The 55,537-nt window shown below is 57.4% G+C and carries 61 protein-coding genes and 1 pseudogene (1 of these 62 running past the window's edge); 10 read left to right on the top strand and 52 right to left on the bottom strand.

The features are described from left to right. From tsaB to alr, 3 genes are all read right to left on the bottom strand, one after another. Positions 1 to 427 carry the 5' portion of a tRNA (adenosine(37)-N6)-threonylcarbamoyltransferase complex dimerization subunit type 1 TsaB gene (gene tsaB / locus ACRCJM_RS00515; protein ID WP_431463377.1) on the bottom strand. It extends 251 nt beyond the left edge of the window, so the window shows 427 of its 678 coding nt (coding positions 1–427); it begins with the start codon at positions 425 to 427; its stop codon lies off the left edge, out of view. A 198-nt stretch (positions 428 to 625) separates the two neighbouring features. Further along, the gene (tsaE, locus tag ACRCJM_RS00510) at positions 626 to 1,219 is read right to left on the bottom strand and encodes a tRNA (adenosine(37)-N6)-threonylcarbamoyltransferase complex ATPase subunit type 1 TsaE (RefSeq protein ID WP_431463376.1); all 594 of its coding nucleotides are present in this window, start codon (positions 1,217 to 1,219) and stop codon (positions 626 to 628) included. Positions 1,220 to 1,222: 3 nt separating this feature from the next. Next, positions 1,223 to 2,482, bottom strand: a complete 1,260-nt coding sequence (alr, locus tag ACRCJM_RS00505) for an alanine racemase (protein ID WP_431463375.1) — start codon at positions 2,480 to 2,482, stop codon at positions 1,223 to 1,225. A gap of 116 nt (positions 2,483 to 2,598) precedes the next feature. Between alr and ACRCJM_RS00500 the strand changes: the two genes are divergently transcribed. The 3 genes from ACRCJM_RS00500 to ACRCJM_RS00490 all read left to right on the top strand — a co-directional run bounded on the left by ACRCJM_RS00500 (position 2,599) and on the right by ACRCJM_RS00490 (position 6,240). After that, positions 2,599 to 3,804, top strand: coding sequence for a glycosyltransferase (locus ACRCJM_RS00500; RefSeq protein ID WP_431463374.1), 1,206 nt, complete (start codon positions 2,599 to 2,601; stop codon positions 3,802 to 3,804). A gap of 10 nt (positions 3,805 to 3,814) precedes the next feature. Then, positions 3,815 to 4,591, top strand: a complete 777-nt coding sequence (locus ACRCJM_RS00495; RefSeq protein WP_431463373.1) for a phosphatase — start codon at positions 3,815 to 3,817, stop codon at positions 4,589 to 4,591. Between the two features lie 176 nt (positions 4,592 to 4,767). Next, positions 4,768 to 6,240 (top strand): sugar transferase, encoded by a 1,473-nt coding sequence (locus ACRCJM_RS00490; RefSeq protein ID WP_237204785.1) that lies wholly within the window; start codon positions 4,768 to 4,770, stop codon positions 6,238 to 6,240. Between the two features lie 55 nt (positions 6,241 to 6,295). On the opposite strand, the gene ACRCJM_RS00485 is transcribed toward ACRCJM_RS00490, so the two are convergent. The 3 genes from ACRCJM_RS00485 to glmS form a co-directional block, all read right to left on the bottom strand. Further along, positions 6,296 to 7,219, bottom strand: a complete 924-nt coding sequence (locus ACRCJM_RS00485) for an ADP-dependent NAD(P)H-hydrate dehydratase (RefSeq protein WP_431463372.1) — start codon at positions 7,217 to 7,219, stop codon at positions 6,296 to 6,298. Position 7,220: 1 nt separating this feature from the next. Further along, complete coding sequence (locus tag ACRCJM_RS00480) at positions 7,221 to 7,658, bottom strand: holo-ACP synthase (RefSeq protein ID WP_431463371.1); 438 nt, start codon at positions 7,656 to 7,658, stop codon at positions 7,221 to 7,223. Positions 7,659 to 7,790: 132 nt separating this feature from the next. Further along, positions 7,791 to 9,674, bottom strand: coding sequence for a glutamine--fructose-6-phosphate transaminase (isomerizing) (gene glmS, locus ACRCJM_RS00475; protein WP_237198937.1), 1,884 nt, complete (start codon positions 9,672 to 9,674; stop codon positions 7,791 to 7,793). A gap of 128 nt (positions 9,675 to 9,802) precedes the next feature. Between glmS and coaA the strand changes: the two genes are divergently transcribed. From coaA to mscL, 3 genes and pseudogenes are all read left to right on the top strand, one after another. Continuing rightward, positions 9,803 to 10,759 (top strand): type I pantothenate kinase, encoded by a 957-nt coding sequence (gene coaA, locus ACRCJM_RS00470; protein WP_431463370.1) that lies wholly within the window; start codon positions 9,803 to 9,805, stop codon positions 10,757 to 10,759. Between the two features lie 12 nt (positions 10,760 to 10,771). Then, positions 10,772 to 11,284, top strand: a pseudogene (locus ACRCJM_RS00465) (M15 family metallopeptidase). 159 nt (positions 11,285 to 11,443) lie between these two features. Further along, a complete protein-coding gene (mscL, locus tag ACRCJM_RS00460; protein WP_431463369.1) occupies positions 11,444 to 11,824 on the top strand; it encodes a large conductance mechanosensitive channel protein MscL in 381 nt (126 codons plus the stop codon). A 192-nt stretch (positions 11,825 to 12,016) separates the two neighbouring features. On the opposite strand, the gene glmM is transcribed toward mscL, so the two are convergent. The 35 genes from glmM to ACRCJM_RS00285 form a co-directional block, all read right to left on the bottom strand. Then, positions 12,017 to 13,372 (bottom strand): phosphoglucosamine mutase, encoded by a 1,356-nt coding sequence (glmM, locus tag ACRCJM_RS00455; protein WP_237204780.1) that lies wholly within the window; start codon positions 13,370 to 13,372, stop codon positions 12,017 to 12,019. Between the two features lie 25 nt (positions 13,373 to 13,397). Continuing rightward, complete coding sequence (gene ppk2, locus ACRCJM_RS00450; protein ID WP_431463368.1) at positions 13,398 to 14,483, bottom strand: polyphosphate kinase 2; 1,086 nt, start codon at positions 14,481 to 14,483, stop codon at positions 13,398 to 13,400. Positions 14,484 to 14,656: 173 nt separating this feature from the next. Then, the gene (gene rpsI / locus ACRCJM_RS00445) at positions 14,657 to 15,145 is read right to left on the bottom strand and encodes a 30S ribosomal protein S9 (protein WP_135013062.1); all 489 of its coding nucleotides are present in this window, start codon (positions 15,143 to 15,145) and stop codon (positions 14,657 to 14,659) included. 35 nt (positions 15,146 to 15,180) lie between these two features. Then, positions 15,181 to 15,624, bottom strand: coding sequence for a 50S ribosomal protein L13 (rplM, locus tag ACRCJM_RS00440; RefSeq protein ID WP_135013063.1), 444 nt, complete (start codon positions 15,622 to 15,624; stop codon positions 15,181 to 15,183). A gap of 270 nt (positions 15,625 to 15,894) precedes the next feature. Next, a complete protein-coding gene (gene truA, locus ACRCJM_RS00435; protein WP_431463367.1) occupies positions 15,895 to 16,845 on the bottom strand; it encodes a tRNA pseudouridine(38-40) synthase TruA in 951 nt (316 codons plus the stop codon). 113 nt (positions 16,846 to 16,958) lie between these two features. After that, positions 16,959 to 17,669: a 50S ribosomal protein L17 gene (rplQ, locus tag ACRCJM_RS00430; RefSeq protein ID WP_431463366.1), complete on the bottom strand. Its 711-nt coding sequence runs from the start codon at positions 17,667 to 17,669 to the stop codon at positions 16,959 to 16,961. Positions 17,670 to 17,767: 98 nt separating this feature from the next. After that, positions 17,768 to 18,763 carry a DNA-directed RNA polymerase subunit alpha gene (locus tag ACRCJM_RS00425; RefSeq protein WP_135013066.1) on the bottom strand — a complete coding sequence of 332 codons (996 nt, stop codon included), beginning with the start codon at positions 18,761 to 18,763 and terminating at the stop codon, positions 17,768 to 17,770. 146 nt (positions 18,764 to 18,909) lie between these two features. Beyond that, complete coding sequence (rpsK, locus tag ACRCJM_RS00420; RefSeq protein ID WP_083090739.1) at positions 18,910 to 19,314, bottom strand: 30S ribosomal protein S11; 405 nt, start codon at positions 19,312 to 19,314, stop codon at positions 18,910 to 18,912. Between the two features lie 71 nt (positions 19,315 to 19,385). Next, positions 19,386 to 19,754 carry a 30S ribosomal protein S13 gene (gene rpsM, locus ACRCJM_RS00415; protein ID WP_083090738.1) on the bottom strand — a complete coding sequence of 123 codons (369 nt, stop codon included), beginning with the start codon at positions 19,752 to 19,754 and terminating at the stop codon, positions 19,386 to 19,388. 159 nt (positions 19,755 to 19,913) lie between these two features. Then, the gene (gene rpmJ, locus ACRCJM_RS00410; protein WP_004005257.1) at positions 19,914 to 20,027 is read right to left on the bottom strand and encodes a 50S ribosomal protein L36; all 114 of its coding nucleotides are present in this window, start codon (positions 20,025 to 20,027) and stop codon (positions 19,914 to 19,916) included. A gap of 142 nt (positions 20,028 to 20,169) precedes the next feature. Then, positions 20,170 to 20,391 carry a translation initiation factor IF-1 gene (infA, locus tag ACRCJM_RS00405; protein ID WP_083090737.1) on the bottom strand — a complete coding sequence of 74 codons (222 nt, stop codon included), beginning with the start codon at positions 20,389 to 20,391 and terminating at the stop codon, positions 20,170 to 20,172. 381 nt (positions 20,392 to 20,772) lie between these two features. Continuing rightward, positions 20,773 to 21,954 carry a 23S rRNA (adenine(2503)-C(2))-methyltransferase RlmN gene (rlmN, locus tag ACRCJM_RS00400; protein WP_237210288.1) on the bottom strand — a complete coding sequence of 394 codons (1,182 nt, stop codon included), beginning with the start codon at positions 21,952 to 21,954 and terminating at the stop codon, positions 20,773 to 20,775. A 54-nt stretch (positions 21,955 to 22,008) separates the two neighbouring features. Next, on the bottom strand, positions 22,009 to 22,842 hold the full coding sequence (gene map, locus ACRCJM_RS00395; RefSeq protein ID WP_431463365.1) for a type I methionyl aminopeptidase: 834 nt from the start codon (positions 22,840 to 22,842) through the stop codon (positions 22,009 to 22,011). Between the two features lie 112 nt (positions 22,843 to 22,954). After that, positions 22,955 to 23,518, bottom strand: a complete 564-nt coding sequence (locus ACRCJM_RS00390; protein WP_237204776.1) for an adenylate kinase — start codon at positions 23,516 to 23,518, stop codon at positions 22,955 to 22,957. Then, positions 23,515 to 24,825 carry a preprotein translocase subunit SecY gene (secY, locus tag ACRCJM_RS00385; protein WP_185174286.1) on the bottom strand — a complete coding sequence of 437 codons (1,311 nt, stop codon included), beginning with the start codon at positions 24,823 to 24,825 and terminating at the stop codon, positions 23,515 to 23,517. The genes ACRCJM_RS00390 and secY overlap by 4 nt, the downstream gene beginning before the upstream one ends. Positions 24,826 to 25,036: 211 nt before the next feature. Continuing rightward, positions 25,037 to 25,489 (bottom strand): 50S ribosomal protein L15, encoded by a 453-nt coding sequence (gene rplO, locus ACRCJM_RS00380; protein ID WP_135013750.1) that lies wholly within the window; start codon positions 25,487 to 25,489, stop codon positions 25,037 to 25,039. Between the two features lie 2 nt (positions 25,490 to 25,491). Then, positions 25,492 to 25,701, bottom strand: coding sequence for a 50S ribosomal protein L30 (gene rpmD / locus ACRCJM_RS00375; protein ID WP_135013749.1), 210 nt, complete (start codon positions 25,699 to 25,701; stop codon positions 25,492 to 25,494). After that, positions 25,701 to 26,384, bottom strand: a complete 684-nt coding sequence (rpsE, locus tag ACRCJM_RS00370) for a 30S ribosomal protein S5 (RefSeq protein ID WP_431463364.1) — start codon at positions 26,382 to 26,384, stop codon at positions 25,701 to 25,703. Before rpsE ends, rpmD begins: the two co-directional genes overlap by 1 nt. Beyond that, on the bottom strand, positions 26,384 to 26,743 hold the full coding sequence (gene rplR, locus ACRCJM_RS00365; RefSeq protein WP_135013747.1) for a 50S ribosomal protein L18: 360 nt from the start codon (positions 26,741 to 26,743) through the stop codon (positions 26,384 to 26,386). Before rplR ends, rpsE begins: the two co-directional genes overlap by 1 nt. Positions 26,744 to 26,745: 2 nt before the next feature. Next, positions 26,746 to 27,282: a 50S ribosomal protein L6 gene (gene rplF, locus ACRCJM_RS00360; RefSeq protein ID WP_237222589.1), complete on the bottom strand. Its 537-nt coding sequence runs from the start codon at positions 27,280 to 27,282 to the stop codon at positions 26,746 to 26,748. 24 nt (positions 27,283 to 27,306) lie between these two features. After that, complete coding sequence (gene rpsH / locus ACRCJM_RS00355) at positions 27,307 to 27,705, bottom strand: 30S ribosomal protein S8 (protein ID WP_135013745.1); 399 nt, start codon at positions 27,703 to 27,705, stop codon at positions 27,307 to 27,309. Positions 27,706 to 27,774: 69 nt separating this feature from the next. Further along, the gene (gene rplE, locus ACRCJM_RS00350; protein ID WP_135013744.1) at positions 27,775 to 28,335 is read right to left on the bottom strand and encodes a 50S ribosomal protein L5; all 561 of its coding nucleotides are present in this window, start codon (positions 28,333 to 28,335) and stop codon (positions 27,775 to 27,777) included. Then, positions 28,335 to 28,670, bottom strand: coding sequence for a 50S ribosomal protein L24 (gene rplX / locus ACRCJM_RS00345; protein WP_185174282.1), 336 nt, complete (start codon positions 28,668 to 28,670; stop codon positions 28,335 to 28,337). The genes rplE and rplX overlap by 1 nt, the downstream gene beginning before the upstream one ends. 3 nt (positions 28,671 to 28,673) lie before the next feature. Continuing rightward, positions 28,674 to 29,045 (bottom strand): 50S ribosomal protein L14, encoded by a 372-nt coding sequence (gene rplN / locus ACRCJM_RS00340; RefSeq protein WP_135013742.1) that lies wholly within the window; start codon positions 29,043 to 29,045, stop codon positions 28,674 to 28,676. A 447-nt stretch (positions 29,046 to 29,492) separates the two neighbouring features. Beyond that, positions 29,493 to 31,793, bottom strand: coding sequence for an LPXTG cell wall anchor domain-containing protein (locus ACRCJM_RS00335; protein ID WP_431463363.1), 2,301 nt, complete (start codon positions 31,791 to 31,793; stop codon positions 29,493 to 29,495). A 159-nt stretch (positions 31,794 to 31,952) separates the two neighbouring features. Then, on the bottom strand, positions 31,953 to 35,948 hold the full coding sequence (locus ACRCJM_RS00330) for an amino acid adenylation domain-containing protein (protein WP_237185992.1): 3,996 nt from the start codon (positions 35,946 to 35,948) through the stop codon (positions 31,953 to 31,955). A gap of 1 nt (position 35,949) precedes the next feature. After that, positions 35,950 to 36,162 (bottom strand): acyl carrier protein, encoded by a 213-nt coding sequence (locus ACRCJM_RS00325; RefSeq protein WP_237185991.1) that lies wholly within the window; start codon positions 36,160 to 36,162, stop codon positions 35,950 to 35,952. Positions 36,163 to 36,172: 10 nt separating this feature from the next. After that, positions 36,173 to 37,882: a (2,3-dihydroxybenzoyl)adenylate synthase gene (locus ACRCJM_RS00320; RefSeq protein WP_431463362.1), complete on the bottom strand. Its 1,710-nt coding sequence runs from the start codon at positions 37,880 to 37,882 to the stop codon at positions 36,173 to 36,175. Positions 37,883 to 37,888: 6 nt separating this feature from the next. Beyond that, a complete protein-coding gene (locus ACRCJM_RS00315; protein ID WP_431463361.1) occupies positions 37,889 to 39,154 on the bottom strand; it encodes an enterochelin esterase domain-containing protein in 1,266 nt (421 codons plus the stop codon). A gap of 24 nt (positions 39,155 to 39,178) precedes the next feature. After that, complete coding sequence (locus ACRCJM_RS00310; RefSeq protein WP_237185988.1) at positions 39,179 to 39,979, bottom strand: ABC transporter ATP-binding protein; 801 nt, start codon at positions 39,977 to 39,979, stop codon at positions 39,179 to 39,181. Next, entirely contained in the window at positions 39,972 to 40,961 is a 990-nt protein-coding gene (locus tag ACRCJM_RS00305) for a FecCD family ABC transporter permease (RefSeq protein WP_237185987.1), read from the bottom strand. Before ACRCJM_RS00305 ends, ACRCJM_RS00310 begins: the two co-directional genes overlap by 8 nt. Then, entirely contained in the window at positions 40,958 to 41,989 is a 1,032-nt protein-coding gene (locus ACRCJM_RS00300) for a FecCD family ABC transporter permease (RefSeq protein WP_237208103.1), read from the bottom strand. Before ACRCJM_RS00300 ends, ACRCJM_RS00305 begins: the two co-directional genes overlap by 4 nt. A 19-nt stretch (positions 41,990 to 42,008) precedes the next feature. Then, a complete protein-coding gene (locus ACRCJM_RS00295; protein ID WP_237220740.1) occupies positions 42,009 to 42,926 on the bottom strand; it encodes a plasmid partitioning protein in 918 nt (305 codons plus the stop codon). 87 nt (positions 42,927 to 43,013) lie between these two features. After that, positions 43,014 to 45,272, bottom strand: coding sequence for a hypothetical protein (locus ACRCJM_RS00290; RefSeq protein ID WP_431463360.1), 2,259 nt, complete (start codon positions 45,270 to 45,272; stop codon positions 43,014 to 43,016). Positions 45,273 to 45,292: 20 nt separating this feature from the next. Next, the gene (locus ACRCJM_RS00285) at positions 45,293 to 46,120 is read right to left on the bottom strand and encodes an ABC transporter substrate-binding protein (RefSeq protein WP_237188174.1); all 828 of its coding nucleotides are present in this window, start codon (positions 46,118 to 46,120) and stop codon (positions 45,293 to 45,295) included. Positions 46,121 to 46,469: 349 nt separating this feature from the next. On the opposite strand from ACRCJM_RS00285, the gene ACRCJM_RS00280 reads away from it, so the two are divergent. The 4 genes from ACRCJM_RS00280 to ACRCJM_RS00265 all read left to right on the top strand — a co-directional run bounded on the left by ACRCJM_RS00280 (position 46,470) and on the right by ACRCJM_RS00265 (position 49,739). After that, complete coding sequence (locus tag ACRCJM_RS00280) at positions 46,470 to 47,096, top strand: isochorismatase family protein (RefSeq protein ID WP_431463359.1); 627 nt, start codon at positions 46,470 to 46,472, stop codon at positions 47,094 to 47,096. Continuing rightward, a complete protein-coding gene (locus ACRCJM_RS00275) occupies positions 47,093 to 47,887 on the top strand; it encodes an SDR family NAD(P)-dependent oxidoreductase (protein WP_237185981.1) in 795 nt (264 codons plus the stop codon). The genes ACRCJM_RS00280 and ACRCJM_RS00275 overlap by 4 nt, the downstream gene beginning before the upstream one ends. A 152-nt stretch (positions 47,888 to 48,039) precedes the next feature. Beyond that, positions 48,040 to 49,065 (top strand): isochorismate synthase, encoded by a 1,026-nt coding sequence (locus tag ACRCJM_RS00270; RefSeq protein WP_431463358.1) that lies wholly within the window; start codon positions 48,040 to 48,042, stop codon positions 49,063 to 49,065. A 35-nt stretch (positions 49,066 to 49,100) separates the two neighbouring features. Further along, positions 49,101 to 49,739, top strand: coding sequence for a 4'-phosphopantetheinyl transferase family protein (locus tag ACRCJM_RS00265; RefSeq protein WP_431463357.1), 639 nt, complete (start codon positions 49,101 to 49,103; stop codon positions 49,737 to 49,739). A gap of 93 nt (positions 49,740 to 49,832) precedes the next feature. On the opposite strand, the gene rpsQ is transcribed toward ACRCJM_RS00265, so the two are convergent. The 11 genes from rpsQ to rpsJ all read right to left on the bottom strand — a co-directional run bounded on the left by rpsQ (position 49,833) and on the right by rpsJ (position 55,083). Beyond that, positions 49,833 to 50,105 carry a 30S ribosomal protein S17 gene (gene rpsQ / locus ACRCJM_RS00260; RefSeq protein ID WP_237185979.1) on the bottom strand — a complete coding sequence of 91 codons (273 nt, stop codon included), beginning with the start codon at positions 50,103 to 50,105 and terminating at the stop codon, positions 49,833 to 49,835. Between the two features lie 5 nt (positions 50,106 to 50,110). Next, positions 50,111 to 50,344: a 50S ribosomal protein L29 gene (gene rpmC / locus ACRCJM_RS00255; protein WP_083090723.1), complete on the bottom strand. Its 234-nt coding sequence runs from the start codon at positions 50,342 to 50,344 to the stop codon at positions 50,111 to 50,113. Between the two features lie 2 nt (positions 50,345 to 50,346). Next, entirely contained in the window at positions 50,347 to 50,763 is a 417-nt protein-coding gene (gene rplP / locus ACRCJM_RS00250) for a 50S ribosomal protein L16 (protein WP_135012890.1), read from the bottom strand. Further along, positions 50,764 to 51,561, bottom strand: a complete 798-nt coding sequence (gene rpsC, locus ACRCJM_RS00245) for a 30S ribosomal protein S3 (protein WP_185174281.1) — start codon at positions 51,559 to 51,561, stop codon at positions 50,764 to 50,766. Further along, positions 51,562 to 51,927 carry a 50S ribosomal protein L22 gene (gene rplV, locus ACRCJM_RS00240; protein ID WP_083090720.1) on the bottom strand — a complete coding sequence of 122 codons (366 nt, stop codon included), beginning with the start codon at positions 51,925 to 51,927 and terminating at the stop codon, positions 51,562 to 51,564. Positions 51,928 to 51,992: 65 nt separating this feature from the next. Continuing rightward, positions 51,993 to 52,274, bottom strand: a complete 282-nt coding sequence (rpsS, locus tag ACRCJM_RS00235; protein WP_083090719.1) for a 30S ribosomal protein S19 — start codon at positions 52,272 to 52,274, stop codon at positions 51,993 to 51,995. A 12-nt stretch (positions 52,275 to 52,286) separates the two neighbouring features. Beyond that, a complete protein-coding gene (gene rplB, locus ACRCJM_RS00230) occupies positions 52,287 to 53,123 on the bottom strand; it encodes a 50S ribosomal protein L2 (protein WP_135012888.1) in 837 nt (278 codons plus the stop codon). A 39-nt stretch (positions 53,124 to 53,162) separates the two neighbouring features. Continuing rightward, the gene (rplW, locus tag ACRCJM_RS00225; RefSeq protein WP_135012887.1) at positions 53,163 to 53,474 is read right to left on the bottom strand and encodes a 50S ribosomal protein L23; all 312 of its coding nucleotides are present in this window, start codon (positions 53,472 to 53,474) and stop codon (positions 53,163 to 53,165) included. Next, a complete protein-coding gene (rplD, locus tag ACRCJM_RS00220) occupies positions 53,474 to 54,097 on the bottom strand; it encodes a 50S ribosomal protein L4 (RefSeq protein WP_431463356.1) in 624 nt (207 codons plus the stop codon). The genes rplW and rplD overlap by 1 nt, the downstream gene beginning before the upstream one ends. Before the next feature lie 6 nt (positions 54,098 to 54,103). Further along, on the bottom strand, positions 54,104 to 54,760 hold the full coding sequence (gene rplC / locus ACRCJM_RS00215) for a 50S ribosomal protein L3 (RefSeq protein WP_135012885.1): 657 nt from the start codon (positions 54,758 to 54,760) through the stop codon (positions 54,104 to 54,106). 14 nt (positions 54,761 to 54,774) lie between these two features. Next, positions 54,775 to 55,083, bottom strand: coding sequence for a 30S ribosomal protein S10 (gene rpsJ / locus ACRCJM_RS00210; protein ID WP_068169589.1), 309 nt, complete (start codon positions 55,081 to 55,083; stop codon positions 54,775 to 54,777). Positions 55,084 to 55,537: the final 454 nt, after the last annotated feature.

Below are 55,537 nucleotides of genomic sequence, written 5' to 3'. Positions count from 1 at the left end.
ACTGGTAGCCGCTCTCGGTTAGTTCATAGACAGCCGAGTATATTTCCTTGCGGCGGGCATCTGAGGCGACAAGAAAACGGGTATGACCGGACGCCCGCGCGGCACCTTCCGCGCGTTCTGCGAGGGCGGTAAGACTCATGATTCCGTAGAGGGGCTTGTTCCAGGCAAAGGCCAGGGAACGGGCGGTGACGATGCCGGCGCGTAGGCCGGTAAAGGGGCCGGGGCCGGTACCGGTTATCACAGCGTCAACATCTTGGCCCGTTACTCCAGCTTCAGCCAATACCTCGGTAACGAAGGGAGCCATCACTTCGGCGTGAGAGCGGGTATCTTCGGTTGACCGTGAAGCGAGCAGGGTCAGAGTTTGCCCGTCCAGGCACCCCAGGGCGACAGAAGCAATAGCGGATGAATCAAGAGCAAGAATAAGCACCCCACCAGTCTAGCGTGTTTAGGCTCAAAGGCTTGATACTCGGCGTTACGGGCTCGCGCTCGCTGCGAGCCCGTGACGCCGCTGTCCTTCAGCCTACTTGGAGTGGCAATGTTTCCGTAGTGGGTTTTCTCGAGGGGAGCGTAGGGGCCTGCAGGAAGCTGGCTCGGGGCTGGCGTTTAAGGGTGCTTCCAAAGGCCCCTATGCTCCCCCTACACGAGTCAGATGTTCCGCTAATTCATCCCAAGCATTTTCCCAGCGGGGCCCGCTCCCGATGAGGCGGAGGCGGCGTGGTTCGGGGGCTCCGTCGTCCTCGTCTTCTTCTTCCCAACTGCCGGGGGCGTAGAGGGCGTAGGGGTCTGTTTCGGCCAGGTCTGCGCCTGTCACCCGGGTAAATTCCAGATCGAGAATAGATTCTGAGAGGTGTTCGGCTTTGTCACGGCCCCATTCGATGACGGTGACGGACCGGTCTAGGGAGTATTCGAGGTCGAGGTCGTCGAGTTCTTCTGAGCTGGCGAGTCGGTAGGCGTCAACATGAACAAGGTCGGGGCCGCCGGGGCGGGGGCCGTCGGGTAGATTGGGGTGGACGCGGGAGAGGACGAAGGTGGGTGAGATGACGCCCTCACGCACGCCGAGTCCTTCGCCGAGGGAGCGGGTGAAGGTGGTTTTGCCGGCTCCCAGTTCGCCGGTGAGAATCAGGACATCGCCCGAGGTAAGCAGGGGCGCTAGGGCCAGGGCGATGGCACGGGTGTGCTCGGGGCCGGTGATTTCGAGGTCAAGGACGCGGTCGGTCACGGTTTACTGCTCGCTTTCGGTGTCGCGCTGGCGCCAGGATCCGCCGACGCTGATGCGGGTGACGCGCGGGGATATGCGGGTTACGATTTCGTAGTTAATCGTTCCGGCGGCTTCTGCCCAGTCGGTGACTGGTGGGTTATCGCCGGTTCCGAAGAGGACGGCGGGGGCACCCAGGAAGCCAGCTGCAGGGTCAGCCAAACCGGGTTCACCGAGGTCTACGACCAGCTGGTCCATGGCGATTCGACCCACCTCCCGGTAGGTTCGGGCCGGGCCAGATACCGGGTAGATACGGACCGGCCCGCCGGTTGCGACTCGGGGAACGCCGTCCGCGTAGCCAACCGGCACCAGGACCAGGGTCGTGGGCTTGTCGGTCACGTAGTTAAGGCCGTAGGAGACGCCTTGGCCTGCGGGGACTTCCTTGACTGCGTTGATGAAGGTTTGCAGGTGCATGACCGGCTTGAGTCCCAGGTCTGCTGGGGTCTGCCCGGGCAGGGGTGACAGCCCGTAGAGACCGAGACCCACACGGACGGCGTCCCGCAGCAGGCCTTCTTCAGCGCCAACGGACGCCGCGCTGAAGGTCGCGGGAGTATTAGCAAGGTGGCGCAGGGTCGGTCGCAGGCCGGCAGAGTGCAGGATGTCTAGTGCCCGGTCGAAGGTCTGGGACTGCTCTGCTGTTTCGGTACGTTCTGGTTCGTCAGCTACTGCCAGGTGAGAGAAGACCCCGACCACCTGCAGCACCCCGTCCTCTTCGAGCTGGCGGGCGGCGGCGGCGAGCGCCGGTAGTTCACTCATGGTCACACCGTTGCGGCCTAGGCCGGTATCTACTTTGAGGTGAACCTTGACCGGCTCGTGCTGCCCACTGGCACGGTGGGCGGTTGCAATGGCGTCAAGTTCCCAGGTGCTTGAGACGCCCAATTCGAGGTTGTCTGTGAGGGCTTGGGAAAAGTCAGTTCGAGGGGTGTGGAGCCAGGCGATAATGGGGGCTGTAACACCGCCGGCGCGGAGTGTGCGGGCTTCTTTGACGTGGACGACGCCCAGGTAGTCAGCTCCTGCCGCCACCGCTGATCGGGCTACGTCGAGAGCCCCGTGCCCGTAGGCGTCCGCTTTGACCACGGCAATGAGGGCGCGCTGCCCGATGAGGGTTTTGATGCGCCGGACGTTATGTTCAACGGCATCCAGGTCGATGACGGCGAGGCGTTCTGCATCTGTGGGAGCGTCAAGGGGCACGAAGCCGTGGGCGTGGTAGAGGCTGTCGATAGACACGGTGTCATCCTTGGGCGTAGGGTCTTTTCTTCTCTAGCTTAGTTGAGTTTGCCGTTAGCGCACCTGCGCTGACGCCTACAGAGCGCGGGCAGATGTGGCAGGGGTAGAGTAGAGGTGTGAGTTTTTCTTTTCCGCTGCACCTGCATATCTTTTCGCTGCATACCTCACCCCTGGCCCAACCTGGATCAGGGGATGCTGGCGGCATGAACGTCTATATTGAGCGTTCTTTGGCGGCTCTTCTTGAGGTCAACCCCCAGCTGACCGTGGAAGTTTTTACGCTGGCAACCGACCGCCAGCAAGCTGGGCAGGTACGGTATCACGAGCGGGCCACCGTTACCGCTCTCTACCTGCCTGAGGCTGAAGGAGCCCGTAAGGAAGATTTACCTGAGCTGGTTCCGGGCTTTGCTATGGCCGTTCGGGCTATAGCGTCGCGACCGCCCCAGCTGGTTCACAGCCACTACTGGCTCTCGGGTCTGGCGGCCCTTGCAGCCTACCCGCAGGTACCGCTCGTTCATACAATGCACACCACCGCAGCTGCCAAAAATGCCCGTCTGGGTGAGGGCGAGTGTCCAGAGCCCGAGGTACGTTTGCGTGGTGAGCAGGCGCTGGTCCGCAGGGCCGCCGCTCTAGTGGTCAATACGGAGTATGAGGCAGCCCAGATGCGCGACTTCTACGGGGCACAAGAATCCCAACTGGTGACGGTAGCCCCCGGCGTTGACCTTTCTGTTTTCTCCCCGCGCGAGGGCGTCCGCCCTCTTCATGAGGGGCAGGACGGTGCAGCCCACCTGGTCTTTGCCGGCCGCCCCCAGCACCTTAAGGGCCCTCATCTGCTGGTTGAAGCCCTCGGCCTACTTCCGCGAGAGCTGAACATTACCCTCGACATCATTGGAACCTCCGGCACAAACTATGAACAGGATTTCGATACCCGAGCAGAAGAGCTGGGACTAGGCGACCGCGTCCGCCTACTTCCCTCGATGCCCACCCCCGACCTCGCCCAGGCTTTCCGAAAGGCCGATATCGTTACCTGCCCTTCATCCTCAGAAACCTTTGGCCTGGTTGCCCTGGAGGCCTCTGCCTGCGGCACCCCGGTGCTCGCCAGCAAGGTAGACGGGCTCAGGGAGGCGGTGGCCGATGGCGCCACCGGCCTGTTGGTAGCCCAGCGGACGCCCGCTGCTTGGGCGGACGCCATCGAACAGCTTGTGAGAGACCCACAGCTTCGACGCACTTTGGGGCAGGCCGGGGCCCGGCGCGCCCACGACTTTACCTGGCAGGCAACAGCCCAGGCCCTTATTCAGCTCTACCAGTCCCTTGCTCGTTCCTAGGAGGAACCCCGTGACCTTTTCCATGACCCGCCCAGAATTCGCAGCCTACCTCGATAAATCCCGGATCACCGGGCAGGTAGCAACCGCCCGTGAGAACAACCTCGCCCATATGCAGGGCTTTGTTGAGGGCAATGAGCACCTAGAGTTCGGTGTGAAGTGGACCAGGGACTGGACCGTCGACGACATCTTCGAGCTAATGGTGCGCAGGGTCGGCACCAGCTCCGACCCCAATCACAGGGAGGGCCAAGACACCATCAGCGCTGATCTCTGTATTGATGGGCTCACCGAATACGCCCGTATCTTCGGTGACGCAGTACGGGCGGGCAAAAGCCTGCTTTTTGCCACCGGCCACCCCGCCGGCCTTTTCCCTATCTACGCCCGTCTTGCAGCAGCAGCCAAAACTCATGGGGCAACCGTCCTGACCATCGAGGAGGGCGACCGTTTTCTTGACGGCGATATCCGCCAAATCTTTGACGTCATTATGTTCGAGCAGTACGGCAACCTGCAGCACACTCACTTCCCCGGCCCTATGCAGCTAGCGCTCGCCCAGCTTCAAGAACGGGGAATTACTCCCGGTCTTGTCATCGCCGACCACGGGCTTGCCGGCTATGCGGCCTCCGCTGGGATTCCGACCATCGGTATCGCCGACTGCAACGACCCCGGGCTTTTTGTATCCGCCGAACAGGGGCAGATTCTCGTCGCGGTGCCCATGGACGATAACGTCACCCCGCACCTCTACGAACCGGTGATCGATTTTATCCTGCATGAAGCTGGACTTACCCACTAAGAACACTCTGACCAGCACTAACAAGTTACTTTCAGCTGAAAGTGTGAAACATATTTCAGGATATCTACCTGCTCTTAAGCCAGCTAACACTGTAGTATTAAAAGCCTAATCGTACAGGTCTGCCCACCTCACTCTCGCACCCGGAGCAGACTCCATCTTTAGGGGAATACACACTAGTGAACGAACAGTACATTGAGGAGCGGTGGGCAGAAACGCGCAACCGCCGCACCTGGCACCCCAAAATTAGGGTTGCTCTCTACCTAGCCGACACTTTGGCTATTACACTCGCTATCACCCTGGCTCATATTGCTAGCTTCGGCTTTCAAAACTCAGAAGTCATGGGACGCACCAACCTGCCTTTAGGATACGTGGGAACAGGTGTAGCCTTTGGTCTTATTTGGCTCTTTGCACTCTCGATTGCCAATAGCCGCAATATTCGCTACCTAGGGCACGGTGTCGATGAATACCGCCTGGTAACCAAAGCAACGACCTATTTCTTCGCGGTCATCGCAATTTTCTCCTACCTGACCAAAATCGATTTTGCCCGCACCTACGTTATCTTGGCCTACCCCATCGGTATGGTCCTGCTTCTTTGCGCCCGCTGGGGCGTGCGCCGTTGGCTCGTCCACTGGCGCAATAAAGGCCGGGCTCTTTCTCGCGTCATGATTATCGGTGACTCAGCCTCAGGCGAGCACCTCTACAAGACCCTCCAGGGGGCCCGTACCTCCGGTCTCTTCCCGGTAGCGGCCTACCTGCCTCGTTCTCGTCCCGGCACCCAGCTCGCTGATGGCGCTATTCCGACCCTTGGCTATTCCCCCGATGCCTCAGAAGTCCTCAGGGTGGTTCGTGAGAACAATATTCACGCGGTGGCGGTTTCTACCGGTCACGGGCTCAATCCCACAGAGCTTCGCCGCCTGGGATGGGCACTAGCTGCTGCCCACGTTGCACTCATCATGGCTCCCGCTATGACCGATATCGCGGGCCCCCGTATCCATACCCAGCCGCTCAACGGCGTCCCCCTGATTCACGTTCATACTCCCCGTATTGAAGGCATGCAGGCCCTGGTCAAGCGGGCTATCGACGTTGTAGCATCGGGCCTTGGCCTGATTTTCCTGGCCCCCTTACTCGTCCCCGTTGCCCTGCTGGTCAAAAAGGACGGCGGCCCCATCTTCTTCCTGCAGGAACGCGTCGGCTACCGGGGTGCCCCCTTCTACATGATTAAATTCCGCTCCATGGTAACCAACGCCGAAGAGCTCAAAAAGGAGCTTATGGACCGGAACGAGGGCAACGGGGTACTCTTCAAAATGGCAGATGACCCCCGCATCACTAAGATCGGTAAGTTTATCCGCAAGTACTCCATCGATGAGCTTCCTCAGCTGTGGAACGTCTTTGTCGGCGATATGTCGCTTGTGGGGCCCCGCCCCCCGCTGCCCTCTGAAGTTGAACAGTACGAAGAGGACGCCTACCGCCGCCTGCTGGTCAAGCCCGGCATTACTGGCCTCTGGCAGGTCTCTGGCCGCTCAAATCTCTCGTGGGAAGAGTCTATTCGCCTAGACCTCTACTACGTTGAGAACTGGTCGGTGATGAGCGATATCGTCATTCTTTTCCGCACCGTCCGCGCGGTCTTCGCTAAGGATGGCGCCTACTAAGGCTCACACACAAGAAGGCCGGTTACCGTCAGGGTAACCGGCCTTTGTTATAGGTCTACTTATCAAGAAATATGGCTACGGCCTCGGGAATATTCTGGGCTACCAGGGTTGGTGGCGTGGGGCCAGAAATCCCTGCTCCGTGCACCAGGTCTGCTGCTAACTGATGTATCTGAATGGCGGCGCCCGCTAGCCTGGCATAGTCAGTTGAGAAGGCACCGGGGGCGGATTCTTCCGCCTGATACCGGGCAAGGAGAGCCCCGAGAATACCGGTGAGGGTGTCCCCGCTACCGGCGGCGGCCAGCCAGTGGTTCTCGCTGGTTATCTGAAAGAGCTCACCGGTGGGTGCGGCTAAGATGCTCGTTCCGCCCTTGAGCAGCACTGTGGCCCGCGTTGCCTGAGCCAGGAGGGTTGCAAAGCTATATGGGTCAGCTTCCACCTGCTCCCGGGTGGGTGGCTCTGTCAATTCGGGATCAAGGGCATGGAGCGCGGATGGCGCCAGAGCCAGAAGCCAGGTCAGGGCATCAACCAGCTCGCCGGCATGGGGTGTCAGAATATGGTGTGACGCCAGCTCTAGCCCATCAGCTACCAGCCGGGCAGCTAGGGAAATCGCCCCTGCGTCAATAACGGCCGGTTGCCCTCCCGTAAGGACGGCCAGAGCCTCAGTTTCTCGTGATTCTCCGGCGATACCTGAGCCAAGGGCCCAAGCGTCTACACGCAGGTTGTCGGCTTCCCCAACACTACATACAGCCTCAGGCACGGCCAGCTGTACCTGGAAGTTCAGGGAGGACGTTCCAGCAAACCGCACCATACCAGCCCCGGTATTGACGGCAGCCCGGGCAGACATGAGGGCAGCACCCGGGTAGGTATCGCTACCGGTCAGCAGACCCAGCACCCCGCGGGTGTACTTATGAGATGAGGCAGTGGGGGAAGTAACGTATTGTTCAACATCCCAGTAGGTCAGTTCTTTTGCTCTGGCCACACTAGTCCTCCTCCTCTACCTGGCGGGCTAGCATGAGCCCCCGACCAGACGGATCCAAACGCAAAAGTGTCAGCAAGTCACCATCGCTCAGGTGCTCTGCCACAACAGTTGCAGTAGCTACAGGCTCATCGTGACTCATCGTGAGATGCCAACGATTGATTCCTAGTTCTGCTGCCCGCTGAGCTACAGTGCCCTGTGCGACCAGGTAGGGGGCGCCGTCCTCGTCCTTCTCCACCCAGCAATCCTGCCAGTTCAGACCGGCGGGGGCGCGCAGGGCCTTGGCAGCAGCCTCCTTGGCCGCAAAGCGGGCAGCCAGAGAGCGGACGGGCAAGCCCCGCTCCCCCGGTGCAAAGAGCCGCTCGTGTAAGGCCGGAGTACGCTCCAAGAGTTCAGCAAACCGCGCTATATTGACCACGTCAGTACCGGTACCAATTATCATGGGGATTTCCTCATCACTCCTGCTAGCTCCGCCTTTCTTCTGCCCATTCTACGTTCCCTCCTATCAGTTTAAAGAGCGAACCCCGCACCCTACCGGGTACGGGGTTCCTATCTCTACTCGTGTAGAGAGGCTTTACTCGACGGTTACTGACTTAGCCAGGTTACGGGGCTGGTCAACGTCGTAGCCCTTAGCGTGAGCCACAGAACATGCAAAAATCTGCAGGGGCACGGTGGACAGCAGGGGCTGGAGCAGGCTGGGTGAGGCGGGGATACGGATGATGTGATCTGCATGTTCCTCAACAGCGGTATCGCCCTCTTCAGCGATAACGATGGTCACTGCACCGCGAGCGCGGACTTCCTGGATGTTAGAAACAACCTTGGAGTGCAGGGAGTCGCGACCGTTGGGTGAGGGGACGATGACGAAGATGGGCTGGCCTTCTTCGACAAGGGCGATGGGGCCGTGCTTGAGCTCGCCAGCTGCGAAGCCTTCGGCGTGCAGGTAGGCGATTTCCTTGAGCTTCAGGGCGCCTTCCATCGCTACGGGGAAGCCAACATGGCGACCCAGGAAGAGCACGGACTTGGCGTCCTTCATAGAGGTGCCGAGGTCCTTGACCTGCTGCTCGTTGTCGATAACAGCCTGAATCTTTTCGGGCATCTTCTGCAGTTCTTCAAGGATGGTACGGATTTCATCCTTGTACATGTTGCCGCGCAGCTGGGCCAGGTAGAGACCGAGCAGGTAGGCAGCAGCGATCTGTGAGAGGAAGGCCTTGGTGGATGCAACTGCAATCTCGGGGCCCGCGTGGGTGTAGAGAGCTGCATCGGATTCACGGGGCAGAGTTGAGCCGTTGGTGTTACAGATTGAAATAACCTTGGCGCCCTGTTCCTGGGCGTGGCGCACTGCCATGAGGGTGTCCATGGTTTCGCCGGACTGGGAGAGGGCAACGACCAGGGTTTTCTCGTCTACGATGGGGTCACGGTAGCGGAACTCATGGGCCAGCTCGACCTCGGTGGGGATGCGGCACCAGTGCTCGATAGCGTAGCGGGCTACCTGGCCAGCGTAGGCTGCGGTACCACAGGCGACAACGATAATCTTGTTGACGGAACGCAGGGTGGCATCGTCAATCTTAAGTTCGTCGAGGGTCAGGTTACCCTTTTCATCCAGACGGCCCAGCAGGGTATCGCGTACAGCGGCGGGCTGTTCGTGGATTTCCTTCTCCATGAAGGAGTCGAAGCCACCCTTTTCAACGGCAGCTGCGTCCCACTCGATAGTAAATTCCTTGCCGTTGGCGGGGAAGCCTTCGAAGTCGATGATGGAGTAGTCGCTACCGGTGATGGTAACAATCTGGTCCTGGCCCATTTCGACGGCCTTCTTGGTGTAGTCGATGAAGCCAGAAACGTCTGAACCCAGGAAGTTTTCGTTTTCACCCAGGCCAATAACCAGGGGGGAGTTACGACGGGTTGCTACAACGCGGTCAGGGTGGTCAACGTGGATGACCAGGATGGTGAAGGCGCCTTCAAGGCGGTTTGATGCCTGGCGGACGGCTTCGGTGAGGTCCTTGTTCTCCAGCTTGTTGTAGATGGAGGCAATCAGGTTAGCTGCAATTTCAGTGTCGGTCTGTGATTTGAACTCACAGCCTTCTTCAACCAGTTCAGCGCGCAGCTCTGCGAAGTTTTCGATAATGCCGTTGTGCACAACTGCCAGGCGGCCGTTGTCTACAACGTGCGGGTGAGCGTTATTGTCGGTAGGGCCACCGTGGGTAGCCCAGCGGGTGTGACCGATACCGATAGATGAGGCAGGTAGCGGGTTAGCTTCTACTTCGGCTTCGAGATTAACGAGCTTGCCTGACTTCTTACGGAATTCAATGCCGTTGTCACCGATGAGGGCGACACCGGCTGAGTCATAGCCGCGGTATTCCTGGCGGCGCAGACCTTCGAGAACCACATCGTATGCGGTATGGTCAAATTTCTTACCGTCTGCGGCAGTGCCGAGACTTACGTATCCTACGATTCCACACATGGTATTCATCTTACATCTAAGAATTCATTGCCCTACTGCTGTCTTCGCCACAGTGTCGCAACCTGTCCTTTCCCCTTAGACCGTCGTCATATTAGGCTCGCAACTTACGCCCCTCTAGACTGTTGTAAATGAGCATATCTGCGCTTTCTTCCAAATATTCTCCGTTCACGGAGCTAGACCGAGATACCTGGTCCCGACTCGCTAGCGAGATCTCAGTTCCGCTGACAGAGGACGAGCTGCAACAGCTACGCGGGCTGGGTGAGACCATTGATTTGGAGGAAGTGGCACAGGTTTATCTGCCTATTTCTCGCCTGCTCAACCTCTACGTCAATGCAGCCGCGAGCGCTAACCACATGACTAACGACTTTTTAGGTCTTCAAGGCCAGAAAGTTCCTTTTATTATCGGCGTGGCAGGGTCAGTAGCTGTCGGCAAATCAACTACCGCCCGCGTCCTGCAGGAGCTGCTTCGACGCTGGCCCTCAACCCCGAACGTCCAGCTGGTAACCACCGACGGCTTCCTCTACCCCAATGCCGAGCTAGAACGCCGGGGGCTCATGGGGCGCAAGGGTTTCCCAGAGTCCTACGATCGCAGGGCTCTCCTGCGGTTTGTGTCCGAAGTTAAATCGGGGGCTCCCCTCGTCACCGCCCCTAAATATTCCCACCTCTACTACGACATCATTGAAGGCGAACGTATCGAGGTTACCAGCCCCGATGTGCTCATTGTGGAGGGCTTGAACGTACTGGCCCCTGCCAAGCTTGAGAGCGAGAAAAGCTCAGCCCTGAGCCTGGCTGATTTCTTTGATTTCTCTATCTATGTTGATGCTTCCACCAGCGATATAGAGCACTGGTATGTGCAACGCTTCCTGAAGCTCCAGCGGTCGGCTTTTACCAACCCCGACTCCTACTTCAAACGGTATGCCGATTTGTCGGAGGACGCGGCGGTTGAGCTGGCCTTGAGTATTTGGCGGTCTATCAACGAACCCAACCTGAGGGAAAATGTCCGCCCCACACGCGGCCGAGCCCGACTGATTTTGAAGAAGTCCCATGATCACAAGATCCGTAAGGTTCTGTTACGGAAGAACTAGGTATGCTCTCTTATTTTTCACAGTTTCGCTGGCTTTAGCGAGCTACCTCATAGCCCTGTCATACTTCATGCCGAGGCAGCGCAAGCAGCGTACCGCATGTTTACCGATACCTCTGCAGCGGGCGCCCCCATGGTCGCTCTCAGCGGTTACCGGGCGCATGAGACCCAGCAGGGAACCTATGCTAGCTGGACTGCCCAGTACGGTACAGATCAGGCAGATGTGGCTTCTACCCGCCCGGGTTATTAAGAGCATCAAACGGGTCTTGCCCTCGATATCGGGACCGGTGGCAGCTGCGATTTACAGCCCTGCTTCAAAGACACGGCAGCTGCCCTGTGGGCTGCTGAAAACGCCCACCGCTATGGTTTTGTGGTTCGCTACCCCTGGTGGCACCACGAAACCACTGGCTATTGGTATGAGTCCTGGCACCTGCGTTATATCGGCATTGAGGAAGCCACCGCGCTAAAAGAATCTGGATTTGAAACACTAGAAGATTTCTGGGGTACGGGGCCCGCCCCCACCTACTAAGAAACGGGTACCGGCCGGCGGGTTGATAACTGGAAACCTACAAATTTTTAGCATAAGCTGGTAGGTTACCCCCGCTTGTGAGTAACCCCACTGGTTTACAGCGAAAATTTCAGCTCAGACTGGTGTTCACCACTGGCAGAAACCGCTATTCTTGAACTCATGCTTAGTGGTTTTAAAGATTTCATCACCCGCGGTAACGTCATCGACCTCGCAGTCGGTTTGATCATTGGTACCGCCTTTACTGCAGTTGTTAACGCTCTTGTTGAGTCCGTCATGATGCCCGCCATCGCGATGCTGACCGGTGGAGATATCTCCTTCGATCAGTGGCTAGCATTCGGCGACGTCAAAATCGGTGTATTCCTAACCGCAGTTGTTAACTTCCTCATCGTTGCAGCAGCCCTGTACTTCTGCATCGTTATGCCCATCAACAAGTTCAACGAGCGTCGTGCTGCCAAGCTCGACCTTGAAGAAGAGATTGAGGAAGAGGATCCCCAGGTTGCTCTGCTGAAGGAAATCCGCGACGCTCTGACCGTCAAGTAATTTTCTATCCTTTGATAGCGAAAGCCCCGGTAGTTACCTACCGGGGCTTTCTCATGCCCTGTTCTTTTTGCACAACCGGAGAAAACAATTTCTCACACCTGTTAGGCAAGTATAGGCTTAAGCGCAAAAAGCCGGGCTCCACTCCCCCGGGTCAGAGGAGTAGAGCCCGGTAAGGGCTAAGGAAGAGCTGCTTTAGATAGCGAGCTCACGAGCCACAACATCGGCTAGAGCCTGGGCGGTTGCATCTGCAACTTCCTGGGTCTCAGCTTCAACCATGACGCGCACCAGGGGTTCGGTACCCGAGGGGCGAAGCAGAACTCGACCGGTATCGCCCAGCTGGGCCTCGGCGTCCTTAATCGCTTCTTGCAGGGGCACACAGCCAGCAACACCAGCGCGGTCAACGCCCTTGACGTTGATCAGCTTCTGGGGGGTTGCCTGCATGCGGTTAGCCAGCTCAGAGAGGGGCAGACCGGTACGGGCCATTTCAGCAGCCAGATGCAGACCGGTGAGCACGCCGTCACCGGTAGTGGCGTGGTCCGACATAATCACGTGGCCCGACTGCTCACCGCCCAGGTTAAAGCCGTTCTTGTTCATGGATTCCAGCACGTAGCGATCGCCCACAGCGGTGCGCTCTAGCTTGATGCCGTGTTCCTTGAGGAAGATTTCCAGGCCCAGTGAAGACATGACAGTGGCAACCAGGGTGTCGTCCTTAAGGGTGCCAGCTTCCTTCATCGACAACGCCAGAATCGACATAATCTGATCGCCATCGACCAGGTTGCCCTGCTCATCGACAGCCATACAGCGGTCGGCGTCACCGTCGTGGGCAATGCCCAGGTCAGCGCTGTGGCGGACGACCGCTTCCTGAAGCTTCTCGGGGTGGGTTGAGCCCACACCGTCGTTGATGTTAATACCATCGGGTTCAGCGCCGATCACAAACACCTTGGCCCCCAGGGTGCGGAAGGCGTCAGGAGAAACCCCGGATGAGGCGCCGTTAGCGCAGTCCAACACAACCTTGAGGCCGTTCAGGCGGCGGTGCTCGGGCATGGTTGAGACCAGGTGGGTGACGTAGCGGTCTTCGCCGTCAGTGAGCGGACGGACGCGCCCCACCTCACCGTGGGTGGGGTAGCGGAAGTCCTTGGAGCGGTAGAGGGCCTCGATGGCGTCCTCAATCGCATCATCCAGCTTCTTACCACCGCGAGCCAGGAACTTAATTCCGTTGTCTTCAGCCGCGTTGTGGGAAGCAGAAATCATGACGCCGAAGTCGGCTTCTGTACTTGCCACTAGGTAAGCCGCGGCGGGGGTAGGCACCATACCCGCGTCGAGCACGTCAACACCTGATGCCGCAAAGCCTGCGGTCATTGCCGCGCCAATGAACTCACCAGAGATACGGGAGTCATGGGCGATAACAGCCTTGGGGCGGACACCTTCTTTAACCGTATTGAACCCGAGGACGATGGACGCGGCCTGCGCAAGCTCCATAGCAAGAGCAGGAGTAATCACTTCGTTAGCGAGGCCGCGAACACCGTCGGTTCCGAATAATCTAGACATTACTGATTATTCTACGCGCTCAGTTCTATTTTTCTTCGCGTAAGACGGGGAAACCCTCAGGGTTTTCGGGCACATCGTCTTCTAGAACGTCTGATCCCTTACCCACGATGAGCGGGTCGGTGGAACCGACCAGGGCATGGTCCTTATTGGGGTAGTCGAACTGGTTGAGCACGTGGCGCATGGCTTCGAGGCGGGCGCGCTTCTTGTCGTTAGACTTCACGACGGTCCATGGGGCATCGCCGGTGTCGGTATAGAAGAACATAGCTTCTTTAGCCGCGGTGTAGTCATCCCACTTATCGAGGGAGGCCAGGTCGGTAGGCGATAGCTTCCACTGGCGTACGGGATCGGTGCGGCGGGAATTGAAGCGGGCTAGCTGTTCTGCACGGGTAACGGAGAACCAGAACTTAATGAGTTTGACGCCGGAGTTAACCAGCATGCGCTCTAGTTCGGGGACCTCACGCATAAATTCGTAGTATTGCTGGGAGGTGCAGTAGCCCATGACGCGCTCGACGCCTGCGCGGTTGTACCAGGAGCGGTCCATGAGCACGATTTCGCCGCCGGAGGGCAGGTGCTGGATATAGCGCTGGAAATACCACTGGGTCTGCTCAACGTCGGTGGGCTTTTCCAGAGCAACGACGCGGGCACCGCGGGGGTTGAGGTGTTCCATAAAGCGCTTGATGGCGCCGCCCTTACCCGCTGCGTCGCGGCCCTCAAAAATAATTAGAACCTTCTGGCCGGTTTCCTTAACCCAGAGCTGGAGCTTAAGGAGCTCAATCTGCAGAGCTCGCTTTTCCTTCTCATATTCCTTGCGGGAAAGCTTCTTGTCGTAGGGGTAGCCAGCCTTCCAGGCGTCCGACTTCTCGCCGTCACCGCTAAGTTTCTTGGTCAGAGATGAAATTTCGTCGAGCTCTGCGCTGTAGTCCTCTACGACCGATACGCGGCGGGTCTCTTTGGTGAGAGCCGCTTTAACTGCTTCTTTCTTGGAGTCAGTTGCCTGTTCGGGGGTAGCCTGCTCCGCAGCATCGGTGCTGGGAGTTTCTACGTCGGCTGCGGCGTCCTTGCCTGCGGCCTTGGTGGAGCGTGAAGTGCGAGTGGTGTTCGAAGATGCCATGGGCACCCTTTCTCTCGTGTGTATGTTCCACATCTATTTTAGGCATAAGACGTGAGACACCCCACTGTTACACGTCTTTTGACCCTAAGCCGGGTAAGGCAAATGCCCCATTTCTGCAAAGAGAAATGGGGCATCTGACAACAAATCTGAGCAGTAGGCCCAGTAATCGAAGCTTAGCGCTTTGAGAACTGTGAAGCCTTGCGTGCCTTCTTAAGACCAGCCTTCTTACGCTCGATAACGCGAGCGTCGCGGGTCAGGAAGCCTGCCTTCTTGAGGGCGGGGCGGTTGTTCTCAGCATCAATCTCGTTCAGGGCACGAGCAACGCCAAGACGCAGAGCGCCAGCCTGGCCGGAGGGGCCGCCACCTGAGATACGCGCGAAGACGTCGTAGGCGCCTTCGAGTTCAAGCAGCTTGAAGGGGTCGTTTACTTCCTGCTGGTGCAGCTTGTTGGGGAAGTAGTTGTCGAGCTCGCGACCGTTGACGGTCCACTTGCCGGTACCGGGTACCAGGCGGACGCGGGCAACGGCTTCCTTGCGACGGCCAACAGCCTGGCCACCAACGGTCAGGGCGGGGCGGGCAGCCTTTTCAGCAACGGGTGCTGAAGACTCGGAAGTGTAGCTGGTGAGCTCTTCTTCGGTGGTGTACTCTTCGTTCTGAGCCACGATGTCTCCTTTAATAGTTCTTTCGTAGGCCCGAATTACTGGGCAACCTGGGTGAATTCGTAGGTCTTGGGCTGCTGAGCTGCGTGGGGGTGCTCGGAACCTGCGTAGACCTTGAGGTTCTTGAGCTGCTGGGCAGCCAGCTTGTTCTTGGGGAGCATGCCCTTAACAGCCTTTTCTACGGCGCGAACGGGGTTGGTTTCCAGCAGTTCGGCGTAGTTGACTGACTTCAGACCACCGGGGTAACCGGAGTGGCGGTAGGCACGCTTCTGCTCAAGCTTGGCACCGGTCAGTGCAACCTTTTCAGCGTTGATGATGATGACGGAGTCACCCATGTCAACGTGGGGTGCGAAGGTGGGCTTGTGCTTGCCGCGCAGCAGGATTGCGGTCTGGCTTGCGAGACGGCCGAGAACAACATCAGAGGCATCGATGATGTGCCACTGGCGGTTGTTGTCGCCTGACTTCGGAGTGTAAGTGCGCAAAATTTCGCCTTTTCTCGTTTCTTGTAGCGCTAGTTGGGTATCGCGCTGGTTTACATAGGTGCGTTTACGCAGGGTTTGGGTGAGGGCCAAACGCATCTGCGGTACCGATTTCCTCAGACCTCTTGTTCCCCGTTATTGTCCTGCAACTAGACCGAAGAACAGGGTACGAAATGAGGGCGGTATACGCACAACGTATGAAACTATACAGAGTTTCAGTCTCTTAATCCAGGTCTTTGCCCTTTAAAGACGGGGTTTTGACCGACCTCACGTTTAAATCACAGGCTTGTGATTTAGAGGGGTTCGTAGGTTTCGGGCTTTCTCGCTTTGGGCTGCATAGCCGGACGCCTCGGGGTAGGTGATAGCGGCTAGGGCCAGACCACGCGGGGCAGCTAGACGCACCTGGGAGTCTCGTACGGGCTCTTCGATACGGGAGATGAGCCAGGCTTCGTCCTTTTTCCCCTCCCCCACCATCACCAGTGAGGCGATGAGGGTGCGCACCATGTTGTGGCAGAAAGCGTCTGCTCTGATGCTTGCCTCGATAAGGCCGTCCTCCCGCCGGATAAATCGGAGTTCGCGCAGCTCGCGAATCGTAGTGGATCCTTCGCGGGGCTTACAGAAGGAGAGGAAGTCGTTAAGGCCCAAGAGGTTCTGGGCAGCGCGGTTCATCAGTTCAAGATCAAGTGTCGGGTTGATTTGCCAGGCATGATGGCGGTTGAGCGGGTTGCTACCGGTTTCGTCCTGCCCGTCTTCGAGCAGGTACCGGTAAGAACGTTCTAAGGCCGAGAAGCGGGCATCGAAATCGCTTGGGACCTCCTGGCAGCTACTGACCGTAATCGCCCGCTGCATATAGCCCTGTAGACAGGCTGGTATTCTAAGCTCTGCCTCAGCATCTGCCAGAGCTCTGCTGAGTGCCCCGCGCAATTTGCGACGGAGGGCGGACGCCGGTTCGTCCTGGCTGCGCCCGGGTAGTCGCTCCCAGGCGTCCTGGGCAACATCGAAGTGCACCACCTGGTGCAGGGCATGAACGCCGGCGTCGGTGCGCCCTGCCACCGTCGTGTAGATGGGGCGACGGAAGATAAGGGCTAGGGCTTCTTCAAGGACTCCCTGGACGGTGATAAGCCCCGGCTGTTTGGCCCAACCTGAAAAGGGTCCGCCATCGTAGGCAAAATCAAGGCGCACGCGTACGCGGGGCTCGTATAGCTGCTCGGAGTTTTCGGTCACGGCTCTCCTTAGAAGGCGGGTACAGGCTCACTCCACTTTACCCGCTACAGACAAAGGCGGCCCTCCCCCGTGTGAGGGGAAGAGCCGCCTTTTTATCTACCGGTGACTAAGAATTAGTCTTCGGAGATGGTCTGTGCTGCTGCACCACCGGCAGGTGCGTAACCTGCTGCTTCAGCTGATTCCTTGGTGTCGAACCAGATTTCAGCCTGGGTGTTTGCGTACCAGCGTGAGCCGGGTACGTGGTACTTCATGGAGTCAGCGTTGCCCTTGATTTCGAAGCCCTCGGGAGCTTCGCCATTCTCGGTTGCTGCGTGTGCGCCTGCGGGCAGGTCTGATGACTCGGCTGCTGCGGGTGCTGCTGCCTTGGTCTCTTCTGCTGCGGGTGCTGCTGCCTTGGTCTCTTCTGCTGCGGGTGCTGCGGCCTCTGCTACCTTGCTAGCTTCTGAAACAGCTGCTGCGGTTGCAACGGGCTCCATGACCAGTTCAATAACTGCCATGGGGGCGTTGTCACCCTTGCGGTTACCGATCTTGGTGATGCGGGTGTAGCCACCGGGGCGCTCTGCCATTGCGGGGGCAATGACGGTGAAGAGCTCGTGAACTACGGTCTTGTTACCAATGGAGCGCAGAACGCGGCGGCGTGCATTGAGGTCGCCCTTCTTTGCGAAGGTGATTAGACGCTCGGCGACGGGGCGCAGACGCTTCGCCTTGGTAACGGTGGTGGTGATGCGCTTGTGCTCGAAGAGCTGCTGAGACAGGTTGTTCAGCATGATGCGCTCGTGGGTCGGTGATCCGCCGAGGCGGGGACCCTTAGTGGGAGTAGGCATAATTTATTCTCCTGGTAAGCCGTTCCTTACTGCCTCACGGCAGGGGAACCAAAGATGTTTGACTGGTGTAACGCCTGGAAGCGTTGACTGCCGGTGTCTTAGTAGTCGCTGCCGTAGCTGTCGTCGTCCTGCAGGCGGGCTGAGAGGTCCATTCCTGCGGGTGAGTCCTTGAGGGACAGGCCAAGCTCGGTGAGCTTTGCCTTAACTTCGTCGATGGACTTGGCACCGAAGTTGCGGATGTCCATGAGGTCTGCTTCGCTGCGGGTCACGAGTTCACCCACGGTGTGGATGCCTTCGCGCTTGAGGCAGTTGTAGGAGCGGACGGTCATGTCCAGGTCTTCGATGGGCAGAGCCAGGTCTGCGGCCATTGACTCGTCAGCGGGTGACGGGCCAACTTCGATACCTTCAGCGGCGGTGTTGAGTTCACGGGCCAGGCCGAAGAGCTCAACGAGGGTGTTACCTGCTGATGCGACTGCGTCGCGGGGAGCAATTGCTTCCTTGGTTTCGACGTCCAGGGTGAGGGAGTCGAAGTCGGTGCGCTGCTCAACACGGGTTGCGCTGACGCGGAAGGTGACCTTAAGGACGGGTGAGTAGATGGAGTCGACCGGGATACGACCGATTTCTGCGTCACCTGACTTGTTCTGTGCTGCCGAGACGTAGCCGCGGCCGCGTTCGATGGTCAGTTCTGCGTTGAAGTTTGCGCGGTTGTTGAGGGTTGCGATGTGGAGGTCCGGGTTGTGGATCTCGACGCCTGCGGGCACCTCGATGTCGCCTGCGGTGAGTTCACCTTCGCCCTGCTTGCGCAGGTAGGCGATGACGGGTTCGTCGTTCTCTGATGAGATGGAGAGCTTCTTGATGTTCAAGATGATCTCGGTGACGTCCTCGGTCACACCTTCTACAGTGCTGAATTCGTGCAGCACACCGTCGATGCGGATGCTGGTTACAGCGGCACCGGGGATGGATGAGAGAAGGGTGCGGCGGAGGGAGTTACCCAGGGTGTAGCCGAAGCCGGGTTCGAGGGGCTCGATGGTGAAGCGTGAACGGTTTTCCGATACGTGTTCTTCACGCAGGATGGGGCGCTGTGCAATGAGCACTATGTTTCCTTTCGGTGAGCATCCGCTATATGAGCTCACAGGTTGGGAAAAACGAGTGAGGAAGCAGACGAAGCAGTCTGTTCATTGACCTGCAACTGGTAGGTTGCTGGTCGCCCGATGTTCGGGACGCGTCTAGCCGGTGGGGCTTAGACGTGGCGGCGCTTCGGAGGACGGCAGCCGTTGTGAGCAACGGGGGTGACGTCCTGGATGGAGCCAACTTCGAGGCCGGTAGCCTGGAGTGAGCGGATAGCGGTTTCGCGACCGGGGCCGGGGCCCTTGACGAAAACGTCTACCTTGCGGACACCGTGTTCCTGAGCGCGCTTTGCAGCGGTCTCAGCGGCCATCTGAGCTGCGTAGGGGGTTGACTTGCGTGAACCCTTGAAGCCCATTTCGCCGGCGGATGACCAGGAAATAACAGCACCAGAGGGATCAGTGATTGAAACGATGGTGTTGTTGAAGGTTGACTTGATGTGTGCCTGACCGGCAACAATGTTCTTGGAAACCTTGCGGCGGCCGGTACGCTTGGCCGCTGCGCGAGTCTTGGGAGGCATTTTTGATTCTCCTACAAAGTTTTGGTTGAAGTGTTGGTCTTACGCGATGTGCAAGACTGAGGCAACACTGTTTACTTCTTCTTACCTGCGACGGTACGCTTCGGGCCCTTGCGGGTACGTGCGTTGGTCTTGGTGCGCTGGCCGTGTACGGGAAGGCCACGGCGGTGACGTAGACCCTGGTAGCTACCGATTTCTACCTTGCGGCGGATGTCGGCAGCAACCTCGCGGCGAAGGTCACCTTCAACCTTGTAGTTGCCTTCGATGAAGTCACGAAGAGCTACGAGCTGGGTATCGTCAAGGTCCTTGACGCGGGTGTTGGGGTCAACACCGGTTGCAGCAAGCGCTTCTTTTGCACGGGTCTTGCCCACGCCGTAGATGTAAGTAAGAGCAATTTCCACGCGCTTTTCGCGGGGAATATCGACTCCAGCGAGACGTGCCATGGGGCGTTCTCCTTGTTTTCGCAGAGGTCTGTGACATCACTGCCCGGTTATCCCGGTCCCCGGCCTCTGTGCCCGGAGGTATCCTGCTTTATGAGCAGGAGCGGTGCCATTTTCTGTTGTGCCACCTGGTGGGGTGGTCTTGTCAGCGTTGGCTAGTGTTTAGCCCTGGCGCTGCTTGTGGCGCGGGTTTTCGCAGATCACCATGACCACACCGTGACGGCGGATCACTTTGCACTTGTCGCAGATCGGCTTAACGCTCGGCTTGACCTTCATCGCATTCCTTTGCGTTGATGTTTCAGCTAATGCTTTGGACGGGCGGGGTAAGAGGTTCTGTGTCCGGTGAGCCGGTGGGAGAACTGTTTACCCCTTTTACACGGCGTAAACGCCGCTGCTTAGCGACGTTTGCTGCTCGTGTTTACTTGTAGCGGTAGACGATACGACCGCGTGAGAGGTCGTAGGGGCTGAGCTCGACTACTACTCGGTCCTCAGGCAGGATTCGAATGTAGTGCTGACGCATCTTGCCTGAGATGTGGGCAAGTACCTTGTGTCCGTTGTCTAGCTCAACGCGGAATGATGCGTTGGGCAGTGCTTCGACCACGGTACCTTCAATCTCGATGACGCCGTCTTTCTTGGCCATATCCTCCGCTTTACTTTCGTGCTCCCAAGGTGTCTTGGGGGCTCTTGGTAGTGTTTTTTCTGTATTCGGTGCGTTCTCCCAGATTCGGGTACCGCTCCGCTTGCGCACTAAACGCATGGCACAGACAACCAACAAACTAATATACGGCAAAAGCCCCGGAATGTTAATGGTTTTCGCAAAACATAGCGAGCTTCACATTAAGATCCGGGGCTTAAGCGCAGGGGCAGGGCGCTCCCGTAGCAAGCTGACCGGACTCCACACCGCTAAGCGCGGCGGATGCGCTGTCAGCCTGCTGGCTGGGGCTGGCGTGAATCGCTCGTGAGCGTTAGCGAACCAGCGAGAGGGTCAGCAGGCAAAAGCGCATCTGCTGTGCGTCGGCTTTTAGTCTTCCTTAGCCGCTAGCTGGCCACAGGCACCGTCGATGTCACTTCCGCGGGTGTCGCGCACGGTGGTGGGAATACCGTGGGCTCGCAGTCGCTCAACGAAGTTTTGTTCGACGCCCTTGCGGGAGGCTGTCCATTTGGAGCCGGGGGTGGGGTTCAGCGGAATGGGGTTGACGTGCACCCAGCCGCGTCCGCGGGAGGCAAGTTTTTTGCCGAGGAGGTCGGCGCGCCAGCCCTGGTCGTTGATGTCGCGGATGAGGGCGTATTCGATGGAGATGCGGCGCCCGGTGGTGCGGTAGTAGTCGTAGGCGGCGTCGAGGGTTTCGTCGACTTTCCAGCGCTGGTTGATGGGGATGAGTTCGTCACGGAGCTCGTCGTCGGGGGCGTGGAGGGAGAGGGCCAGGGTGATGGGGAGTTTTTCTAGCTCAAATTTGCGGATGCCGGGTACGAGACCGACGGTGGACATGGTGATGCCGCGGGCAGAAATCCCTAGGCCTTCGGGGGCGGGGTCAATCAGGCGATGGACAGCCCCCATGGTGGCCTTGTAGTTGGCGAGGGCTTCGCCCATACCCATGAAGACGATGTTGGAGACACGCAGGGGGCGGGTGTCTTCGGAGCCACCTTCTGCCTGTTCGAGACCCTTCATGTTTTTGAGGTAGCGGGCACCGGCGATGACCTGTTCGACGATTTCGGCGGTGGAGAGGTTGCGGGTGAGGCCCTGCTGGCCGGTGGCGCAGAAGGGGCAGTTCATGCCGCAGCCAGCCTGGGAAGAGATACACATGGTGACGCGGTTCTCGTAGCGCATGATGACGGATTCAACCAGGGCACCGTCGAAGAGGCGGTGGACGACTTTGAGGGTGTCTCCCCCATCGGCTTCGAGGGTGCGGACGGTGGTGAGCAGCTGGGGCATGGCGTCGGCAACCATTTGTTCGCGTTCTGCTGCGGGCAGATCGGTCATTTCTGCTGGGTCGGTGACCAGGCGTTCGAAGTAGTGCTTGGAGAGCTGGGCTGCCCGGAAGGGCTTGTAGCCGAGTTCTTCGAGGAAGGCACGGCGGCCGGCCATGTCGAAGTCTGCAATGTGGCGCGGGGGTTTGCCGCGGCGGGGGGCTTTGAGGATGATTTGGCCGGGTTCAGGCCGTGCGCTGGAGATTTCCAGGGGGACACTGGTGGTTTCGGTCATGGTGGGTGCTTTCGGTGTGATGCGGGGCGGACGCGGAGGGGCAGGTTGCGAGGTCTAAGCGGAGATGGGTTTGACGGTGACGCCGAGCTTGGAAAGCTCGGAGGCGCCGCCGTCCTCTGCGGTGAGAACCCAGATACCTTCAGAGTGTACGCAGACGGAGTGTTCCCACTGGCAGGCGTCTCCCCCATCGATGGTTTTGATGGTCCACTCATCCTCGAGGGTGACGGTTTCGATTCCACCGGTTACGAGCATAGGTTCAATGGCAAAGGCCATGCCTTTTTTGACGCGGGGTCCGAGGTCGCGAGCGGCATAGTTGAGCACGTCGGGGGCCATATGCATGGAGGTGCCGATGCCGTGGCCCACGAAGTCTTCGATAATGCCGTACTTGTCACCAGTTTCTTGGCGGACGAAGTTTTCGATGGCAAAACCGACTTCACCGATTTTCTTGGCGGTAGCAAGCGCTGCGATGCCGTGCCAGAGGGCGGCGCGGGTGACCTCGGAAAGTTCGCGGCGGGCGTCCGATACTTCGCCGATGAGGGCGGTACGGGCTGAGTCGCCGTGCCAGGTGGTGCCGCGAGCGTCCTGTACTGTGGCGCCGCCGTCGATAGAGATTATGTCACCTTCTGCTAGGGCAAGGTCGCCGGGGATACCGTGGACGACAACGTCGTTCACGGAGGTGCAGATAGTGGCCGGGTAGTCGTAGTAGCCCAGGAAGTTGGACCCTGCTCCGTATTCCGCCAGGACGCCGCGGAAGACGGTATCGAGTTCGGCGGTGGTGACGCCGGGGGCGGCAGCTGCTACCGCTGCGTCCAGGGCGCGGGAGGTGATGACGCCGGCTCGGGCCATGTCTGCGAGCTGGCGGTCTGTCTTGTATTCGATACGGCGCATAGGGTTCTTTCCTGGCTAGGTTTGTGTGCTGGGCTTTTGAGCCAAACTACACCAGTGTGCGTTAAAGACCTGTGCCCCCGCAATGACCGGGGGCACAGGTAGGGTTGCTGCCTTAGTTGAGGGCGTCCATGATACGGGCGGTGACTTCGTCAATCTCACCCAGACCATCAATCTGGGTAACGAGGCCACGCTCGGTGTAGATAGCTACGAGGGGTGCGGTTTCTTCCTCGTAGACCTTGAGGCGGTGACGGATGACCTCTTCGTTGTCGTCTGAGCGGCCTTCCTTAGCGGCGCGGCCCAGGAGGCGCTCAACCAGTTCATCGTTGTCAGCAACCAGCAGGAGAACCTGGCCGATTTCCTGGCCCATGTCTGCCAAGATGGTGTCAAGTTCACCGACCTGGGCGGTGTTGCGAGGATAGCCATCGAGCAGGAAGCCGTTCGCGGTATCGTCCTCTGCCAGACGGGCGCGCACCATGCGGTTGGTGACAGAGTCGGGAACCAGGTTGCCAGAGTCAATGTAGCTCTTGGCTTCCTTGCCCAGCTCGGTTTCTTCCTTGATGTTCTTGCGGAAGATGTCACCGGTGGAGATAGCGGGGATATTCAGCTTTTCAGCGATTTTGACGGCCTGGGTGCCTTTACCGGCGCCGGGAGGGCCAATGATGAGCAGACGGTTCATCGCAGTAGTCCTTCGTAGTTGCGTTGTTGGAGCTGGGCGTCGATTTGCTTGACGGTGTCAAGACCAACGCCGATGACGATCAGCAGTGAGGCACCGCCGAGCGGGAAATTCTGGTTAGCGCCGAAGAGGACGAAGGCGACCAGCGGCAGGAGCGCTAGGACAGCTACGTAGATGGCGCCGGGCAGGGTAATACGGTTGAGAACGTAGCTCAGGTATTCCTGGGTGGGGCGTCCTGCACGAATGCCGGGGATGAAGCCACCGTACTTCTTCATGTTGCCAGCCACCTCTTCGGTGTTGAAGGTGATGGAGACGTAGAAGTAGGCAAATCCCAGGATAAGCAGGAAGTAGAGGGTCATATAGAGCGGGTGATCGCCCATGACCAGGTAGGTGTTAATCCAGTTAACCCATTCGGGCGGAGCTGAGCCGTCCGAGGGGGTGTTGAACTGGGCAATCAGGCCGGGCACCATGAGCATGGATGAGGCGAAGATGATGGGGATAACGCCAGCCATGTTGACCTTGAGCGGAATGTAGGTGGTGGTACCGCCGATGGTACGGCGCCCAATCATCCGCTTGGCGTACTGGACTGGGATACGACGCTGAGACTGCTCAACGAAGACAACTGCCACAATAACCAGCAGACCTACCGCTACGACCGCTGAGAAGATACCCCAGCCCTGGGTCTGCAAGATGGAACCGAACGCCGAGGGGAAGGAGGCTGCAATTGAGGTGAAAATCAGCAGGGACATACCGTTGCCCACGCCCTTTTCGGTGATCTGTTCACCCAACCACATAACCACACCGGTGCCGGCGGTGAGGGCAGTGATAATCAGCAGAATGTTCCAGATGCCATCGTCAGGAATAATCGGCAGGGTGCACCCTTGAAGGAGCATACCGGAGCGGGCCAGCGACACAATGGTGGTCGCGTTCAATAGCGCCAGCAGAATGGTGAGGTAACGGGTGTACTGGGTCAGTTTAGTCTGCCCCTGGGCACCTTCCTCGTGAAGCTGCTGGAAGCGGGGAATGACAACGCGAAGCAGCTGAACAATAATGCTCGCGGTAATGTAAGGCATAACGCCCAGGGCAAAAATCGACAGCTGGAGCAGGGCGCCACCGCTAAAGAGGTTAATCATGTCGTAAACGCCACCGGTTGCGGTGACGGTCGACAGGCACTGCTGCACGTTTCCGTAAGAGACACCGGGAGCGGGGATAAACACGCCCACACGGTAAATCACGATAATACCCAGGGTGAACAGCAGCTTGTTACGCAGGTCGGGCGTCTTGAAAGCCCGTCCGAAAGCGGTCAGCACATGTCCTCCTGTGAGACAAAATCTTTGATGCCCCTCTCCCCTGCACGGTGCAGGCGGTGGGGGTAAGTACACAATCTCTTCCAGTCTATCGCTTAAAACTCAATCGTGTGTAGCTCAAACCTCTGAGCGTAAAGAAAGGTGCCCCGCTCACCGAAGTGAGCGGGGCACCCGCAAGAAGATGCCGCAACCGGTTGCCCGGTGCGTCATGGGACTACTTGACGGTTACAGAACCGCCGGCAGCCTCAATCTTGGCCTTAGCTGACTCAGAAACCTTGTCAACGGTTACGTTGTAGGCTGCTGAGATTTCGCCGGTACCCAGAACCTTGACCAGTTCGTTCTTACGAACTGCGCCAGCTGCTACCAGAGCGTCAACGGTGATGTCGCCGCCCTCGGGGAACAGTTCCGCGATACGGTCCAGGTTAACAACCTGGTACTCGGTGCGGAAGGGGTTCTTGAAGCCGCGCAGCTTGGGAAGGCGCATGTGCAGCGGAAGCTGACCACCTTCGAAGCCGGCGCGAACCTGGTAACGTGCCTTGGTACCCTTGGTACCGCGACCTGCGGTCTTACCCTTTGAGCCTTCACCGCGGCCTACGCGGGTCTTAGCCTTGTGGGCACCCGGTGCCGGGCGCAGATCGTGAATCTTGATAGCGTCGTTGTTTGCCATCTTTACTTGACCTCCTCAACCTGAACCAGGTGAGCTACGGTGTTGATCATGCCGCAGGTGACGGGGTCAGCAGTGCGAACAACCTTGTTGCCGGGGCGCTTGAGGCCCAGGGAACGGAGGGTGTCGCGCATGTTCTGCTTTTCACCGACGTAGGACTTGATCTGGGTGATTTCCAGCTTTGCGTCGCTGGGCTGAATACGCTTACCGGTCATTACGCACCTGCCTTTTCAGACTGAGCGACACGCAGGAAGCCGGGGATAACCTCGTCCTGGGGAAGACCACGGCGTGCAGCAACTGCTACGGGCTCTTCGAGCTGACGCAGTGCTTCAATGGTCGCGTGGACAATGTTGATCTGGTTCGATGAACCGAGTGACTTGGACAGAACATCGTGGATGCCTGCTGCCTCAAGTACGGCACGAACGGGACCACCAGCGATAACACCGGTACCAGCGGTAGCGGGGCGGAGCATAACTACGCCTGCTGCTGCTTCACCCTGAACGCGGTGAGGAATGGTGCGGCCTTCAACGCGGGGTACGCGGAAGAAGTTCTTCTTTGCTTCTTCAACACCCTTTGAGATAGCTGCGGGAACTTCCTTAGCCTTACCGTAGCCAACGCCAACCATACCGTTACCGTCACCGACGACGACGAGTGCGGTGAAGCTGAAGCGACGACCACCCTTGACGACCTTGGAGACGCGGTTGATGGTGACAACGCGCTCGATGAACTTGTCCTTCTCTTCTTCGCGACCGCGGTTGTTGCGGCGCTCACCGCGGTTGCCGCGGCGTTCGCCACGCTCGGTGCGGCGGGCTTCGCGCTTTTCGGAGGTTTCAGCGGTAGCTTCTGCGGTTGCTTCAGTCACCTGAGTTTCCTTTTCGTTTACAGTCTGCTCGCTCATTAGAGTGCCAGACCTCCTTCGCGTGCGCCTTCAGCTACTGCTGCGACACGGCCGTGGTACTTGTTACCACCGCGGTCGAAGACAACAGCTTCGATGCCTGCAGCCTTGGCACGTTCGGCAACAAGTTCGCCGACGCGCTTTGCCTTAGCGGTCTTGTCCAGCTCTGCTGCGCGCAGGTCTGCTTCCATGGTGGAAGCTGATGCCAGGGTCAGACCCTTGGTGTCGTCAATGACCTGAACGAACATGTGACGAGCTGAGCGGGTGACAGACAGGCGGGGGCGTGCTGCGGTGCCTGAAACGTACTTGCGGACGCGTGCGTGACGGCGTGCGCGCTGTGCTGACTTAGTCTTTACAGCCATTGTTACTTACCAGCCTTTCCGACCTTGCGACGGATCTGCTCGCCTTCGTAGCGAACACCCTTACCCTTGTAGGGATCGGGCTTGCGCAGACCGCGGATGTTAGCGGCTACCTGGCCTACCTGCTGCTTGCTGATACCGGAAACGGTCAGCTTGTTAGCGCCCTCAACAGCGAAGCTGATACCCTCGGGTGCTTCAATGGTGATGGGGTGTGAGTAGCCAAGTGCGAACTCGAGGTCGGAACCCTTAGCGGTTACACGGTAACCGGTACCAACGATTTCGAGCTTCTTGGAGTAGCCCTCGGTAACACCGATGATCATGTTCTGAATCAGGGTGCGGGTCAGGCCGTGCAGTGAACGTGATGCACGCTCATCGTTCGGGCGGGAAACGGTGACAACACCGTCTTCGAGTGCAACAGTGATGGGAGCAGCAACCTCGTGGGTCAGCTCGCCCTTTGCACCCTTAACAGCAACTACGTTGCCGTCGATCTTTACCTCAACGCCGGCAGGAACCGAGATGGGGAGACGTCCAATACGTGACATTCTTCTTCCTTTCTCTTCTACCGACTACCAGATGTAAGCGACGACTTCGCCGCCAACACCCTTCTTCGCAGCCTGCTTGTCAGTGAGCAGACCTGAAGAGGTTGACAGGATTGCGATGCCGAGGCCACCGTGTACCTGGGGCAGGTTGGTGGACTTTGCGTATACACGCAGACCCGGCTTGGAAATGCGGCGAACGCCTACAATGGAGCGCTCACGTGAGGGGCCGAACTTCAGTTCGAGGGTGAGGGTCTTACCGACCTTTGCTTCCTCTTCCTTGAAGTCAGCGATGTAGCCTTCAGCCTTGAGGATCTCGGCGATGCGAGCCTTGAGCTTGGAGTAAGGCATTGACACGGTGTCGTGATGTGCTGAGTTTGCGTTGCGCAAACGGGTCAGCATATCTGCGACAGGATCTGTCATAGTCATGGTGGGCTGAGCCCTTCCTCGTTATGGTTTCCTCACCGTAGATTTCGGTGCGGACCTATAACGTAGTCGTTACTGGGTCTTGAACGGGAAGCCGAGTGCCTTCAGAAGCGCACGGCCTTCATCGTCGGTCTTTGCGGTGGTTACTACGGTGATGTCCATACCACGTACGCGATCGATGGAGTCCTGATCGATTTCGTGGAACATAGACTGTTCGGTCAGACCGAAGGTGTAGTTACCGTTACCGTCGAACTGGCGGTCCGAGAGGCCGCGGAAGTCGCGGATTCGGGGAAGTGCCAGGGTGACGAGGCGGTCGAGGAATTCCCACATGCGATCGCCACGGAGGGTGACGTGTGCGCCGATGGGCTGACCTTCACGCAGCTTGAACTGTGCGATGGACTTCTTCGCGCGGGTAACGAGCGGCTTCTGACCGGTGATAGCGGTAAGGTCGCGGATAGCACCATCCATGAGCTTCGCGTCCTTAGCAGCTTCACCAACACCCATGTTAACGACGACCTTTACGATCTTCGGTGCCTGCATGACGTTCTCGTACTTGAACTCTTCCTGCAGGGCGGGGGTGACTACTTCGTTGAACTTAGTCTTGAAACGAGGGGTAATCTTTGCTTCGGTCATTAGATGTCCTTACCCGAGCTCTTGGCAACGCGAACGCGAACAGTGCGTTCCTTGCCATTGCGCTCTACGGTCTCGAGGCGGTAACCAACGCGGGTCGGCTTCTTGGTCTCGGGATCAACGATTGCAACGTTTGAAACGTGAATCGGTGCCTCAACCTTTTCGATGCCGCCGGCTTCGCCGGTCATGGGGTTAGCCTTGTTGTGCTTGGTGACGATCTTGACGCCTTCTACCAGCACGCGCTCGGTCTTGGGGAATACCTTCAGAACCTTGCCCTGCTTACCCTTATCTGCACCTGAAATAACCTGTACCAGGTCGCCAGACTTGATCTTAGCCATGAGTTAGAGCACCTCCGGAGCAAGTGAAATGATCTTCATGAACTTCTTGTCGCGCAGTTCGCGGCCAACAGGTCCGAAGATACGGGTGCCACGGGGGTCACCATCGGTGTTCTTGAGAATTACTGCTGAATTCTCGTCGAACTTGATGTAGGAGCCGTCGGGACGACGAACTTCCTTCTTGGTGCGGACGACTACTGCCTTAACAACGTCGCCCTTCTTTACGGTACCGCCGGGGATTGCGTCCTTGACGGTTGCGACGATGATGTCGCCAATGCCTGCGTAACGACGCTTTGAGCCACCGAGAACACGGATGGTCAGGATTTCCTTCGCACCGGTGTTGTCAGCAACCTTGAGTCGTGACTCCTGCTGAATCATATTTCTCCTGTCGTCTCGCCGGTTCCGACACGCGTATAGTGCGAGCCAGCCTTGCGGAACATTTCTACGGGATGTTGACGCGCCGGTCTCTCATCGCTTGAAAAGGATAGAGAGTTGGCGGACACGCCTGGGCTCTAGCCATGCCAACGAACATCTAGACCCGCGTGAGCGGGCGAACCCCGCCAGGTAGCGGCATTATGTTGTGGCACGGTAAGAACCGTGGTTGTGTGGGCATAGAGAACCACACAGAATCAAAACTCTACCAGTTGATCAGCACTTAGAAAAGAGACCTTCCCTACAAAGAGTCCTAGCAGCACGTTGTTTTCAACACATCTTGCAACCTCGTAAATGCCTCAGGGTGGGGAGCCTCCCGTTGGAGACTCCCCACCCTGAGCTAATGTGTGGAGTTACTACTGAGTGATGTTGTACCGCCTACCGTGCTACAGCTTAGGAAGCGCGACGGCGAGCGACGAATACCACCCAGCCTGCAACCAGTGCAAGGGCACCGATTCCTGCTAGTGCAGCAACCGAAGCGCCGGTCTGAGCCAGACTGCCACCGCTGGCCTGCTTACCTGTCTGCTGGGTGGTTGCTCCTGCCTGAGAGCTTGTTGCACCGCTGGCACTCTGGTTAGCTCCTGCCGCCTGCTGCTGTGAGCCTGCTGAACCATTGCCAGCCTGCCCTGTTGCTTCTGCGCTGGGTGCAGAGCTGGGGTCAGAGTTGGGGGCACCGGTCGGTTCTGTGCTGGGTGAAGCCGCAGGTCCTTCGGTGGGCTGAACAGACGGCTCAACGCTGGGAGCAGCAGTGGGCTCAGCACTAGGAACCGGGGTGGGCTCAACGCTAGGTGCCGGGGTGGGCTCAACGCTAGGCGCCGGGGTAGGCTCAGCACTAGGAACCGGGGTAGGCTCAATACCTACAGCTGAGTCTACGAAGGTTCCGTAGCCGGCAAAAGCTGCCAGTGTTGAAGCAACTGTGGTGGCTTGGGGAGCTCCACAAGTGGTCTGAGGAGCCGGAGCAACTGTGACCTCCACGGGGATGCTTCGTGGCTGGTCCCCGTCCTTCAGGCTACCGGTGAGAACTCGCACCCTATGGGTTGATCCAGCCAACCAGGCGTTGTTGGAGTTCTCCGCGGTGGGTACAGGCAGGGTGACAGAGAATTTGCCTTGCGCTTCAGCTTCAATAGTCCGAACGACGTTGCCCTCACCATCGTTCATCTGGGTTGCCCTGTCGTCATACAGAAGACCCAATACTGAGCCACCACCGGAGGGGTGGGTGAATCCGGTTCCAGTGAGGGTCATCTGGCCATTTTCAGAAACGTTTGTAACAACCAGCTTTGCCCCATCAGCGCTGGAGCCTTCAAAACTATTGATTGCTTCAGCCGGTGTAACCGCCTGACCTGCCACTGTGCCATTGTCGGTAACTACGAACTTTGTCATGGCATGAGCGTTGATGGGTGTAGCTTCAACCTCCTGCCAGTCGGCAGGTTGTCCCTCTGCAGCAACATTCCGCAGGCCCTTGATTTCAGTTGAGGCAGTAACGTATTTGCCGGTCTTGTAGTCAAGGGTAAAAGGTACTTCCACACCGGTAAAGGCGGTTCCGCGCTCAAGACCGATAACACCGTGGGGGGTTACAACAACGTCGTTTGCCCCCATGCCTTCGCCGACGGTACGTGTTACGGTGCTGGCAATTCGGTCAGTTTGCCCGTCGATGACGTAGTAGGAGCCGGTGGCTAGGTCGGTTGCATAGACCAGGTCTCGGGCTTCGTCAGCGTCAATGGAAAGCCCCTGGGTCCCAAAATTGATCCAGTTCTTGAAGGCACCGGTGGTCTTATCGTAGACCCCAACGCCTGCGTTGACGCCCTTGGATCCCTGGCTTGATACATAGAGTTCGTTGAGTGAGCGATCAAAGGTGACATCTGATGCGACGAGGTTTGCACTGGCGTCGTTACCCTGCAGGGCAAATTCATTGACGACAGTAAGCGTATTGAGGTCGACAACAACCAGCTTAGGGGTGCCAAAGACAGGGAAATAGCCTAGGCCTGCTTCATCATCCAGGGCGAAATTCATGACGCTTGCGGCCCGGCCAGAAGTGTCACTGACGGGAATGGTTGCAAGATGCTGGTAGGTGGCGCCATCTAGAACGACGATAGCCCCCTGGGTTCCGATGAAGACTTTGCCCTGCGAGGCCCGCACTTCGCGCGGATGGGCGGTTGTGATGGCCTGGCCCTCAGGAAGACCCAAGGTCGTAAAGACCTGCTTCATGGTGGTCTGGTCAAAGGCCGTCACACTGTTAGTGCGGGTATTGGTGACCCACACGGTGCCGTTGACGTCATCAACTCCAACGCCGTAGGCACCCGCGACCTGGAATCCAGCAGGGTTTTCCCCTTCCCAACCACGAGGTGAGTAGCTGGCAGTGTTTAGACCGACAGTGTGGGTAATTTGCATGGTTGCCGGGTCAACCTTTGCAAGGGTTGAGGTCATGATAGGTGGACGCCCGCTGGAACCTGTAACCCACAGGGTATCGTTTGCCGCTGAGTACCCCAGCTGGTACTGCCCGGGCAGGCCCTGGTACTGGGTTGAGGCAACGTTAAACGCTCGGAAGGTGCAGTTCTGGGCAGGATCATTTGCAAATGCGCTCTCTGCTGAGGTGACAGGAGCAACCAGAAGAGCACCGAGCATCATTGCTGTTGCACTACCGGTAAGCAGGAAGCGGGAGCGGGTACGGCGGGGTGTCTGATGAGTGAGTTTCATCTGTCCTCTTAATACATGTGTGGTGGGGCAGGGCAACGAGGCCCAATTAGGATACATTCAGCGCTATATAAGGATAGCCTTACCGAATACATAGTTAAGTTTTACCTAATTAATGACTAGAGGCAAGCATTTTTCCACATTAGGTCATATTTTTCTTTCTTAATTGGCAGGACTTTGCAGAATTTGCTCAATCAGAGCCGCTTTCAGCACGTCCGTATGACCCCCCTCAGCCACGACAAGCTCGTAATCTGAGCAATACGCCTTCCAGGCCTGGCCGGGGGCACCTGCATCCAATGTCTGCTGAGCCGCTAGTAGAACGAGGGGAGCTTCAAGAGGGGAAGGAGTTCCCTGACGAACCCATTCCATCGCTTTTTGAACCAGCTTCAAACAGACCTGTAATCGCTCAGGCGGCAAAGAGCCAAGGGCACTACCACTTAGCCTCAGGGCCTCTATGACACCAGCTTCTGTCAGGTCTTCCTGCTGTAGCTCTAGGCCACCCAATCTCGCAATAGCCCGCCAGCGGTCTTCCTCTTGGGCAGGAGGGAAGGTCCTCCAGTAGGACTGGGGGTAGGCGTCCAGAACAAGAACTTTCTGGGGAGGAAGCCCCCTTGCCTCCAACCTGCAAGCCAATTCTTGTGCCATCATGCCGCCTAAAGACCAACCCACGAGAGTAGCTCCTCGCAGGTTAGAGTTCTGCATCTCAAGCAGTCTTTCAAGGGCCCTACCAGCTGCCTCCGTAAGAGAAGATGACTCCCCTCTGCTGGCCCCAGAATATTCTTCAGCCTGAATCAGAAAAACCGGGCTGCTTTCGGGAACCGCTGAAAGCAAAGGAGCATAGCACCAGCCCAGCCCTCCTGCTGGAGGCATAAAGATGACGGGGGCACCGCCGTCGCCAGAACGCAGCATCAAGCAGGGATCAAAATCGTCCAAATACTCCTGAAACATGCTGGCAGCAAATCCCTCGGGCGTAGGGTTGGCAAAAATACTCACCACAGAAACCTCACACCCGAATTCTTGACCCAGCTCCTCTGCCAGAACCATGGCCAGTAAGGAGTGACCACCAGCCGAGAAAAAGTCAGTAGCAGCCCCCACCTCCTGCCCTAGGACACGACTAAAGACCCGGCAACACCGTTCAACCGTAAAACTTGGTGGGGGTACTTCCCCAACTTCTTCCTCCGGCAGGGGATAGCCCATCAGCTGGGAGCGGTCAATCTTCCCATTAACAGTCAGCGGAAGATTCTCAAGAACCTGCCAGTGGGTAGGAATCATGTAGTCACTCAGGTGCCGGGCAACATGATTCCGGGCAAGATCTACCGCTTCCTCAGAGCCCATTCCGGGAGCCACCTCGACAAAGGCGAGGAGGTACTCCTTAGCCCCTTCCTGACGGTAGATAAGGCAGCTGCTGGCAAGAGAAGGGGCTTCAGAAAGAACAGTCTCAATTTCTGTAAGTTCAACCCTTTGGCCCCGGATTTTTATTTGCTGGTCTAGCCGCCCCCGGTAATACAGCAGGTTATCTTTACCCCACACCACAACATCGCCTGTGGCGTAGACCGGTTGACCGAAATCGTCAGACGAAAAAGCTGCAGCTGTCATATCTGGCCGGTTAAGGTAGCCGTCACTCACCTGCACTCCGTGCAGGTAGAGCTCACCGCGCATCAGCGGTGGGCACAGCTGGCCCGCTGCATCCCGAATCGATACTGCAGTATTCCATACAGGTTTCCCCATGGGCACAAGATCAGGCACCTGCCCGAGATCCAGGCAGTAAGCCGTGACGTCAATTGCAGCTTCAGTTGGCCCATAAAAGTTATAGATTTTTGCGCCCATCACCTGGTGGGTCTGCCGAACCAAGGATGCGTCAAGAGCCTCCCCGGAACACACTAGGGCCCGCGGCCCATCCCATCCTTGCATGAGCTCTTGCGCCTGCTTCGACCTCACAAAGGCTGCCAGCATACTTGGCACAAAGTGAAGCACATCAATTGCAGAACTCCTGATAACCCTCGCTAGATAAGCGGGGTCGCGGTGCCCCCACGGGGCGCAAAGCACAGTTTTCGCCCCTTGGGTCACTCCCCAATAGAGCTCCCAGATATGAACGTCAAAGGAAATAGGAGTCTTATGCAAGACCCGGTCTTCCTGCCCCAGGCTAATGAGCTGACTCTGCCAGGCGAGGCGGTTGTGGAGGGCTAGGGCTTTAACACCCACGCCTTTGGGGCGGCCGGTAGAACCGGATGTAAACAAGATATAGGCCAGCTCATCAGCACCAAGAGTCTGCCCCTTCAACGCAGCGAGATCACCCTCTGCTTCCCTATCTTCAAGATGTTCCGGGAAGCTCATGACCTTCACCCCGTACTCTTGGGATAGGTCTTCAAGCTGCAGCTGACTCAAGTAATCGCTGCTCACAACTAACCCAAGTTCGGCGTCCTGACACATGCTACGAACCCTACTACCCGGAAGAGAAGGCTCAAGGGGAACATAGACCGCTCCAAGATAGGTTAGAGCAAAAACCACAACCATGAACTCGAGGCTGCGGTGGCCCCGGACCCCGACCCTGCTCCCCCGGTCTACTCCCCAGCTAGCCAGTTCAAGAGCCAAACTCATGCTGCTATTTCGAAGCTGGGCATAAGTCAGTTCCCGTTCCCCCTGAAAATTCCAGGAACCCTGCTGGTAGGCAGGAGCCTCAACAAAAGCTACCTGATGAGGGATTTCCTGTGCCTTCTGCTCCAAGATAGCTGCAAGGGGCTTAAAATCTAGGTCAACGTGCTCCCCCTCCAAAGACTCCAGCAGAACTTCATCGCCTGGACTCAGCAAAGACAGAGAGTCCATAGAACCATCGTCGAGGGCAATCTGAGCCCACTTGCCTAGCCAATGAACAAGTCGCTGCGCTAAAGCATCAGCATCTTGGGCCAGGAGCAGATCAGCGTTGATGTCGATTTCTACCGAAAGCTCATGCCCCCGATAGGGCATCCCGCGGACGGTCACGGTCATATGGGGAACAGGCCCGGCTGCCACGTTGATAACGCGCCCTCTCCCTGCACTGCCGGCACTAAAGTGGGCATCGAAGGGCACGATATTAATCTGGGCTCCCCCCAGCAGTACCCCTTCCTGGGAGGCGCGTGCCTGCAGATCTTCATAGGGCGCAAGGGCATGTTCGGCGTTATATTTCATCCCAGCTTGCACCGCTTCTAGCGCTTTCCGGGCCTTACCACGGGCAGGGCAGACAAGCGGAAGCAGGTTCACAGCACTCAAAGCTGTTTGAGCACTCAGCCGAGGAGGGAGCCCCGGTATCAGCCGGTTCATTTGCGGAACCAGAGCCCGGAAGGAGTCCACCCCCTGATGCCTGCCCAGAAAAGCACCTACTGCCGCAACCATCATGTGCGGCCAAGAAGCCCTCGCGAGGTCACCAATTTTCCGGTAGGTGCTCTGCAACTCAGAAGAGAGTGGGACTCGAACACGCACAACGTCATTTGCTACCCCTGGGCCACCAGCACCAGGAGCAACATCCAGGCTCGGGTCCTCACCCCAGGCAAGCTCCGGTAGTTTCTGCAGGTAGGCGGCACGCTGAATCTCCAGCTCCTGCTGAAGGTGAGCGTCTTCTTCAGCAAGCTCAGCCAGAGAAGGACGCTTGTGGAAAGTCATTACTGCGCCAGCCTCTAGCTGGCTGTAGGCAGAAAAAATCTGCCGCAGGATCTCATAGGCAGCAAAACCGTCAGCAAGGAGGTGGTGAATGGAATGATAAAACCAGTGCTGGCCGTTGACCTGCACCAGGGCAGAATCGAGTCCCTGCCCCTGGCACACGGGCATGGGTTTTTGGCGCCGTTGCTGGGCCCAGGCTAATACGGTTGCTTCTTCATCTCCCGGTGCTGCCTCAAGGGATAGCTCTTCTAGAATCTGTAGACGCTGACTATGCTCCTCCGCTGGAAGCGCAGCCCACACCACCTCCCGCTGGATCTGGCCCCTATACCCTAGCTCAATGACAGTTCTTAGGGTTTCGTGTTCCGCATAAACTGCTCGGATAGCTCGTCGCAGGAGCCCTGCGTCCAAGAGGGTTTCAAACATTATCAGCTCAGCTGTGATGTAGCTAGAACCTTCAGGCTCAAGCTCAGTAGCAAAAAAGATTCCCTGAGCAGAACGAGGAAGAGGGTACCAGGTCAGTGACATCTTAGGCAGTCGCCTCCCTCAAAAAGTGAAGGGTGGGATGGGCAACTAAGTCTGTAAATTCAATCTGATACCCGGCAGATGCCAGGTCATCGAGTAAGAGGAAAGCCCCCATTGAATCTAGACCTGCATCAAAAATATTGCTAGACGGCTCAAGATCCTGTGAGCCCTGGGGAAGATAGGCGGCGAGAAGTTCTTTTAGCTGGTCAAGTGACATAGGAGCGTCCTTACTGTGAGTGCTTGGGGCCGAGCAGCTCTTGTGCGAGCTGGGACCTGAGATCTTTTCGTGAAATTTTTCCAACATTGGTCAGGGGTAGGTCATTGAGGACGAAAACCTGGTCTGGGAGTTTGTACTCACTCAGCCCTAACGCCCGAAGCTGCTTCCTCACCGACTGCACGGTGGGGCACTGGGCTGGTTCCTGAAGGGTGAGAGCCAGACCCACCTTTTCCCCTAGCCGTTCATCTGGGATGCCGATGGCAATAGCGTCCTTGATATCTGCCAACTGCAGGGCAGCGTCCTCAAGCTCATCAATCGATATCTTTTCTCCTGCGCGATTAATCTGGTCTTTGATACGGCCTACCATTTCAAGGTTTCCCAGCCCGTCAATCTTCACCAAATCCCCTGTGCGGTAGAAGCCATCTTCAGTAAAGTTGGCCCCTGACTGGGTGTCAGCACCGTAGTACTGACGGATGGTATAGGGGCCGCGGGTCAGCAATTCCCCTACCTGACCGGTGCCGACCTCCCTACCCCGTTCATCTACGACCTTGATTTCATCGTGGGGGCTAATGGGTCGGCCCTGGGTGGAACACACTGTTTCGGGATCATCGCCCAACCGGGTGTAATTCACCAGCCCCTCTGCCATACCAGCGACCTGTTGCAGGGTTGCCCCTAGCTGAGGCGTAATTTTTCGGGCCAGGGTAGGAGATAACTTGGCCCCACCTACCTGAATAACTTTTAAACTGGGCAAGCTCAGCGAACGACGCTCAGCCAAGAGCAACCAGCTCTGTAGGAGCGGGGGCACTAAGGAAACCTGGGTTACCTGGTGGCGTTGAATCAGGGCAAAAGAGGTTTGGGGGCTAGGGTCGTGGGCAAAGACCAGGGTCGCTCCGCGGTAGAGAGAGCCTAAAATACCTGGCGAGCTCATGGTGAAGTTATGGGCAGCAGGGAGCACCACGAGGTTAGTTGTCTCTTCTGTTACCCCACAAATTTCTGCTGAGGCACGAACGGAGTAGAGATAATCTGCGTGGGTTCGGGGAATGAGTTTGGATAGCCCGGTGGTTCCGCCAGAGAGTTGGAAGAGGGCCGTATTTTCGCTGAGGATTCTTGCCCCGCGGTCGGCTATTGGCTGATCATACTTCAGGTCTTGTTCCTGATGGACAGCAGGTGCCTGGGTCAGGTCTAGGGCCTGGGGAGGTTCTACCCCTTCTTTTTGGAGTTGCTTACTGTAGTCGGCGTAAAGAGCCCAGTAATCTGTGTTTTCTGCGCCTTGGGCAAAGAGGTGCAGGGCTGCGTCTGTGGTTCGCGCATAGTGGGCCAGATCTTGAGCGCGGTGTTTCGGGAGGGCAAAGATGGGCAGGGTACCGGCGATAAAAGCCCCAAGCATGTAGGCGAGAAATTCAAGGGTGTTAGGAAGCTGTAAGATGACGCGATCGCCCGGGCTAATGCCGAAGCTCCGGATATGGTGGGCAGCTGTATGGGCTTCCTGCTCTAGCTGCCGGTAGGTCCAGCTCTGAGTTTCGGTGCTGGATACCGGGTAGTTTCCCCGGGTACTAATTCCATGGGCAGCAATGTTATCGGGGTATTTATTGAAGATCTTTTCTATAAATTCGGGGAAGGTCTCTGGCTGGTAGTAGCCAGCCTCCCGATAGGTACGGGCAAACTCTTCGGGCATGGGGGCGATGGGCTGTAGGGGGCTGCGGGCCGACGTCTTTGTCATGGGGCGTTAGCTTTCGTTTTGAGGGGCAGGAAAGATCTGGATTAAGTGGCCCACGAGGCTGTTTCTCCAACAGGCGTAGTCATGGCCACCGTTATATGTCGTGAGTTGGGCGTCAATCCCTGCTGTGTGGGCAGCTTGTACAAAATCCTGGTGGGGTTCGAGGAGTACCCATTCTTGGGTTCCGCATTCTAGGTAGAGTCGGATTTTTTGCCTTTGGGAGGGAGGCAGGGGGGAGCTGGCTTTCTCCAGGGCTTGTTCTGCGGAGGGGTTCCACAGGGAGGCTGACTGGCTTAGGGCAATTCCAAAGATTTGGGGGTAGGTAAGGACGCCGGTGAGGGCTGCGAGCGCACCGAGGCTTTGGCCCACAAGGACGGTCCGTTCTGGGCGGAGTCTGAGGGCGTATGTGTGAGCCAGGTGGGGCAGCAGGCCGGTGGCGATCTCTGCCAGCAGGGGGCTGTCTTGTCCGAGTTGTTTCCAGCGTTGTTCGCGGCCGCCGGAGTGGATCAGCAGCAGGTAGTGGTCTTGTAGTTTTTCGTCCTTGACTGCTTGAGCACTTGCTGCGGGCAGGCCTTGGTGGGACCATATTTCTCCGTCAAAGATGATGAAGAGTGGCGAGGTATCGGTGGGGACGCCGATGGGAAGGAGTTCGTAGTCTAGGGCGCCTTGATCGGGGTGGAGTTTTGGGGGGGTGTATGTGTTCCAGTGAGGCTGATAAGGTACGCGATAGTCAGCTGGATAGGGGGCATTTGGCGCCTGCGGCAGCTCAACGACGGAGAGCAGGTTACCTCCCCTGTTCGGGCAGTGGCGGGGGTTGGCGGGGTCTGCCTGGCCGGCATCGAGTGCTGCCCTCAGCTGGGGGTGGTGGGTGCTACTGAGCCAGGCGGGTTGCTGGCCTTGAGGGGTGGGTAAGAAGCAGTACGAGGCTCGCCAGTTATTTTCTAGCTCAAAGGAGGCATACCAGTAGGGGGTTGCGGGGATTTTTTCGAGAAGTGTTGCTTCAAGATTAGTCTCATCTGTCAGCCGATTTGCGAACAGGAGCACTGATTCTAGGGGCTCTGTTTGGGCGTAGATAAAGGTGACGATGCTGTGGTTAGGCTTGCTCGTTTCAAGGAGGGGTAGCTGATGCATCAGGTGGCTGATCTGGGTGCTGAGGTCTTGGTCCGTCAGGTACCCGGAGTTTCGTGCCTCCAGGAGGGCTGAGATACGGGGTGAGGTGGTTCTAGGGACGGGGCTAGGACGGGGACGTTTGGGAGGTTGGGGGGTCTGGTTCATGGCTACTGGATGTTTCATGAAGGTCTAGGGGTTGCGGGTATCGTGGGGAATCATGAGCGGGGTATGGCTATGGGGGTCGGTGATGATACTGGCCTTGATGTCAAAGACCTGTTCAATGATTTGCGGGGTGACAATCTCTTGGGGTGAACCTTCTGCCATGATTGTTCCGGCTTTCATCAGGATGAGGTGAGTGGCGTAGCGGAAAGCCAGGTTGAGGTCGTGTAGCACCAGCAGAAGCGTTTTCCCCTGCCGGTGAAGTTCAGCTGCCAGATCGAGCACCTGGAGCTGGTGAGTGATATCCAGGTAGGTGGTGGGCTCATCAAGTAAAAGCAGGGGTGTGTCTTGGGCTAGGGTCATTGCTATCCACACTCTTTGTCGCTGGCCGCCGGATAGCTCTTGTAGGGTTCTGTCTTTGAGGTCTGCTATGCCGCAGGCATCCATGGCTTCTTGGCAGATACGGTGGTCTTCTCTCCGCATTCTTCCCAGGAAGCCTTGGTAGGGGTAACGTCCTAGAGCCACGACGTCCGCGACGGTGACGGAGTCTGGCGCGTGGGGGCTCTGGGGTAGTAGGGCTAGAGTCTGGGCTATTGACCGGTTTGATAGGTCTGTAATTTTCTGCCCTTGAAGATATATTTCTCCTGCTGTTGGCTGGTGGATTCTCGCAAAGGTCTTGAGAAGAGTTGATTTGCCGCAGGCATTAGGACCTAGAATCACGGTTAGCTCTTCGCGAGGGATTGAGCAGTTGATACCGTGAAGTACGGGGTGCTTCTCGTAGGCGACATGGAGGTCTTTGGCTTCTAGCGCACTCTCGTTTAACTTACTCACTGCTGTCCTTACGTCGTGCTCTGTAGATGAGGAAAATGAGGTACAGGCCGCCGAGGGCTCCGGTGACGACTCCGACTTGGAGGGAGGTAGGGAAGGCAAACTGGCCTAGGGCGTCTGCCACTAGGGTGATGAAGGCACCCGTGCAGGCTGCTGTGCCTAGGTTCCCAGCTGCTTGGTGGCTCAGATGACGGGCGATATGAGGAGCTGCAAGAGCAACAAAGGCAATGGGGCCAGTCAGTGCTGTTGCTAGGGCGACCAGGAGCACTCCCAGAATGAGGCTTATTAGCCTGACGCTGGCTACTGGCACCCCGATGCCCTGGGCCAGGGTATCCCCGTAGTTGAGGGTCCGCAGGGGCCTGGCAAGCCAGAGAAGTAGCGGGGCTACCAGGGCAAGCGGGAGAGCTAGAAGGGCTACTTTGCCCCAGGTCATACTGTTCAGGGAGCCTGCCAGCCAGGCTGCTGCTGTTTGAGCTTGTGTCACAGAGGCCTGCACTACTAGCAGGGAGTTTACTGCCGCTAGGGTTGCGCCTAGCCCCAGGCCAACCAGGATCAGTTGAAACCCTTCAAGGCCTCTTGATCGAGTAAGCAGATAGACAGCGCAGGAGGTGGCAGCTCCTCCTACGATTGCGCCTAGGGCAGTACCCCAGGGACTGGTTCCCCACACAATCATGGCGCAGAGGGCCCCGGTAGCTGCCCCGTGCGTGAACCCTATGACGTCAGGGGATCCCAGAGGGTTGCGGGTGATGGTTTGGAAAATTGCCCCCGATAGTCCCAGGGCAGCTCCTACGAGGAGGGCAGCTAGTATTCGGGGAGCTCGAATTTCCCGGACGAAATAGCTTCCCAGCCCTGTTTCGGAGCCGCTGAGGGCAGCTACAACGTCTGTAACTGTGAGGTTGTAATCCCCCTGCATCAAAACCCACAGTCCGAGGAGTAAAGAGCTAAGTAGGGCGGAGAGGGTGACGGCTCGGATGCGGTAGGTCATAGCTCGCGTACCTTTCGTCGAGACATCAGGGCCAGGAAGAGAGGGCCTCCAAGCAGGGTGGTGATGATTCCTACCTGAATTTCTGCAGGCGCCATGATAGTGCGAGCACAAACGTCACTTGCAATGAGCCAGGCGGGACCTGCCAGCACAGCCCCTGCAGTCACCCAGCCCACCTTGTTGCCCAGAAGGGTTCGGAGGATAAAAGGTACCGCTAGCCCAACGAAGGCAAGAGGGCCAATCGCGGCGGTTGATATTGCCGCTAGGAGAGACACCGTCAGTAATGTAAGGCAGGTAATTTTTTTCACTGAGGTTCCCAGCGCCAGTGCAGCTTCTGCCCCGAGCGCTAGCGTACGCAGGGAGGGAATGAGACAAAATCCTAGGATCAGAGCTAAGCCAACGAGGACGGAGGTGGGAAGCAGCACCTCATACCCGCGTCCTTCAAGGGACCCAGCTGCCCAAAAACGAAATTCGTTATAGGCCGTCTGATTAGCAAGCAGGAGTGCCTGAGTGATGGCGGTCAGGGACGCTGCCAAAGCAACACCGGCCAAAATAAAACGCGACATCGACTGCCCTTTTGAGCTACCCAGGGCAAAGACTGCCCCCACGCTCACCAAAGCTCCCATGAAAGCAGCGCCCATGAGAGTCAGGATGGGGAGGGGCCCCAAAATCACCACGGCAAGAACCACGGCTAAAGAGGCTCCCGCGTTGACTCCCAGAAGACCGGGATCAGCAAGCGGATTGCGCGTCAGAGTTTGCATCAGGGATCCAGCGACAGCCAAAGCTGCCCCGCACACCAGGGCAAGGAGGGTACGCGGGATTCGCTGGTCCCAGACAATGGTGTAGGCAGGGCTAGTGCTATCCCCTGCAAGAGCAGCCCATATGTCTTGGCCTTCTAGGGCGTTAGAACCGAACCTCAGGGATAGCAAAAGAGTCAGACCCAGCGCAGCCGCACAGACCGGCAGCACCAGGTATCTCCGAGGGGCTAGGGCTTTGTCTCGCAGGCGCGAGCGCACAGGTGAGGTAGTCATACGGTGGTTTCAGGAGAGCTTATTTCTCAGAAGTCTTGTGACGACGCAGCAGGACGAAGGCAGCCACGATGATTGATGCCCCAAAGACAAGCGCACCCACCCATGGGAAGGTTCCCTGCTGAGCGATACTTGCTGCAGTCTCTTCTTCGGGTTCCTGGCTTGCGCTGGCTTGGGCCTGAGCTGACGCTGTTGAGCTTTCACCGGCGGTTGGGCTCATCGTGGCTGATGGGCTGGCCTGCTGACTTTCGGGGGCTGAAGCTGTGCTTGTTTCTTGTGCTAGCAGGGCTTCATATTCTTCTTGGCTAATAGGATTACCCTCAGCATCGAGGTAGATGGTGGTTCCGTCTGCTGCGGTGTCGGTGCTGACGGTAGCCACGCTAGATTCAGCTGATGAGGAAGTAGTCTCCTGGTTCTGGCTATCTGTTGTGGCCGGGTTAGTAGCCATCTGGTTCTGGTTAGAAGTTTCAGCCTGGGCTACGTTTTCTTCGATGCTATTGATGACGCTCGGATCAACGTTGACGGTCGTACCACCGCTTGATGATTCGTTCACACCCGAGATGGTAAATTCGGGCGATCGGTTGGTGTAGCCCTTTGACCCCTGATAGTTGCCGTCCGCATCGTACATAATTTCTGTGGCCAGGAAGCGGAGGGTATGGGGCCCTTCGCTCAGTTCCTTCGAGAGGATGAAAGAACCGGAAGCGGTACCGTTACTCGATATTTTTTGCTGGTGGACGACGCAGGCGCCTTGGGCAGCGTCTGAGGGGCAGGCTGCGCCGTCATCAACCTTGATGTAGAGCTGTTCGCCTGCGGGGAAACCGGAGACTGAGAAGGTGAGAGTATCGCCTGCCTGAAGGCTTGCAGGTGAAACGCTAGAACTGGTGCCGGGGGTATTGGAGGTTGCGGCTCCGCCCGGAGGTAGGGCATGGGCAGGTGCCAAACCTACTGGACCGCATAAGGCGGCTACTCCTAGACCAAGCGCAACGCAGAAGACTCTCATTTTGGGGAAAACAGACATACTTCTTCCTTATGACTTTTTCTTTTGGCGGGTGAGGGCGAGGGTGGCGAGCAAAACTGCTGCAGCTGCGCACAGCAAGAGGTTATTGGGGTCAAGGAGCGAGGAGCTTCTGGTTGTTGCCGGGTTTTCGGCTTGAACAACAGAGCTATTGCTTGTTTCGGGCTGCTCGGTGACCTTTCCTGGGGCTGGTGGTGTGCTGGCAGGTTTTACGGTGGGGCTCGTGACGGGGCTGGCCACATTCTGACGAGGGGCGGGGGCCCGCAGCACCTGAGAAGGCAGCGAGGCCAGCTGGCTGACTGGGACGTTCATTCCAACAGCTGTGGTGGCAGATGAACCTAATGGGCTGTGGGCGACAGATTCAGCTAGGCTGTAGCCAGCTGCAGCTGAAACAGGGAAGGCTGAGAGGTTGCCGGTTGCCCCGCTCACCTGGGATTGGCTGGGTCGAGTAGCCGGGGTGGACGCAGTCTCCTGATGAGCTTCTGCGACAGAGAGGGATGCCCAACCCAGCAGGGCACCAAAATTTTCTAGCTCCCCGCTTTGGGCGACAACCTGATAGTCACCTGCTGCTAGATCTTCCGGTAGCAGGTAGCTCACAGACTTATTGGCATCTAGTTGGACCCAGCCTGAGCCCCAGTTGCTCCGCACAGACCCACCGATATAGGGATTAATCATCACCCACTGGCCGGCCTCTGCCCCGGGTACGGTTACGCGCATATTTCTACCCGTGAGTTGGGCCGTCATGTGACCTTGAGAAGCAGCTGATAGGTCTTCGCTTGAGAGCGTATCTGGTATGGCGTGAGGAGAATACTGCCCAATCACGAAGTCCAGTTTTCCGACGCCGCCTAAGGTAACGGCCCGGTCCCCTGGGGCAAGAGAGCCAGAGAGCACTCGCAGCGAATGGCTGCCCTCTGCCAGAGCAGGGGAAGAACTCGCTGTAGTTCCGTCAGGCAAGTCGATGGTGGCGTCGATGCGGCCGGTGGCAGGGTCCGGGTGCAAAATAGCCCAGATTGTACGATTCGAGTGAAGGGACGTATCAAGCCGGCTGATTCCACCGTCATCAATTTTCACCGCAACAGTGGTGGCCCGCTGGTTTTCGGTATTGCACCAGCCCTCACCCACGACACGAAGTTTCCCACCCAGTTCAACGGTGGGGTTGACGATTTCAAAGGTGGGACTGTCCAGGTCTGTGGTGCAGACGGTCTGATGGTCATCATCGCTAGGAAGAGAACCAGCTACCCCGTTGACCGGTATTGGTTCAGAGCGGACAGAACGAGTCACATCGGCTTCAGCGTTTCTCCCGGATTGTATGAAGACTGTCAGGTAGTCCCCTGCTGAGCCTTTCTGTACTTCTTCAGGCAATTCAAGTTCAATATCAAAGCTACCGTCAGCGCTAATAGCTAGTAGCCCCTGGTCAGGTCGGGTACGCTCTGCATCTGGGATGAGCAGGCCCCAGCTCGTAGGATCTGCTGCCCGCCCGACAGACTGCAAATAGGATGAAATCGCCCTATCGGTTCGTTCATACTGGCGAACCTTGCCTTCTGCATCCAGATATTCCAGTTTGATCGAGACTGTGGAAGCACTGATGCCATCCTCTTTAGTCCAGCCCTGCCCAATCAGTCGAATGGTGGCTTGCTCCCCTGTTGTTACAGGTGAGATACGCACCTGTGCAGAGCCGGCTGTTACAGAAGGCCAGGTTGATGTGTCCTCAAGGCTTGTCGAGGGAACAGTAAATGAGGCAGCTACAGAGCCAGGGGAATCACCGTCAGCCAGCGAACCTGCCAGGGCCTGAAGTGTGTGAGAGCTGCCTGACTGCCAGTCTGCGTCCTGCACCTTGGCTGTTGTAGAGTCTGGCAGCTTGATATTGACGCTAAAGGTGCCGTCGGGTGCTGCCACCGTATAGAAGTTGACGTTTGCAAAACGGGCTTCGGTCAGGGGTTGTCCGGTCAGGGGGTGAGCCGGAAGCTCATGATTGAAGACCGCTCCCCCATCCCACTTAAAGGCAACCACGGCACCGCGGTCTGGGGCTGTTGAGGTCCAGCCACTACCGGTCACCGTCACCGTTCCATCATCGTTCAGCACCTGGCTTACAGTTACCTGCTTGGTAGCCTTGGTTTCTTGGGCAATAGCCAGGCTACTTCCTTCCAAAAATGCAGCAGGCGCCAGGATTGGCTGCAGGACGAGACCTGAGGCGGCAACGCTTGCGGCCAGGGCAAGCCCGGTGAGGGTCGGCAGGTACTGAACGGAAGACAAACTTTGTGGTGTTTTCATGGTGTGTTTTTTCAAATTGTTTAGAGCAAATGTGTTTTCACGTCTTCGATGATTCCTCGCATCAGCAAGGGGCCACCGGTAGAGGTCCACAGCGAACCGTCAACCAGCAGGATCCGTCCGGCCTGGTAGGCTTTCAGATCTGTGAAGCCGGAGGTTTTTTCGGCCTGCTCTAGCGCCTGTTGCGCCCCCTGGACATTAGCTAAGCCTTCAGCTGTAGGGTCAGATTGGCTGGCTCCCCCCAGGGTTCCCAAGAACATGTAGTCCGCATCTATGCTGGCCAGGTTCTCCAGAGAAACAGGTTCTGAATGGCCCCGTCCCATCTTGTCTTGGCTTTCAGGACGTTGCAGCCCAAGACTTTCAAGGGCTTGACCGGCAGGGAGCTCTTTCAGGATTAAAGATGGCCCGCTCCCCTGCCATCGAACGATAGAGAAAGTTGAAGAACTATATTTCTGGTTCAGTTCTTGGGCTGTGGCCGCTACATATGCCTTGTAGTCCTGCAGATAGGATTCTGCTTCGCTTGTCTTACCTAAGGCCTGGGCGACATAGGTGAAGTTTGTTTCCCAGAGCCCGCCAGCATAGCCGCAGAAGACGACCGGGGCAATATTCCGCAGGATCTCGAGGACGTCGGGCCTGTTATTGATACTGGTTCCGTCAGCCAAAATTAAATCTGGGGAGAGAGCGCCGATCGCTTCATACTGTAGTTCTGAGACGGTGCCAACGATTTCTATACCTGCTGCCTTATCCCCCAGGTAATGGGGGGCGCCGCTTTGCCCCCGTCCGGCAACTGCTCCGACCGGGGTAATGCCCAAGGCTAATACCGCGTCAAGGGTTGGTTCGGAGAGTGTCACAATTCTTTGGGGGTTTTCAGGCAGGGCAACCGTGTTGCCCTCTATATCTGTTACCGTACGTCCTGCCCCAAAATCTGATGGGGCCTCAGATTCAGTGGATTTTTCAGAACAGGCAGTAAACAGTACTAGGGCAGAGAAGCTAGCTGTAAGGAAAAGATGTCGACGGGTGAGAGGCACAGAACTATCCTTCGGACTCAGGGAGTCATTACTTGTTTTTAAGGATAGGCTAACCTTATCTTTAATAATAGTAATTACGCAAAATTTTTCTGCCCTTATTGAGGGTCTAGCTCTGGGTAGAAGATGAGCGTCACCTATTCCCCTGTAGACCCCACCTCACTGAAGGACGATTATGCTCCCTACCATCGATCGCTACGCCCTTAGCACTCAGGACCTTCCTCCCAACACCGTCGGCTGGATTCCAGATAGGGAACGCGCAGCCTTGCTAGTACACGATATGCAAAACTACTTTGTGCAGGCCTTCGACCGGGCACCTGGGTCCGCTATCCAGACCGCAATTTCCAATACAGCCCGCCTGATCCACACAGCTCATCAGCACCAACAGCCAGTAATCTACACGGCGCAACCGCCCCGGCAAACTGCTGGCGACAGGGCCCTACTCACCGACTTCTGGGGGCCAGGACTCACCCAAACAGAAGACGCCCTCATCATTTCTGAGCTTGCCCCCACTGACGCAGATACCGTTCTCACGAAATGGCGCTACTGTGCCTTTTACCGCACAGACCTCGAAGAACGTCTTCGGGCAGCTGGGAAAAATCAACTCTGGATCAGCGGTATTTACTCGCATATCGGGTGCCAAACAACCGCGCTCACTGCCTTCATGAAGGGCTTCCAAGTCTTCTTTATTTCAGATGCCCAGGCAGATTTCGACGCTACCTACCATCGCTCAGCTCTCAGCTACGTCGCCAGCCGGTGTGGCTACGTCACGACCACCAACCAGCTCCTAGAACTTTCATGACCAAACCACAAGCAATCATCATCACCGGCGCAGCAGGAGGAATCGGATCCGCCCTGCTCGATCTGTTACTCCAGCTGCCCGACTTCTCGCACTGCCACCTCATTGCCAGCGATACAGCCCAAAACCTCGAAAAAGCCCAGGTATATACCAAAAGCTGGCCATCACGAGTAATCCCTGTAGCTCTCGACCTAACCGACCACGAGGCGGTGAGGTCCTTCGTTCCTGCTATAGCGCAAGATTACGACCTTATTGGTCTGGCCCATGTAGCTGGTGTTCTTGTCCATGGACCGGTCTTAGAACTTGATTTGCGAGAATTCGATTCTCTGTTAGCTCTCAATGTCACCGCCATGGTCCACCTCTACCAAGCAGTAGCACGCGCTATGGTGAATCAGGCCCAGGAAACAGAAGGGGTAGACCGCTCCATTGTCACTGTTGCCTCCAACGCTGCTAACGGGCCACGGGCGCACATGGCAGCCTACGGGGCGTCCAAGGCCTTTGCTGCTCATTTCACCACATCACTCGGCTTAGAACTTGCACCGTGGCGGGTACGGACCAACGTCGTCAACCCTGGCACTACCCTAACCCCTATGGTCCACACCATGTGGGGCGGCGAAGACCGAACTGCTGAAAGTATCGCCGGCAATCCTCAGCTCTACAGAACAGGAATTCCACTTGGACGGGTCGCAGATCCTTCAGATATCGCCCACCCTGTTGCTTTTCTCCTGTCTCCTGCGGCTAGGCACATCAATCTGGCAGAGCTAACCGTCGATGGAGGGGCAACCCAGCGATGAACCATACAGCGACTTTTGATTTCATCACCCAGCAAAAACTCTATCGAGTAAGAAGCTCAACTATTTGCCAAGATCCGGTACGATCCGCTCAGGCTAGAAAATTTATCCGGCAGGCCCTTACCTCCAGCGAGGGAAAACCTGCAAAAGACAAAGTGGTCTGTGGAATCATCCCCTTCAACCCCCAAGAACCCGCCTACCTGCTTGCAGCCCCCAAGCCTCAAGCTCAAGATCCCGCGGGCTTGGTAGGTAAGGGCACACTTTTTAGCCCAGGGGAAGAACCTCAAGCGTCTGCGGCTTCCAGGTTAAGAGCAGATATTTCCTTCAACCAGGCAGAAGAGCGCCACTACCTGTCAGCTGTTGAAAGAGCCCTCACTATCCTGAAGCAGGGTGAACTGCACAAAATTGTTCTGGGAAGGTATAAACGGTATACGGTAGCCGAAAACCAACCCCTACAGGGGATAGATTTAGCCGGTGCCCTTCACCGGGCTAACCCCCGAGCTGATACATTCTGCCTAAGAACCGCAGATCAGCAGCAGTGGGTAGGCGCTAGCCCCGAAGTCGTTGCAGATGTTCGTGACCACCATTTTTACACTCACCCGCTGGCTGGATCCCGGCACAAACAAACCTGCTCAACTCTCAAAGAAGCCCAGCAGGTTCTCCTCAATTCCTCCAAAGATCTCTACGAGCATTCTTTCGTGGTTGAGCATATCCGCCAGCAGCTCCAGAACATGCCGGGGGTTCGTCTTGGAGCTATCTGCCCACCAGAAATCACTGAAACAGATTCTATGTATCATCTGGGAACGCCGATGAGTGCCCAGGTACCTGCTGCCTACAATCCTTTGCAGCTGGCTTTACAGATACACCCCACCCCAGCTGTGGGTGGTACTCCCGCTGCCATTGCCCTCCCCCACATAACCCGTCTTGAACGAACACCCCGTCAGTACTTTGCAGGGCTCGTGGGCTGGATGGACAGAGCAGGTCAGGGGCGCTGGTCCTTGATCCTACGGTCAGCTCATATCTACGGATCGACGATTGATCTGTGGGCTGGAGCTGGAATCGTGCAGGGTTCTGAACCAGACCTAGAACTGGCAGAAACTGAGGCAAAGATGCAAACAATCCTTTCAGCCTGCCAGAACATTCTCAGTCCGAACATGGTCTTTGCTTCATCGTGCCCATAAAACCCCTATTCGCCCACAGGAGTGACCAGCTAGAAATGGCGGTTTATGACTCACAGAGGATTATGGGCTTGATTCCGCCTTCACTCTATCGGGAAGAGCTAGAGCCAGGAGAACACAAACGGGCTCAGGAGTTTAGCCACCGGCACCTAGGCCAGCAGTGGCTCTTGCACCGGTGGCTGGCTAAAAGGGCGATTGCTTCATACACAGGGCAGAGAATAGAAAATATCTGCTGGGAGACAACTCCTACAGGTAAGCCAATTCAGCCCACCTGTTCGGTCTCAGTCAGTCATTCAGCTAATTACCTGGCTGTTCTTCTTGGCCCTGGCGAATATAACCTAGGGATTGATTGCGAATCTCTTAGAGTAGCTCCCCTCCTTGAGCAGAAGGCGATCAGGATCATCCGCTATTTTCACCCGGCAGACCAGGCTCGTTTAAAACAAGCCCTAGAGGCAGGATGCTTTGTTCCCACCTTCTTGACCCTGTGGACCCGTGGCGAAGCCCTGTATAAGCTGACGGGAAGCGAATCTTTGGTCGAAACTTTAGGTGAAAGACCATTGTTAGATTCTACTTTGAGCGGCAGGGGTAAGGAAGAGTACAGCCTCAAAACCATAGGCTCAGATTCTCGCCTTCCCTGTCTGCTCAGCTATGCCTGTTCCCCTGGGCTTGACGAATAAGGTAGAAAGTCCTTGATACGGCAAAAGGCTCCTGTTTTCCCCTAAGGGGAAAACAGGAGCCTTTTATCTTGTCCTTCTAAGAAAACCTAGGGTTTACTTAGCCTTTTCGAGGATCTCGACGATGCGCCAGCGCTTTGAAGCGGAGAGCGGACGAGTCTCGGCCAGGAGAACGAGGTCACCGATACCAGCAGCGTTCTGCTCGTCGTGTGCCTTGATCTTGGAGCTACGGCGCATAACCTTGCCGTACAGGGCGTGCTTTACGCGGTCCTCGACCTCAACGACTACGGTCTTGTCCATCTTGTCGGACACTACGTAGCCGCGGCGAGTCTTGCGGTAGCCGCGCTCTTCAGTCTTTACTTCACTCATGTGATTTAACCTTCGGTTGCGGGACGAATACCGAGCTCGCGTTCACGCAGCACGGTGTAAATACGTGCAATGTCGCGCTTGACCGAGCGGATACGACCGGGATTTTCAAGCTGACCGGTGGCTGCCTGGAAACGGAGGTTGAACAGCTCCTCCTTCGACTCACGCAGCTTCTCTACCAGATTCTCATTGGAGAGCTCTGCCAGCTTGTCGATGCTCAGATCCTTTGATCCAACTGCCATTTCTATTCACCACCTTCGCGACGCACAACGCGTGCCTTCATCGGGAGCTTGTGGATTGCGAGGCGCATAGCTTCACGAGCCACTTCTTCGGATACGCCGGAGAGTTCAAACATGACTCGACCGGGCTTGACGTTTGCGACCCACCATTCGGGTGAACCCTTACCGGAACCCATACGGGTTTCAGCAGGCTTCTTGGTCAGCGGACGGTCGGGATAAATGTTGATCCAAACCTTACCGCCACGCTTGATGTGACGGGTCATTGCAATACGTGCAGCTTCAATCTGGCGGTTGGTGACGTATGCGGGAGTCAGGGCCTGGATGCCCCACTCGCCGAACGCTACCTCGGTGCCACCCTTAGCCATACCTGAACGCTTGGGGTGATGCTGCTTGCGGTACTTTACTCGACGGGGAATTAGCATTTATGCCTCACCGTTTTCTGCAGTCTTAGCCTCAGCGGGTGCTGAAGCGTTGTCGGAACGACGTTCACGGCGGGGACCACGGCCACCTGCGCGACGACGGTCGCCACCGCGGCCGTTGCCACGACGGTTACCGGCAGCCTGCTGTGCAGCAAGCTCGTTGTCGGTAAGGTCACCCTTGTAGATCCAAACCTTGACGCCGATGCGGCCGAAGGTGGTCTTTGCTTCGAAGAAGCCGTAGTCGATGTTCGCACGCAGGGTGTGCAGGGGCACACGGCCTTCGCGGTAGAACTCGGAACGTGACATTTCAGCGCCACCCAGACGGCCGGAGCACTGGATACGGATACCCTTGGCGCCTGCACGCTGTGCGGACTGGATTGCCTTCTTCATAGCGCGGCGGAAAGCAACGCGTGAAGCGAGCTGTTCTGCGATGCCCTGAGCAACCAGCTGAGCTGACAGATCGGGGTTTGCAACCTCGAGGATGTTCAGCTGAATCTGCTTGCCGGTCAGCTTCTCGAGCTCACCGCGGATGCGGTCAGCTTCGGTGCCGCGGCGGCCGATAACGATACCGGGACGTGCGGTGTGGATGTCCACACGGACGCGGTCACGGGTACGCTCGATTTCGACCTTGGCGATGCCTGCGCGCTCCATGCCCTTGGACAGGAGTTCGCGGATCTTTACATCTTCACGAACGAAGTCTGCGTAGCGTTCGCCTTCCTTGTTGGAGTCAGCGAACCACTTTGAGACGTGGTTGGTGGTGATGCCAAGTCGGAAACCGTTGGGGTTAATTTTCTGACCCATTTAGCGGCCCTCCTCCTTCTCCGGGGTAGCGACTACCACGGTGATGTGGCTGGTGCGCTTGTTGATGCGGAACGCACGGCCCTGGGCACGAGGCTGGAATCGCTTCATGGTGGGACCTTCGTTCGCGTATGCTTCGCTGATGAACAGCTCTTCTTCCTTGAAGGGGACGCCCTGCTGGGCGGCCTTCTGGCGAGCGTTTGCAACAGCTGATGCAACGATCTTGTATACCGGTTCTGATGCGCCCTGAGGAGCGAACTTCAGAATCGCCAGAGCCTCTTCCGCCTGCTTACCACGGATAAGGTTGATGACGCGGCGTGCCTTCATAGGCGTAACGCGTACGTAAGACGCAGTTGCCTTGGCTTCCATTGCCTATCTCTCTTTCGTCTATTGCCGAAAGGAAAACGTTTCTAAGGTACGGGGTGAACCGTAGCTTAGCGACGCTTACCCTTGCGGTCGTCCTTAACGTGGCCACGGAAAGTACGGGTGGGCGCAAACTCGCCGAGCTTGTGACCAACCATGGACTCAGTGATGAACACGGGTACGTGCTTGCGTCCGTCGTGCACTGCGATGGTGTGACCGAGCATGTCGGGGATAATCATCGAGCGGCGGGACCAAGTCTTGATAACGTTCTTGGTGCCCTTCTCGTTCTGAGCTGCAACCTTTACGAAAAGGTGCTGATCAACGAAAGGGCCCTTCTTCAAACTACGAGGCATGTTTCAGGCTCCTTAGCGCTTCTTGCCAGTACGACGGCGACGAACAATGAGCTTGTCGCTTTCCTTGTTGGGGCGACGGGTACGACCCTCGGGCTTACCGTTGGGGTTAACCGGGTGACGGCCACCTGAGGTCTTACCTTCACCACCACCGTGGGGGTGGTCAACGGGGTTCATGACGACACCGCGGACGGTCGGGCGGATGCCCTTCCAGCGGTTACGGCCGGCCTTACCCCAGTTGATGTTGGACTGCTCGGCGTTACCGACGGAACCGACGGTTGCGCGGCAGCGGACGTCCACGTTGCGGATTTCGCCGGAGGGCAGACGCAGCTGGGCGTACTTGCCTTCCTTAGCGACCAGCTGGATGGATGCGCCAGCGGAGCGGCCCATCTTAGCGCCGCCACCGGGGCGGAGCTCAACAGCGTGGATCACGGTACCAACGGGGATGTTGCGCAGGGGCAGGTTGTTGCCGGGCTTGATGTCGGCAGAGGGACCTGACTCTACGATGTCGCCCTGAGCAAGCTTGTTGGGGGCGATGATGTAACGCTTGGTGCCATCAACGTAGTGGAGCAGAGCGATGCGGGCGGTACGGTTGGGATCGTACTCGATGTGTGCAACGCGTGCGTCGACGCCGTCCTTGTCGTGACGACGGAAGTCGATCAGACGGTACTGGCGCTTGTGGCCACCACCCTTGTGACGGGTAGTGATGCGACCGGTGTTGTTACGGCCGCCCTTCTTGGGGAGCGGACGAACCAGGGACTTTTCCGGGGTTGAGCGGGTGATTTCTGCGAAATCTGAGACGCTCGAGCCGCGGCGACCCGGGGTCGTCGGCTTGTGCTTACGAATACCCATTTAGATATTTCTTTCCTTCGCTAAAGTGGTCTCCGGTGCTTATGCAGCCGGACCGCCGAAGAGGTCGATTGAACCTTCCTTGAGGGTTACAATCGCACGCTTGGTGTTCTTACGAGCACCCCAACCGAAACGGGTGCGCTTGCGCTTGCCCTGACGGTTAGCGGTGTTGATGGAAGCAACCTTGACATCGAAGATGGTCTCGATGGCCTGCTTGATTTCCAGCTTGTTGGAGCGGGGGTCTACGAGGAAGGTGTACTTACCTTCGTCGAGCTGACCGTAGCTCTTTTCCGACACGACGGGAGCGATGATCACGTCGCGGGGATCCTTGAAAGTTGAGGTGGTAACAGACATTACTTAGCAGCCTCTTTCTTAGCCTTGGAAGCAACTGCGACGAATACGTCGTAGGCATCCTTGGTGAAGATGACGTCGTCTGAGATCAGAACATCGTAGGTGTTCAGCTGATCTGCGTAGATGACGTGAACGTTCTCAAGGTTGCGTACTGACAGTGCTACCAGGTCGTCCTTGCGGTCGATGACAACCAGTGCGTTCTTGCGGCTGGTGATCTCTGCGATTGCTGCCTTTGCTGCCTTGGTGGAGGGCTTGGTGCCTTCTACCAGAGCTTCGACAACGTGAACGCGGTCGTGACGAGCGCGATCTGAGAGAGCGCCACGCAGTGCAGCTGCAATCATCTTCTTGGGGGTACGCTGTGCGTAGCTACGCGGGGTCGGGCCGTGTACGATGCCACCACCGGTCATGTGGGGTGCACGGATTGAGCCCTGACGTGCGCGGCCGGTGCCCTTCTGCTTGAAAGGCTTGCGACCTGCGCCGGAAACTTCGCCGCGGTTCTTGGTCTTGTGGGTACCCTGGCGTGCTGCTGCGAGCTGGGCTACTACTACCTGGTGAAGCAGGGGAATAGAGGCCTGAGCGTCGAAGATGTCAGCGGGCAGGTCTACCTTTACGGTCTTGACAGCCATGGTTTATTAGGCTCCCTTCACAGCGGTGCGAACCAGAACAACGCCGCCCTTAGGACCGGGGATAGCACCCTTGATCAGAAGAACGTTGTTTTCGGCGTCTACACCCTGAATAGTGAGGTTCATGGTGGTGTGGCGTGCAGCGCCCATACGGCCTGCCATGCGCATACCCTTGAAAACGCGTGCGGGGTATGATGCGCCACCGATTGAGCCGGGCTTACGGTGGTTCTTGTGGGCACCGTGTGATGCACCTACACCTGCGAAGCCGTGACGCTTCATAACACCGGCGAAGCCCTTACCCTTGGTCTTGCCAACTACGTCGACCTTCTGGCCTGCTTCGAAGAGCTCAACGGTCAGTTCCTGACCGAGTGAGTATTCAGCGGCGTCTGAGGTACGCAGTTCAACGAGGTGACGGCGAGGGGTTACGCCTGCCTTCTCGAAGTGACCGGCGAGGGGCTTGGTTACCTTGCGAGCTTCGATTGCACCGAAACCGATCTGGATAGCTTCGTAGCCATCGGTCTCAGCGTTGCGCAGCTGGGTAATAACGTTGGAATCGGCCTTGACGACAGTAACGGGCACGAACTTGCCGTTTTCGTCCCAGACCTGGGTCATGCCAAGCTTGGTGCCCAGCAGGCCCTTAACCTGGCGCTCGAACTTGTTAGTCATTTAGATGCGATCCTCTACAGCTTGATTTCGATGTTTACGTCTGCCGGAAGGTCAAGACGCATGAGGGCATCAACAGCCTTGGGGGTCGGATCAACGACGTCGATCAGACGCTTGTGCGTGCGCATTTCGAAGTGCTCGCGGCTGTCCTTGTACTTGTGAGGCGAACGGATAACACAGTAAACGTTCTTTTCGGTGGGCAGCGGCACGGGGCCTACTACCGTCGCGCCTGCACGCGTAACTGTCTCAACGATTTTCCGAGCTGAAGAATCAATGACCTCGTGGTCGTATGACTTCAGACGGATGCGGATTTTCTGTCCCGCCATCTGTCGGACTCTCTTTCTTGTCTACTTCCCTGTAACGGAGCGGTTGCTCCTTTATCTGGCGCTTGAGGTAAAGAGATGATTCTTCGTCTCTTTCGCGCCACCTCTGCGTAGGCTGAATCCGACATCTGCCGGGTTCCTCACCCTACCGAGGCACCGACCCCCGAACTCGGGCGTGTCGCTTTTTTGCTAGGGCAAAAAGGAGCGCACTTTTCCCTCGAACTGATCGATTGGGTCATATTTGGGCTTACCTTCACCCGATTCGAGAAGGAATCAGGGCTACTTTCACGCGGTAAGCGCTTGAACAACGTTATCCATCTTGCCAGAGTCCAGGCTTCCCCGCAAGGTTTTTCTGCGCGAAGTGCCCAGCCCCACATTCAGCCCGCTTTTCCTTACCTCTTCTACTCAATCACGGGCGTCCGCGCACTGCATAGAAGAGAGAAGAAGCCTGTCATAT

Origin of the sequence: Rothia sp. L_38 (genome assembly GCF_050689125.1) — a bacterium.
Classification (GTDB): domain Bacteria; phylum Actinomycetota; class Actinomycetes; order Actinomycetales; family Micrococcaceae; genus Rothia.
This window is presented reverse-complemented; position numbering and strand designations above follow the sequence as displayed.

Coding starts and splice junctions, on each gene's coding strand:
- ACRCJM_RS00480 (WP_431463371.1), bottom strand. CDS start 7,658: ATGATAATTGGTACCGGTACTGACGTGGTCAATATAGCGCGGTTTGCT.
- glmS (WP_237198937.1), bottom strand. CDS start 9,674: ATGTGTGGAATCGTAGGATACGTAAGTCTCGGCACTGCCGCAGACGGT.
- coaA (WP_431463370.1), top strand. CDS start 9,803: ATGAGCATATCTGCGCTTTCTTCCAAATATTCTCCGTTCACGGAGCTA.
- mscL (WP_431463369.1), top strand. CDS start 11,444: ATGCTTAGTGGTTTTAAAGATTTCATCACCCGCGGTAACGTCATCGAC.
- glmM (WP_237204780.1), bottom strand. CDS start 13,372: ATGTCTAGATTATTCGGAACCGACGGTGTTCGCGGCCTCGCTAACGAA.
- ppk2 (WP_431463368.1), bottom strand. CDS start 14,483: ATGGCATCTTCGAACACCACTCGCACTTCACGCTCCACCAAGGCCGCA.
- rplQ (WP_431463366.1), bottom strand. CDS start 17,669: ATGCCTACTCCCACTAAGGGTCCCCGCCTCGGCGGATCACCGACCCAC.
- rpsK (WP_083090739.1), bottom strand. CDS start 19,314: ATGCCTCCCAAGACTCGCGCAGCGGCCAAGCGTACCGGCCGCCGCAAG.
- rpsM (WP_083090738.1), bottom strand. CDS start 19,754: ATGGCACGTCTCGCTGGAGTCGATATTCCCCGCGAAAAGCGCGTGGAA.
- rpmJ (WP_004005257.1), bottom strand. CDS start 20,027: ATGAAGGTCAAGCCGAGCGTTAAGCCGATCTGCGACAAGTGCAAAGTG.
- infA (WP_083090737.1), bottom strand. CDS start 20,391: ATGGCCAAGAAAGACGGCGTCATCGAGATTGAAGGTACCGTGGTCGAA.
- rlmN (WP_237210288.1), bottom strand. CDS start 21,954: ATGACCGAAACCACCAGTGTCCCCCTGGAAATCTCCAGCGCACGGCCT.
- map (WP_431463365.1), bottom strand. CDS start 22,842: ATGCGCCGTATCGAATACAAGACAGACCGCCAGCTCGCAGACATGGCC.
- ACRCJM_RS00390 (WP_237204776.1), bottom strand. CDS start 23,518: ATGAACCGTCTGCTCATCATTGGCCCTCCCGGCGCCGGTAAAGGCACC.
- rplO (WP_135013750.1), bottom strand. CDS start 25,489: ATGGCAAACAACGACGCTATCAAGATTCACGATCTGCGCCCGGCACCG.
- rpmD (WP_135013749.1), bottom strand. CDS start 25,701: ATGACCGGTAAGCGTATTCAGCCCAGCGACGCAAAGCTGGAAATCACC.
- rpsE (WP_431463364.1), bottom strand. CDS start 26,384: ATGAGCGAGCAGACTGTAAACGAAAAGGAAACTCAGGTGACTGAAGCA.
- rplR (WP_135013747.1), bottom strand. CDS start 26,743: ATGGCTGTAAAGACTAAGTCAGCACAGCGCGCACGCCGTCACGCACGC.
- rplF (WP_237222589.1), bottom strand. CDS start 27,282: ATGTCACGTATTGGACGTCTCCCCATCTCGGTTCCTGCCGGCGTTGAG.
- rpsH (WP_135013745.1), bottom strand. CDS start 27,705: ATGACTATGACAGATCCTGTCGCAGATATGCTGACCCGTTTGCGCAAC.
- rplE (WP_135013744.1), bottom strand. CDS start 28,335: ATGACCGAAGCAAAGATTACCCCTCGTTTCAAGACTAAGTTCAACGAA.
- rplX (WP_185174282.1), bottom strand. CDS start 28,670: ATGGCTAAGATCAAGTCTGGCGACCTGGTACAGGTTATTTCAGGTGCA.
- rplN (WP_135013742.1), bottom strand. CDS start 29,045: ATGATTCAGCAGGAGTCACGACTCAAGGTTGCTGACAACACCGGTGCG.
- ACRCJM_RS00335 (WP_431463363.1), bottom strand. CDS start 31,793: ATGAAACTCACTCATCAGACACCCCGCCGTACCCGCTCCCGCTTCCTG.
- ACRCJM_RS00330 (WP_237185992.1), bottom strand. CDS start 35,948: ATGTCACTGACCTGGTACCCTCTTCCTCGTTCTGCTCAGGGAATCTTT.
- ACRCJM_RS00325 (WP_237185991.1), bottom strand. CDS start 36,162: ATGTCACTTGACCAGCTAAAAGAACTTCTCGCCGCCTATCTTCCCCAG.
- ACRCJM_RS00320 (WP_431463362.1), bottom strand. CDS start 37,882: ATGACAAAGACGTCGGCCCGCAGCCCCCTACAGCCCATCGCCCCCATG.
- ACRCJM_RS00315 (WP_431463361.1), bottom strand. CDS start 39,154: ATGAACCAGACCCCCCAACCTCCCAAACGTCCCCGTCCTAGCCCCGTC.
- ACRCJM_RS00305 (WP_237185987.1), bottom strand. CDS start 40,961: ATGACCTACCGCATCCGAGCCGTCACCCTCTCCGCCCTACTTAGCTCT.
- ACRCJM_RS00300 (WP_237208103.1), bottom strand. CDS start 41,989: ATGACTACCTCACCTGTGCGCTCGCGCCTGCGAGACAAAGCCCTAGCC.
- ACRCJM_RS00290 (WP_431463360.1), bottom strand. CDS start 45,272: ATGAAAACACCACAAAGTTTGTCTTCCGTTCAGTACCTGCCGACCCTC.
- ACRCJM_RS00280 (WP_431463359.1), top strand. CDS start 46,470: ATGCTCCCTACCATCGATCGCTACGCCCTTAGCACTCAGGACCTTCCT.
- ACRCJM_RS00275 (WP_237185981.1), top strand. CDS start 47,093: ATGACCAAACCACAAGCAATCATCATCACCGGCGCAGCAGGAGGAATC.
- ACRCJM_RS00265 (WP_431463357.1), top strand. CDS start 49,101: ATGGCGGTTTATGACTCACAGAGGATTATGGGCTTGATTCCGCCTTCA.
- rpsQ (WP_237185979.1), bottom strand. CDS start 50,105: ATGAGTGAAGTAAAGACTGAAGAGCGCGGCTACCGCAAGACTCGCCGC.
- rpmC (WP_083090723.1), bottom strand. CDS start 50,344: ATGGCAGTTGGATCAAAGGATCTGAGCATCGACAAGCTGGCAGAGCTC.
- rplP (WP_135012890.1), bottom strand. CDS start 50,763: ATGCTAATTCCCCGTCGAGTAAAGTACCGCAAGCAGCATCACCCCAAG.
- rpsC (WP_185174281.1), bottom strand. CDS start 51,561: ATGGGTCAGAAAATTAACCCCAACGGTTTCCGACTTGGCATCACCACC.
- rplV (WP_083090720.1), bottom strand. CDS start 51,927: ATGGAAGCCAAGGCAACTGCGTCTTACGTACGCGTTACGCCTATGAAG.
- rpsS (WP_083090719.1), bottom strand. CDS start 52,274: ATGCCTCGTAGTTTGAAGAAGGGCCCTTTCGTTGATCAGCACCTTTTC.
- rplB (WP_135012888.1), bottom strand. CDS start 53,123: ATGGGTATTCGTAAGCACAAGCCGACGACCCCGGGTCGCCGCGGCTCG.
- rplW (WP_135012887.1), bottom strand. CDS start 53,474: ATGTCTGTTACCACCTCAACTTTCAAGGATCCCCGCGACGTGATCATC.
- rplD (WP_431463356.1), bottom strand. CDS start 54,097: ATGGCTGTCAAGACCGTAAAGGTAGACCTGCCCGCTGACATCTTCGAC.
- rplC (WP_135012885.1), bottom strand. CDS start 54,760: ATGACTAACAAGTTCGAGCGCCAGGTTAAGGGCCTGCTGGGCACCAAG.
- rpsJ (WP_068169589.1), bottom strand. CDS start 55,083: ATGGCGGGACAGAAAATCCGCATCCGTCTGAAGTCATACGACCACGAG.